Annotated in this window: 51 protein-coding genes; 23 read left to right on the top strand and 28 right to left on the bottom strand. The window is 62.4% G+C overall.

Annotation, left to right across the window (positions count from 1 at the left end; all coding sequences use genetic code 11):
• Positions 1-130 precede the first annotated feature (130 nt).
• The 4 genes from tatB (at position 131) to BGN91_RS16275 (ending at position 4,471) form a co-directional block, all read left to right on the top strand.
• Positions 131-700: a Sec-independent protein translocase protein TatB gene (gene tatB, locus BGN91_RS16290; protein ID WP_292614949.1), complete on the top strand. Its 570-nt coding sequence runs from the start codon at positions 131-133 to the stop codon at positions 698-700.
• A complete protein-coding gene (gene tatC, locus BGN91_RS16285; RefSeq protein ID WP_292614947.1) occupies positions 697-1,506 on the top strand; it encodes a twin-arginine translocase subunit TatC in 810 nt (269 codons plus the stop codon). Before tatB ends, tatC begins: the two co-directional genes overlap by 4 nt.
• A gap of 200 nt (positions 1,507-1,706) precedes the next feature.
• The gene (gene serS, locus BGN91_RS16280; protein ID WP_292614945.1) at positions 1,707-3,143 is read left to right on the top strand and encodes a serine--tRNA ligase; all 1,437 of its coding nucleotides are present in this window, start codon (positions 1,707-1,709) and stop codon (positions 3,141-3,143) included.
• Positions 3,143-4,471 (top strand): chloride channel protein, encoded by a 1,329-nt coding sequence (locus tag BGN91_RS16275; protein ID WP_292614943.1) that lies wholly within the window; start codon positions 3,143-3,145, stop codon positions 4,469-4,471. The genes serS and BGN91_RS16275 overlap by 1 nt, the downstream gene beginning before the upstream one ends.
• A 48-nt stretch (positions 4,472-4,519) precedes the next feature.
• Here BGN91_RS16275 and BGN91_RS16270 read toward each other — a convergent pair whose 3' ends face one another.
• Positions 4,520-4,720, bottom strand: coding sequence for a hypothetical protein (locus BGN91_RS16270; RefSeq protein ID WP_292614941.1), 201 nt, complete (start codon positions 4,718-4,720; stop codon positions 4,520-4,522).
• 201 nt (positions 4,721-4,921) lie between these two features.
• Here BGN91_RS16270 and surE point away from each other — a divergent pair, with 201 nt between their 5' ends.
• Positions 4,922-5,689 (top strand): 5'/3'-nucleotidase SurE, encoded by a 768-nt coding sequence (surE, locus tag BGN91_RS16265; protein WP_292614939.1) that lies wholly within the window; start codon positions 4,922-4,924, stop codon positions 5,687-5,689.
• Positions 5,690-5,768: 79 nt separating this feature from the next.
• Here the strand turns inward: surE and BGN91_RS16260 are convergent, their stop codons facing one another.
• Complete coding sequence (locus BGN91_RS16260; RefSeq protein ID WP_292614937.1) at positions 5,769-6,158, bottom strand: response regulator; 390 nt, start codon at positions 6,156-6,158, stop codon at positions 5,769-5,771.
• 310 nt (positions 6,159-6,468) lie between these two features.
• On the opposite strand from BGN91_RS16260, the gene BGN91_RS16255 reads away from it, so the two are divergent.
• Both BGN91_RS16255 and BGN91_RS16250 read left to right on the top strand, forming a co-directional pair.
• A complete protein-coding gene (locus tag BGN91_RS16255; RefSeq protein WP_292614936.1) occupies positions 6,469-7,122 on the top strand; it encodes a protein-L-isoaspartate(D-aspartate) O-methyltransferase in 654 nt (217 codons plus the stop codon).
• Positions 7,123-7,280: 158 nt separating this feature from the next.
• Positions 7,281-8,612: a LysM peptidoglycan-binding domain-containing M23 family metallopeptidase gene (locus tag BGN91_RS16250; protein WP_292614934.1), complete on the top strand. Its 1,332-nt coding sequence runs from the start codon at positions 7,281-7,283 to the stop codon at positions 8,610-8,612.
• 152 nt (positions 8,613-8,764) lie between these two features.
• On the opposite strand, the gene BGN91_RS16245 is transcribed toward BGN91_RS16250, so the two are convergent.
• Positions 8,765-9,727: an ATP-binding protein gene (locus BGN91_RS16245; RefSeq protein WP_292614932.1), complete on the bottom strand. Its 963-nt coding sequence runs from the start codon at positions 9,725-9,727 to the stop codon at positions 8,765-8,767.
• 248 nt (positions 9,728-9,975) lie between these two features.
• On the opposite strand from BGN91_RS16245, the gene yajC reads away from it, so the two are divergent.
• The 5 genes from yajC (at position 9,976) to BGN91_RS16220 (ending at position 14,493) form a co-directional block, all read left to right on the top strand.
• The gene (gene yajC / locus BGN91_RS16240; RefSeq protein ID WP_292614930.1) at positions 9,976-10,377 is read left to right on the top strand and encodes a preprotein translocase subunit YajC; all 402 of its coding nucleotides are present in this window, start codon (positions 9,976-9,978) and stop codon (positions 10,375-10,377) included.
• Between the two features lie 12 nt (positions 10,378-10,389).
• Entirely contained in the window at positions 10,390-11,988 is a 1,599-nt protein-coding gene (gene secD / locus BGN91_RS16235) for a protein translocase subunit SecD (RefSeq protein ID WP_292614928.1), read from the top strand.
• A gap of 16 nt (positions 11,989-12,004) precedes the next feature.
• Positions 12,005-13,150 (top strand): protein translocase subunit SecF, encoded by a 1,146-nt coding sequence (secF, locus tag BGN91_RS16230; protein WP_292614926.1) that lies wholly within the window; start codon positions 12,005-12,007, stop codon positions 13,148-13,150.
• The gene (locus BGN91_RS16225; protein WP_292614924.1) at positions 13,147-13,533 is read left to right on the top strand and encodes an Mth938-like domain-containing protein; all 387 of its coding nucleotides are present in this window, start codon (positions 13,147-13,149) and stop codon (positions 13,531-13,533) included. Before secF ends, BGN91_RS16225 begins: the two co-directional genes overlap by 4 nt.
• 96 nt (positions 13,534-13,629) lie before the next feature.
• Positions 13,630-14,493, top strand: coding sequence for a squalene/phytoene synthase family protein (locus BGN91_RS16220; protein ID WP_292614922.1), 864 nt, complete (start codon positions 13,630-13,632; stop codon positions 14,491-14,493).
• 3 nt (positions 14,494-14,496) lie between these two features.
• Here the strand turns inward: BGN91_RS16220 and BGN91_RS16215 are convergent, their stop codons facing one another.
• From BGN91_RS16215 to BGN91_RS16205, 3 genes are all read right to left on the bottom strand, one after another.
• Positions 14,497-15,597 carry a serine/threonine protein kinase gene (locus BGN91_RS16215; protein WP_292614920.1) on the bottom strand — a complete coding sequence of 367 codons (1,101 nt, stop codon included), beginning with the start codon at positions 15,595-15,597 and terminating at the stop codon, positions 14,497-14,499.
• A 24-nt stretch (positions 15,598-15,621) separates the two neighbouring features.
• Positions 15,622-17,055: a methylenetetrahydrofolate--tRNA-(uracil(54)-C(5))-methyltransferase (FADH(2)-oxidizing) TrmFO gene (trmFO, locus tag BGN91_RS16210; RefSeq protein WP_292614918.1), complete on the bottom strand. Its 1,434-nt coding sequence runs from the start codon at positions 17,053-17,055 to the stop codon at positions 15,622-15,624.
• Between the two features lie 268 nt (positions 17,056-17,323).
• Positions 17,324-18,259 carry a DUF2189 domain-containing protein gene (locus BGN91_RS16205; RefSeq protein ID WP_292614916.1) on the bottom strand — a complete coding sequence of 312 codons (936 nt, stop codon included), beginning with the start codon at positions 18,257-18,259 and terminating at the stop codon, positions 17,324-17,326.
• 452 nt (positions 18,260-18,711) lie between these two features.
• On the opposite strand from BGN91_RS16205, the gene BGN91_RS16200 reads away from it, so the two are divergent.
• Positions 18,712-19,083, top strand: a complete 372-nt coding sequence (locus BGN91_RS16200; protein WP_292614914.1) for a DUF3597 domain-containing protein — start codon at positions 18,712-18,714, stop codon at positions 19,081-19,083.
• A 51-nt stretch (positions 19,084-19,134) separates the two neighbouring features.
• Here BGN91_RS16200 and BGN91_RS16195 read toward each other — a convergent pair whose 3' ends face one another.
• Entirely contained in the window at positions 19,135-19,407 is a 273-nt protein-coding gene (locus BGN91_RS16195; protein ID WP_292614912.1) for a GNAT family N-acetyltransferase, read from the bottom strand.
• A gap of 394 nt (positions 19,408-19,801) precedes the next feature.
• Entirely contained in the window at positions 19,802-20,083 is a 282-nt protein-coding gene (locus BGN91_RS16190; RefSeq protein ID WP_292614910.1) for a GNAT family N-acetyltransferase, read from the bottom strand.
• A 299-nt stretch (positions 20,084-20,382) separates the two neighbouring features.
• Between BGN91_RS16190 and BGN91_RS16185 the strand changes: the two genes are divergently transcribed.
• On the top strand, positions 20,383-20,793 hold the full coding sequence (locus BGN91_RS16185; protein WP_292614908.1) for an NADH:ubiquinone oxidoreductase subunit NDUFA12: 411 nt from the start codon (positions 20,383-20,385) through the stop codon (positions 20,791-20,793).
• Positions 20,794-20,980: 187 nt separating this feature from the next.
• Here the strand turns inward: BGN91_RS16185 and BGN91_RS16180 are convergent, their stop codons facing one another.
• Positions 20,981-22,723, bottom strand: a complete 1,743-nt coding sequence (locus BGN91_RS16180) for a FecR domain-containing protein (RefSeq protein WP_292614907.1) — start codon at positions 22,721-22,723, stop codon at positions 20,981-20,983.
• 146 nt (positions 22,724-22,869) lie between these two features.
• Between BGN91_RS16180 and BGN91_RS16175 the strand changes: the two genes are divergently transcribed.
• The 3 genes from BGN91_RS16175 (at position 22,870) to BGN91_RS16165 (ending at position 26,097) form a co-directional block, all read left to right on the top strand.
• Positions 22,870-23,022 carry a hypothetical protein gene (locus BGN91_RS16175; RefSeq protein ID WP_292614905.1) on the top strand — a complete coding sequence of 51 codons (153 nt, stop codon included), beginning with the start codon at positions 22,870-22,872 and terminating at the stop codon, positions 23,020-23,022.
• A gap of 188 nt (positions 23,023-23,210) precedes the next feature.
• Positions 23,211-24,134 (top strand): DUF2155 domain-containing protein, encoded by a 924-nt coding sequence (locus BGN91_RS16170; protein ID WP_292614904.1) that lies wholly within the window; start codon positions 23,211-23,213, stop codon positions 24,132-24,134.
• A 205-nt stretch (positions 24,135-24,339) separates the two neighbouring features.
• The gene (locus BGN91_RS16165; RefSeq protein WP_292614902.1) at positions 24,340-26,097 is read left to right on the top strand and encodes a HAMP domain-containing methyl-accepting chemotaxis protein; all 1,758 of its coding nucleotides are present in this window, start codon (positions 24,340-24,342) and stop codon (positions 26,095-26,097) included.
• 72 nt (positions 26,098-26,169) lie between these two features.
• Here the strand turns inward: BGN91_RS16165 and aat are convergent, their stop codons facing one another.
• The 10 genes from aat to BGN91_RS16115 all read right to left on the bottom strand — a co-directional run bounded on the left by aat (position 26,170) and on the right by BGN91_RS16115 (position 36,263).
• A complete protein-coding gene (gene aat, locus BGN91_RS16160) occupies positions 26,170-26,844 on the bottom strand; it encodes a leucyl/phenylalanyl-tRNA--protein transferase (protein WP_292614901.1) in 675 nt (224 codons plus the stop codon).
• Positions 26,845-26,928: 84 nt separating this feature from the next.
• A complete protein-coding gene (locus tag BGN91_RS16155) occupies positions 26,929-28,017 on the bottom strand; it encodes a response regulator (protein WP_292614899.1) in 1,089 nt (362 codons plus the stop codon).
• Entirely contained in the window at positions 28,014-28,454 is a 441-nt protein-coding gene (locus BGN91_RS16150) for a response regulator (RefSeq protein WP_292614897.1), read from the bottom strand. The genes BGN91_RS16155 and BGN91_RS16150 overlap by 4 nt, the downstream gene beginning before the upstream one ends.
• Positions 28,451-30,013: a CHASE3 domain-containing protein gene (locus BGN91_RS16145; protein WP_292614895.1), complete on the bottom strand. Its 1,563-nt coding sequence runs from the start codon at positions 30,011-30,013 to the stop codon at positions 28,451-28,453. Before BGN91_RS16145 ends, BGN91_RS16150 begins: the two co-directional genes overlap by 4 nt.
• Positions 30,014-30,134: 121 nt before the next feature.
• Positions 30,135-31,490 (bottom strand): acetyl-CoA carboxylase biotin carboxylase subunit, encoded by a 1,356-nt coding sequence (gene accC / locus BGN91_RS16140; RefSeq protein ID WP_292614893.1) that lies wholly within the window; start codon positions 31,488-31,490, stop codon positions 30,135-30,137.
• A gap of 25 nt (positions 31,491-31,515) precedes the next feature.
• On the bottom strand, positions 31,516-32,010 hold the full coding sequence (gene accB / locus BGN91_RS16135; protein WP_292614892.1) for an acetyl-CoA carboxylase biotin carboxyl carrier protein: 495 nt from the start codon (positions 32,008-32,010) through the stop codon (positions 31,516-31,518).
• Between the two features lie 41 nt (positions 32,011-32,051).
• On the bottom strand, positions 32,052-32,522 hold the full coding sequence (aroQ, locus tag BGN91_RS16130) for a type II 3-dehydroquinate dehydratase (protein WP_292614890.1): 471 nt from the start codon (positions 32,520-32,522) through the stop codon (positions 32,052-32,054).
• 284 nt (positions 32,523-32,806) lie between these two features.
• Entirely contained in the window at positions 32,807-33,592 is a 786-nt protein-coding gene (locus BGN91_RS16125) for a DUF1236 domain-containing protein (RefSeq protein ID WP_292614888.1), read from the bottom strand.
• Positions 33,593-33,795: 203 nt separating this feature from the next.
• Positions 33,796-34,563, bottom strand: a complete 768-nt coding sequence (locus tag BGN91_RS16120) for a DsbA family protein (RefSeq protein WP_292614886.1) — start codon at positions 34,561-34,563, stop codon at positions 33,796-33,798.
• Positions 34,564-34,826: 263 nt separating this feature from the next.
• A complete protein-coding gene (locus BGN91_RS16115) occupies positions 34,827-36,263 on the bottom strand; it encodes a M48 family metalloprotease (protein WP_292614884.1) in 1,437 nt (478 codons plus the stop codon).
• Positions 36,264-36,367: 104 nt separating this feature from the next.
• Between BGN91_RS16115 and BGN91_RS16110 the strand changes: the two genes are divergently transcribed.
• Both BGN91_RS16110 and BGN91_RS16105 read left to right on the top strand, forming a co-directional pair.
• The gene (locus BGN91_RS16110; protein WP_292614882.1) at positions 36,368-37,555 is read left to right on the top strand and encodes an aminotransferase class I/II-fold pyridoxal phosphate-dependent enzyme; all 1,188 of its coding nucleotides are present in this window, start codon (positions 36,368-36,370) and stop codon (positions 37,553-37,555) included.
• Positions 37,556-37,773: 218 nt separating this feature from the next.
• Positions 37,774-39,894 carry a sodium-translocating pyrophosphatase gene (locus tag BGN91_RS16105; RefSeq protein WP_292614880.1) on the top strand — a complete coding sequence of 707 codons (2,121 nt, stop codon included), beginning with the start codon at positions 37,774-37,776 and terminating at the stop codon, positions 39,892-39,894.
• Between the two features lie 97 nt (positions 39,895-39,991).
• Here BGN91_RS16105 and BGN91_RS16100 read toward each other — a convergent pair whose 3' ends face one another.
• Both BGN91_RS16100 and BGN91_RS16095 read right to left on the bottom strand, forming a co-directional pair.
• Positions 39,992-40,243 (bottom strand): hypothetical protein, encoded by a 252-nt coding sequence (locus tag BGN91_RS16100; RefSeq protein WP_292614878.1) that lies wholly within the window; start codon positions 40,241-40,243, stop codon positions 39,992-39,994.
• Positions 40,244-40,430: 187 nt separating this feature from the next.
• Complete coding sequence (locus BGN91_RS16095) at positions 40,431-41,159, bottom strand: winged helix-turn-helix domain-containing protein (protein WP_292614876.1); 729 nt, start codon at positions 41,157-41,159, stop codon at positions 40,431-40,433.
• Between the two features lie 78 nt (positions 41,160-41,237).
• Between BGN91_RS16095 and BGN91_RS16090 the strand changes: the two genes are divergently transcribed.
• From BGN91_RS16090 to BGN91_RS16080, 3 genes are all read left to right on the top strand, one after another.
• Positions 41,238-42,053 (top strand): isocitrate lyase/phosphoenolpyruvate mutase family protein, encoded by an 816-nt coding sequence (locus BGN91_RS16090; protein ID WP_292614874.1) that lies wholly within the window; start codon positions 41,238-41,240, stop codon positions 42,051-42,053.
• Positions 42,054-42,843: 790 nt separating this feature from the next.
• Positions 42,844-46,338 (top strand): indolepyruvate ferredoxin oxidoreductase family protein, encoded by a 3,495-nt coding sequence (locus tag BGN91_RS16085; RefSeq protein ID WP_292614872.1) that lies wholly within the window; start codon positions 42,844-42,846, stop codon positions 46,336-46,338.
• Positions 46,339-46,487: 149 nt separating this feature from the next.
• Positions 46,488-49,169: a PAS domain S-box protein gene (locus BGN91_RS16080; RefSeq protein ID WP_292614870.1), complete on the top strand. Its 2,682-nt coding sequence runs from the start codon at positions 46,488-46,490 to the stop codon at positions 49,167-49,169.
• 97 nt (positions 49,170-49,266) lie between these two features.
• Here the strand turns inward: BGN91_RS16080 and BGN91_RS16075 are convergent, their stop codons facing one another.
• The 5 genes from BGN91_RS16075 to BGN91_RS16055 all read right to left on the bottom strand — a co-directional run bounded on the left by BGN91_RS16075 (position 49,267) and on the right by BGN91_RS16055 (position 52,287).
• Positions 49,267-49,617, bottom strand: a complete 351-nt coding sequence (locus BGN91_RS16075; RefSeq protein WP_292614867.1) for a GrlR family regulatory protein — start codon at positions 49,615-49,617, stop codon at positions 49,267-49,269.
• Positions 49,618-49,928: 311 nt separating this feature from the next.
• Positions 49,929-50,411, bottom strand: coding sequence for an SRPBCC domain-containing protein (locus BGN91_RS16070; RefSeq protein ID WP_292614865.1), 483 nt, complete (start codon positions 50,409-50,411; stop codon positions 49,929-49,931).
• Entirely contained in the window at positions 50,411-50,746 is a 336-nt protein-coding gene (locus BGN91_RS16065) for a metalloregulator ArsR/SmtB family transcription factor (protein ID WP_292614951.1), read from the bottom strand. Before BGN91_RS16065 ends, BGN91_RS16070 begins: the two co-directional genes overlap by 1 nt.
• An 11-nt stretch (positions 50,747-50,757) precedes the next feature.
• Positions 50,758-51,438 (bottom strand): glutathione S-transferase family protein, encoded by a 681-nt coding sequence (locus BGN91_RS16060; protein WP_292614863.1) that lies wholly within the window; start codon positions 51,436-51,438, stop codon positions 50,758-50,760.
• 336 nt (positions 51,439-51,774) lie between these two features.
• Entirely contained in the window at positions 51,775-52,287 is a 513-nt protein-coding gene (locus BGN91_RS16055) for a hypothetical protein (protein WP_292614861.1), read from the bottom strand.
• Positions 52,288-52,428: 141 nt separating this feature from the next.
• Between BGN91_RS16055 and BGN91_RS16050 the strand changes: the two genes are divergently transcribed.
• Entirely contained in the window at positions 52,429-53,217 is a 789-nt protein-coding gene (locus tag BGN91_RS16050; protein WP_292614859.1) for a nodulate formation efficiency C protein, read from the top strand.
• Between the two features lie 119 nt (positions 53,218-53,336).
• Here BGN91_RS16050 and BGN91_RS16045 read toward each other — a convergent pair whose 3' ends face one another.
• Together BGN91_RS16045 and BGN91_RS16040 are read right to left on the bottom strand one after the other, a co-directional pair.
• The gene (locus BGN91_RS16045) at positions 53,337-53,489 is read right to left on the bottom strand and encodes a hypothetical protein (RefSeq protein WP_292614858.1); all 153 of its coding nucleotides are present in this window, start codon (positions 53,487-53,489) and stop codon (positions 53,337-53,339) included.
• 83 nt (positions 53,490-53,572) lie between these two features.
• Positions 53,573-53,932, bottom strand: coding sequence for a PRC-barrel domain-containing protein (locus BGN91_RS16040; RefSeq protein ID WP_292614856.1), 360 nt, complete (start codon positions 53,930-53,932; stop codon positions 53,573-53,575).
• Positions 53,933-54,100 lie beyond the last annotated feature (168 nt).

Raw genomic sequence — 54,100 nt, 5'->3', positions numbered from 1 at the left:
CGGTCCGACGTCGGCAAGACGGTCTGACGCGACACGGCTGCAAGGTCGCGAATCCGCGGCAATGATGCGAGGACGAAGGCACGGCAGAGCTGTCGACGCGCGTTGATCCCTCGCGTGAGCGGAAGATTTCATGTTCGATATCGGCTGGAGTGAACTGGTCGTCATCGCGGTCGTCGCGCTGATCGCCATCGGCCCGAAAGAGCTGCCGGGCGTGCTGCGAACGCTCGGACAGTGGATGGGCAAGGCGCGCCGGATGGCCGCCGAATTCCAGGGCCAGTTCAACGAAGCGATGCGCGAGGCCGAAATGGCCGACCTGAAAAAATCCTTCGACGAGGTGCGCGACGCGACCAGCGGATTGACCAGCGGCAAGCTGATGACAAGGCTGAGCGAATCGCTGGGCGAGCCGCCGAGGCTCGAGGACCTCGACAAACCTGCGCCCGGCGAGCCGGCGTCCGAGAAGCCGGCGGCGTCCGTCGGCGATGCTTCCGAAAGCCTGCTGGCTCCGCCGGAGGCCGCGGTCCCCGAGACGGGCGCGGCGGCGGACGCCGGTGGATCGGCATCAGAGAGGCCCGCATCCGAGCCGCTGGCGATCACGCGCAATTTTCAGAGTACCGCTCCCGCCAAGCCGGATCCGGTCCCGCATGAGACGCCGGATGAGGTCGGCAACGACGAAGCGGTCAAGGATGCCAAAGCGTCATGAGCGTAGAAGACATCGAGGCCAGCAAGGCCCCGCTGATGGATCACCTGATCGAGCTGCGCTCGCGGCTGATCAAGGCGCTGGTCGGCTTCGGCGTCGCGTTCATTTTCTGCTTCTTCTTCGCCAAGCAGATCTACAACGTCCTGATATGGCCGTTCGTCTGGGTCGCGGGGCCGGAGAATTCGAAATTCATCTACACCGCGCTGCTCGAATACTTCATCACCCAGTTGAAGCTCGCGCTGTTCGGCGCGGGCTTTATCTCGTTTCCGATCGTGGCGACGCAGATCTACAAATTCGTGGCGCCGGGTCTCTACAAACACGAACGTAACGCGTTCCTGCCGTACCTGATCGCCACCCCGGTTTTCTTCGTGCTCGGCTCGCTGGTGGTGTATTTCGTCGTGCTGCCGATGATCGTGCGCTTCTCGCTCGGCATGCAGCAGATGTCCGGTCCCGAAACCGCGCAGATCCAGTTGCTGCCCAAGGTCGGCGAATTCCTGTCGCTGACGATGTCGCTGATCTTCGCCTTCGGCATCGCCTTTCAACTGCCGGTGATCCTTACGCTGCTCGGGCGGATCGGCGTCGTCACCTCGAAAATGCTGCGCGCCAAGCGCCGCTATTTCATCGTCGCAGCTTTCGTCATCGCGGCGGTGCTGACGCCGCCCGACGTGCTGAGCCAGACCTCGCTGGCGCTGCCGCTGCTCCTGCTCTACGAAGGCTCGATCATCGCCGTCGGCATGGTCGAGAAGAAGGCCGCCAAAGCGGCCGGCGCGACCGCCACCTCGCCCCCGGAGGGAAATCCGGCGGAGTAGGGCGGGTCCGCTGGGCTAATCTGCTATCATCTCCCCGATTCCCGTCGTCATCGTCCGCCAATGGGTCCGGCTTCGGCGGGCGATCCGGTATTCCGGACCGCCAAAGGTTTCCAATCCCGCCCATTCGGGTTACTGGATGCCCGCTTTCGCGGGCATGACGCCGCTGGTCTGGCCGCTTCTTTTCTTTTGGACTGACTTCCATGCACGACATCAAGGCGATCCGCGACAATCCGCAAGCATTCGATGAAGCGCTGAAGCGGCGCGGGCTGGCTCCCGCCTCGCCGTCGCTGCTCGCGATCGACGAGAAGCGCCGCGCGGCGATTCTGGTGTCGGAGCAGGCGCAGGCGCGGCGCAACGCGGCCTCAAGGGAAATCGGCGAGGCCAAGAAGGCCAAGGATGAGGCGCGCGCCGCGAAGCTGATGGCCGAGGTCGCCGAACTCAAGACCACCATGCCGCAAATGGAAACCGCGGCGAAGACGGCGGACGAGGAGTTGAGAAAGGCGCTGGCCGAGATTCCGAACCTGCCGCTCGACGAGGTGCCCGAGGGTGCCGACGAGCACGGCAACGTGCAGCATCATATTTTCGGAAAAAAACGCGACTACGCATTCACGCCGAAACCGCATGACGATCTCGGCGGCGCGCTCGGCGACATGGATTTCGAGGCGGCGGCGAAACTGTCCGGCGCGCGCTTCGTCGTGCTGAAACGAGGACTGGCGCGGCTCGAACGCGCCATCGGGCAATTCTTCCTCGATGTCCATACCGGCGAGCACGGCTACACCGAAGTCAATCCGCCGCTGCTTGTGCGCGACGATGCGATGTTCGGCACGGCGCAATTGCCGAAGTTTCGGGAGGATCAATTCGCGGCTTCATCTTCTTTGGATCGATTCGAAGAGATGGCTGCCCAAATTCACATGATCAACTTCCGGTTTCCCCAATGGGTTGAAAACGGAGTACTAAAATTAACGTTAGACCGATTGGACAAAGCGCGCGAATTTATCTCAAAAGAATCGTTAGTAAACCATCATTGGCTCATTCCCACCGCCGAAGTCCCGCTCACTAACCTCGTTCGCGAATCCATCCTCGATGAAAAAGAACTGCCGCTGCGCTTCACCGCGCTGACGCCGTGTTTCCGCGCCGAAGCGGGCGCGGCGGGGCGCGACACCCGCGGCATGATCCGCCAGCACCAGTTCAGCAAGGTCGAACTGGTCTCGATCACGACGCCGGAAGCATCAAAAGACGAGCACGAGCGCATGTTGTCATGCGCGGAAGAAGTGCTGCGCCGGCTCGATCTGCATTACCGCGTGATGACGCTGTGCACCGGCGACATGGGCTTCGCTTCGCAAAAGACCTACGACATCGAGGTGTGGATGCCGGGGCAGGGTGAGGGCGGCGCTTACCGCGAGATTTCGTCCTGCTCGGTGTGCGGCGATTTCCAGGCGCGGCGCATGGACGCGCGCTATCGGGCAAACGACGGCAAGCCGCGCTTCGTGCATACGCTGAACGGCTCCGGCACCGCGGTCGGCCGCGCGCTGATCGCGGTGATGGAGACCTATCAGCAGGCCGACGGCTCCATCGCCGTGCCCGACGTGCTGCAGCCCTATATGGGCGGCCTCAAGGCGATCGGCCGCGAGGGATGATGCAGAGACCGCACCTCACCGAACGGCAGTTGCGATCGGTCCGGGTCATCTCGACCCGGTGGCAGCGGCGGGTCATTTTTGTCGCGGGCGGCCTTGCCGTCGGCGCGGCTGCGGTGGGATTGACGCAGGCCTCGGACCTGGCCCAGTTCCTGTTCGCGCGGCTGCTCGAGAAATGGCGCTACGCGTCGTTCGTCGTCACTCCGCTCGGATTCGTGCTGTCGGTGTTTCTTACCTCGCGCTTCTTTCCGAATTCGCAAGGCAGCGGCATTCCGCAGGCCATCGCCGCGCGTCAGCTCGGCGACTACGAGGCGCGCGGCCGGCTGGTTTCGTTCCGCATCGCCGTGGGAAAGATTCTTCTGACGGTGCTGGGATTGCTTTGCGGCGCCTCCGTCGGGCGCGAGGGGCCGACGGTGCAGGTCGGCGCGTCCGTCATGTTCGCGATCGGGCGGATGTCGCCGCGCCGCCAGCCCGGACTGATCCTTGCGGGAGCGGCTGCCGGCGTCGCCGCGGCCTTCAACACGCCGCTTGCGGGAATCGTCTTCGGCATCGAGGAAATGAGCCGCGCATTCGAGGTTCGCACCAGCGGCCTGATCATCGGCACCGTGATCGCGGCCGGGCTGACCTCGCTGGCGCTGGTCGGGAATTACGCCTACTTCGGCCACACCGCGACCACGCTCGGCCATGGCGTCGACTGGCTGGCGGTGCCGATCTGCGGCGTCGTCGGCGGCCTTGCCGGCGGATTGTTCAGCCGTCTTGTGATCCTGCTGGCGTTCGGGCTTCCGGGACGGCTCGGCTCGCTCATCAAGCGCCATCCGCTTCCGTTTGCGTTCGCATGCGGGCTCGGCGTCGCCGTGTGCGGATACCTGTCCGGCGACACGATCTACGGCACGGGCTATGCGCAGGTGAAACACGCGTTGGAGAGCGGCGCGCCGCTACCCGAGAGTTTCGGATTGCTGAAGCTGCTCGCAACCCTGCTCTCGACCGTGAGCGGCATTCCCGGCGGTATCTTTTCACCCTCGCTCGCGGCTGGCGCGGGCCTCGGATCCAACGTGGCCCATTTTTTTCCGGGCACGCCGCTGGGCGCAATCCTGCTGCTCGGCATGGTGTCCTATTTCGCGGGCGTGGTGCAGGCGCCGATCACCGCCTTCGTGATCGTGACGGAAATGACCGATAATCACGCCATGGTGGTGCCGCTGATGGCGGCGGCGCTGATTGCCTATGGCAGTTCGCGGCTGGTCTGCAAGGAAGGCGTCTATCACGCACTGGCCAAGGGGTTCTTGCAACGCGCCCGCGCGGACAGCGCCTGCGCGACCGGAAACGCGCCGTGACGGCAGAATGGTCCGGGACGGCGCGTGTGACGCCGCCCTCGGAGATTTTCAGGGAATGCACGTCCCGCCGTTGTGGTGAGGCGTGTAGGTCGCGCCGCAGACCTGACCGCCGGTCACCCAGACGGCGAAGCCGTAACCGCCGACCCTGACCTCGATTCCAACATAGTCCTTGTCGGCGACGACGGTGATCTCGCCGCCGCCGACCGCATTGAGTTCGCCTGCGGTCAGCTCTCGTATGTCGCTATGCATCTGTCGCTCCTGTCATAAAACCGGGCATTCCCGGTCGCGACATCCGGCATAGACGCATGGTTCAGCCGGCGATGTGAGATGCGTCACTCGAACGAAAAAATCCTCCGAGCCGGCCGGACCGTCGGGTTTGCCAGGCCCGGCCGGGCCGGATAAGAGGTGGCCGAACGGCGCTGGCAGCGGCCGAAAAAGGCAACCTCACGAATGCGAATTCTCTGCACCAACGACGACGGCATCAACGCGCCGGGCCTCACGACCATCGAGCAAATCGCAAGGGAGTTATCCGACGATGTCTGGGTGGTCGCGCCCGAGCACGATCAATCCGGCGTCTCGCATTCGCTGTCGCTCAACGATCCGCTGCGGCTGCGCGAAGTCGGACCGCGTCATTTCGCGGTAAAGGGCACGCCGACCGATTGCGTGATCATGGGATCGCGGCACATTCTCGGCAAAAAGGGGCCGGATCTCGTGTTGTCCGGGGTCAATCGGGGGCGCAACGTCGCCGAGGACGTGGTGTATTCCGGCACCATCGCCGGCGCGCTCGAGGGCACGATGCTCGGCCTGCCGTCGTTCGCGCTGTCGCAGGAATTCAGCATGGAGACCGGCGACAGGCCGGTGTGGGAAACCGCGCTCACGTTCGGGCCGCAGATTCTGCGCAGAGTGATCGACGCCGGCATTCCCAAAAACACGGTGGTCAATGTCAATTTTCCGGCCTGTGCGCCGGAGGAGGTGGCAGGGGTGCTGGTGACGCGGATGGGCAAGCGCAATCTCGGCTTTCTCAAGATCGTCGAACGCCGCGACGGCCGCGGCAATCCGTATTTCTGGATCGGATTCGAGAAGGCCGATGCTGCGGATACCCCGGCGGCGGGGACCGATCTCGCCGCGATCGCGTCGCGGTGCGTCTCGGTGACGCCGCTGCGGCTGGATCGCACCGACGATGCTTTCCTCGAGGTCCTGACGACGGCCTTGAAGTAGGGTGGGCCGTTGGTTTCTCTCGCAGGAAAAATGATGCCGGACGGCTGACCGGCGCTACGATTGCCGGCCACCGCGATGTTCAGGTGCGCTCGGCTGCGGCGGTGCCGTTGAGCGTGCTCTCGATCATGACCGCGAGGTTTTCCATCTGAAATGGTTTTTGCAACGCCGGGCGGTTGCGATATTCCGGCGGCAGGCCCTGCATGCCGTAGCCGGTTGCGAAAATGAAAGGCCGGTTGCGGCCCTCGATCACTTCGGCCACAGGGGAAATCAGCTTTCCGTTGACGTTGACGTCGAGGATAGCGATGTCGAAGTTGGCGGTCTGCGCGAGCTTGAGCGCGTGATCGATGTCGCCGGATTCGGCGGCGATGCTGTATCCCAGCTCCTCCAGCATGTCCGCGACCATCATGCGGATCATGACCTCGTCCTCGACGAGGAACACCGAGCCACCGGGCGGCTTTACGGGCGCCATAGAAAAGATCCGATCCCTTCAATTCCTGCTACAGAATCGCAAATTACGCTGACGAAGGCAATGCAATGCCGCCGCCGCCGGCGGGATGATAAGGTATTGCGGGGGCGATTGCAGCTTCTCCTTAGGGTGTAAATTGGGGGGTGGCGGCCCCGTGGCCAAGGGGTGGCGCGGGCCGGCTCTGCCGGCCGGGAACAAAAATTTGACTCCTCGGATTGACCCGGCAGACGATCCGCGCAGATTGCATCACCTTGTCTTGATGTCATCTTGATTTCCCGCTGCGGCCAAGCGCCAGCGCTCGAGAGTTCACCTGATGCCTTTCGTCGATCGTCCGCCGCCCGAGAAGATGATGTTTCAGCTCAATCTGCGGCGACGCGGCATCAGCGATCAGCGCGTGCTGCGCGCGATGGACGACGTCCCGCGCGATGTCTTCGTGGAGGAGGCCGATCGCGACGATGCGTGGCTGGACACCGCGCTCGGCATTGCCTGCGGCCAGACCATCAGCCAGCCTTTCGTCGTGGCCTATATGACCGAGCGGCTGGAATTGCGCGACGATAACCGGGTGCTGGAGATCGGCACGGGCTCCGGTTACCAGGCCGCAATTTTGTCGCATCTGTGCCGGGAGGTCGTGACCATCGAGCGATTTCGCGAGCTTGCCGATCGCGCTCGCTCCCGACTGGAGCAACTCGGTTGCGATAACGTCGAGGTCATGCTGGGCGATGGCTTCGACATTCCTGCGGAAGCGGGACAGTTCGACCGTATTCTGGTGACGGCGGCGATGGAGCAGATTCCGGACGCGCTGATAGCCCGGATCGAGCCCGGCGGGCTTCTGATCGCACCGGTCGGGCCGCACAACGGACGGCAGACGCTGATCCTTCTCCGGCGGACCACCGCCGGATTGGTCCGCAAGGAGCTGATCGACGTCCGCTTCGTGCCCGCGCTGCCGGGTATCGCCCGCGAACTTTAGCCCGAATAAAAGTTTGCCGACTGTGTAGCGCCCTCCGCGAATTTCGGAGCGCGCAAACTTTGGTCGCTGCCGCAATGCGTTGTTCGAACGGTTAAAGCCTTGTTTACTCGGGGCGTGTTTAGTCGATTTTGTAGTTAAGTTGCGTCGAGTGAGTAACCATGTCCCGTGTCGTCGAGGTGCTTTGCTCGCGTCGCGTACCGCAGGTCGCGGTGCTGGCGCTGGTGTCGATCGGTTTTGCCGGATGCAGTGCGGACATGTCCTCGCGCCTTGCGCAGATGGACAGTGGTCCGCAGCAATCAAGTGGTTTCGGATGGCAGCGCGAGTCGACCGGCTCGGTGGCGCCGGCGCCCGCAGCCCCTGTCGTCCGTCGCGAGTTGCCGCAGTACTCGCGGTCGCAATATCAGTCCCAGCCGTTGCCGCCACCGATCTCGACGCCGAAAACCTATCCGGTGGCGTCAAGCGCCTCTGGTAACGGGCGAAGCGTCCACTCGTATACGCCGCCGGCACGTCCGATCGAGTCCACCAAGCCTGTCGCATCACGGGACGGCTGGAACCACAACGGCGGCACCCCGATCATCGTCGGTACCAGCGACACGCTGGAGGGGCTGTCGCACCGCTATGGCGTCTCGACCGCCGAAATCCTCAAGGCCAACGGCTACCGTGGTCCGCGCCGGTTGCAGCCCGGCCAGCAACTGATCATTCCGAAGCGCGCAGCGGCGGCGGAAACCCATGCCGCTCCGGCCGCGAAGCCCGTCGCGGTCGCTGAGGCCGCCTCCGCCGTCCACTACGTCAATCGCGGCGACACGCTGATGAGCATCGCGCGCCACAATCATATCGCGGTCGGCGAGCTCGCCCGCGCCAACGGCCTGCGACCGGGTGCGACGTTAAAGGTCGGCATGAAGATAACGGTGCCGACGAAGGTTGCCGCCGTGGCCGCCCAGCCTGTTGCTGCTGCGGCCGCGCCTCCCGCTGCGGCTGCGCCTGTGGTTCACACCGCGGCGGCGGCGCCGGAAGGGCCGGTGCAAAAAGTCAACCTCGCGGTTGCGACGACGACGCCCGAGGAGGCCGTGGTCAAGCCGGCGGCGAAAACCGCCGAAGCGACCGGGGCGCTGCCGACATTCCGCTGGCCGGTGCGCGGCCGCGTGATCGCGGCCTACGGCGCCCGGACCAACGGCAAGTCAAATGATGGCATCAACGTCGCGGTGCCCGAGGGGACGCCGGTGAAGGCTGCCGAGGATGGCGTCGTTGCTTATGCCGGCAACGAACTCAAGGGTTACGGCAACCTGATCCTGGTTCGGCACCCCAACGGTTACGTGACCGCATATGCCCATGCGAGTGAATTGTTGGTGAAGCGCGGGGATACCATCAAGCGCGGCCAGGTCATTGCCAAGTCGGGTCAGTCGGGCGAAGCGGCGTCGCCGCAGCTCCACTTCGAGATCCGAAAAGGATCTTCACCGGTTGACCCGCTTCATTTCCTCAGCGGGGCGTGAGGCCGGCAGCATCACCGATGCGGCGCCGTCACCGCGAACGCAGGTGATCCGGTATCCGGAGCGTCTCGCGCTGATTGAAAAGGACAAGGCGCGCGATGCCCGCCGTCGCGGGTATCATGTCGGGTTTTGCAAGAGACGTCTGCCTGCAAGAACTATTTCGTCGTGATCCGTACGCCGAGTCGTCCCGCCAGTTCCTGCGTGAACTGCCAGGCGACGCGTCCAGATCGCGAGCCCCGCGTGGTCGCCCATTCCAGCGCTTCGCGTTCAAGGTCGGCGTCGTCGAGTTCGATGCCGAAGTGGGCGCAATAGCCGCGCACCATCGCGAGATATTCGTCCTGGCTGCAACGATGGAAGCCGAGCCAGAGGCCGAAGCGGTCCGACAGGGAGACCTTTTCCTCGACGGCCTCGCCGGGATTGATCGCGGTCGATCGCTCGTTCTCGATCATGTCGCGCGCCAGCAGGTGGCGGCGGTTCGACGTCGCGTACAGGATGACGTTGTCGGGGCGTCCCTCGATGCCGCCCTCGAGCACCGCTTTCAGCGATTTGTAGGAGGCGTCATTGCCGTCGAATGACAGGTCGTCGCAGAACACGATGAAACGGAATTCCGATGAGCGGAGCTGTTCCATCAGGCCCGGCAGGCTCTCGACGTCCTCGCGGTGAATTTCGATCAGCTTGAGCCGGCCGCCGGCCTGGGCGTTGACGCTCGCATGCGCCGCCTTGACCAGCGACGACTTGCCCATGCCGCGCGCGCCCCAGAGCAGGGCGTTGTTCGCGGGCAGGCCCTTGGCGAAGCGTTCGGTGTTCTCGATCAGGATGTCGCGCATCCGGTCGATTCCCTTGAGCAGGCCGAGGTCGACCCGGCTGACGCGCGGCACCGGTATCAGCCGTCCCTCCGGATGCCAGACGAAGGCGTCCGCGCGTGTCAGCGCAGCGCCGTTGTCGGGTTTTGTCGCCGCGGACATGGCTGCGGCGATCGCCTCGAGCGCGCTCGCGATCCGTTCGTCGGCGGCAGGCGCCGCGGCCGGTTTCGGACGTGTTGTCGCGCCGCTGCCGCGGCTGCCCGCGCGAGCCTTCGGCGTTTTACGGGAGCCGGTTTTCCCTGACTTTCTCGCCATCTTTGCCTTTCTTGAGCGCGCGCTTTTAGTCAGAGCATGGTCCCGAAAGTGGAAACCGGTTTTCGGATGAGATCATGCTCAATTAGAACAGGGACCCGGGCCCCCGCAAGCAGCCGAAATAATGAGGCCCGATCAAGGGTCTGGCGGCGTTGCAATTGGGACCGTGGCCGCTATAGTCCGCGCGAATTTGCTTCGACCGGGCGACTCTGCCGTCGCGCCGGCCTGCTCCGTTTCAAGGAATCGTCCGAATGTTCATGACCCCCGCGTTTGCTCAGGCCGCCGGTGCCGGCGATACCAACAACCTGCTGATGTCGCTGCTGCCGTTCGCGCTGATCTTCATCATCATGTATTTTCTGATTATTCGGCCTCAGCAGAAAAAGGCGAAAGAGCATAACGAGCTTGTGAAGAATATCCGCCGCGGCGACACCGTCATCACGACAAGCGGTCTCGTCGGAAAGGTCACCAAGGTGGTGGACGACGACCAGATCGAGTTCGAAATCGCGGACGGCGTCCGGGTGCGGCAGATGCGGCAGATGATTTCGATCGTCCGCGCCAAGGGAGAGCCGGCGAAGGGTGAGCCGACCAAGGGTGAAGCGGCAAAGGGACGCGCCAAGGGCGAGGACGCCAAGGACGACAACGCCGCAAGCTGACGGGTTATCTCGATGCTGTACTTTACGCGGTGGAAAGCGCTGGCGATCGTCGTAACCGCCTTCCTGGTCTGCCTGTGCGCGGTGCCGAACTTCTTTCCGGAAGCGCAGGTCAAGACCTGGCCGAAATGGGCGCAGCGCCACCTCGTGCTGGGACTCGATCTTCAGGGCGGCTCATATCTGCTGCTCGAGGTCGATTCCAACTACGTCAAGAAAGAGAAACTCGATCAGGTCCGCGACGACGCACGCAAGACGCTGCGCGACGCGCGGATTGCCTATACCGGCCTTGCCGTCAAGAACGGCGCTGTCGAAGTGCGCATCAGCAAGGATGATGAATTCCAGACCGCGCTCGGCAAGTTGCGCGATCTGTCGCAGCCGCTCGGAGGCCTGCTCGGCTCCAGCGGTCAGCGCAGTCTCGAAGTCAGTGGTGAGGGCGGGCTGATCCGCTTGACGGTTCCACAAGCCGCGGTCACCGACCGTATCCGCCAGTCTGTCGAGCAATCGATCCAGATCATCGAGAAGCGCGTCAACGAACTCGGCACTGTCGAGCCGCTGATCCAGCGTCAGGGCACTGACCGCATTCTGGTTCAGGTGCCGGGACTGCAGGATCCGACGCGGCTGAAGGAAATCCTCGGCAAGACCGCGAAGATGGACTTCCGCATGGTCGATTCGAGCGTGTCGCCCGAGCAGGCCCTGCAGGGCCGGGTGCCCGCCGATTCCGAAGTGCTGATGAGTTCGCAGGCGCCCAAGACGCCTTATGTCGTCAAGAAGCAGGTGCTCGTCTCCGGCGGCGACCTGACCGACGCGCAGCCCGGATTCGACTCGCGCACCAGCGAGCCGATCGTGACCTTCCGCTTCAACAGCAACGGCGCGCGCAAGTTCGCGCAGGCGACATCGGAAAACGTCGGACAGCCGTTCGCCATCATTCTCGACAACGAGGTGATCTCCGCGCCGGTCATCCGCGAACCGATCACCGGCGGCTCCGGGCAGATTTCCGGGAATTTCACGGTGCAGGAGGCCAACGACCTTGCGATCCTGCTGCGCGCCGGCGCGCTGCCGGCGCCGCTGACGATCATCGAGGAACGCACCGTCGGTCCCGGCCTCGGACAGGATTCGATCGAAAAAGGCGAACTCGCCGCCTATGTCGGTTCGATCATGGTCATCCTGTTCATGCTGCTGACCTATCGGCTGTTCGGGGTGTTCGCGAATATCGCTGTCGCCGTCAACGTCGCCATGATTTTCGGCGTGTTGTCGCTATTGAACGCGACGCTGACGCTGCCCGGCATCGCCGGCATCGTGCTGACCGTGGGCATCGCCGTCGATTCCAACGTGCTGATCTATGAGCGCATCCGCGAGGAGATCCGCGGCGGCCGCACCGCGATTTCGGCGATCGACGCCGGCTTCAAGCGGGCGCTGGCGACGATTCTGGATTCCAACATCACGACGTTCATTGCCGCCGCAGTGCTGTTCTACATCGGCACCGGCCCGGTGCGCGGCTTCGCCGTGACGCTCGGCATTGGCATCATCACCACGGTGTTCACCGCATTCGAGGTGACCCGGCTGATCGTCGCGACATGGGTGCGCTGGAAGCGGCCGCAAAACGTGCCGATCTGATGACGCGGAGCCGGCTGTGACTCACTGGATTTTGCTCGGGCTCGGTGCCCTCATCGTCGTGCTGACCATCGTCAGTTGGTTCGGCCTGCTGCCGTCGCTGCGGATCGTCCCCGACGACACGCATTTCGACTTCACGCGCTTCCGCCGCATCAGCTTTCCGATTTCGGCGGTGCTGTCGATCGTCGCCATCACGCTGTTCTTCACGCACGGCTTGAATTTCGGCATCGATTTCAAGGGTGGCACGCTGCTCGAGGTTCAGTCGAAGTCGGGCGATGCGAACCTGGCGAGCATGCGCAGCACGCTGAACGGCCTCGGTCTCGGCGAGGTCCAGCTTCAACAGTTCGGCGGCCCGACCGAAGTGCTGATCCGCGTTGCCGAGCAGCCGGGCGGCGACGCCGCGCAGCAGGCGGCGGTGCAGAAGGTGCGGGGCGCGCTGGGCGACAGCGTCACCTATCGCCGCGTTGAGGTGGTCGGCCCGCGCGTGTCCGGCGAGCTGCTCGCCTACGGCATGGTCGGCCTGATGCTGGCGATCCTCGGCATCCTGATCTATCTGTGGTTCCGGTTCGAGTGGCAGTTCGCGCTCGGCGCCATGATCGCCAACGTGCACGATATCGTGCTGACGATCGGCTTCATGTCGATCTCGCAGGTCGATTTCGATCTCACCAGCATCGCCGCGCTTCTGACCATTCTGGGCTACTCGCTGAACGACACTGTCGTTATTTACGACCGCATCCGCGAGATGCTGCGGCGCTACAAGAAAATGCCGATGCCGGCGTTGCTCAACGAGTCGATCAACTCGACCTTGTCGCGCTCGATCATCACCCACGTCACGGTCACGCTGGCGCTGCTTGCGCTGCTGCTGTTCGGCGGACCGGCCATTCACAGCTTCACCGCCGTGATGATGTTCGGCGTGGTGCTGGTCGGCACCTACACCTCGATCTTCATCGCCGCGCCGATTCTGATCTATCTTGGTGTCGGCGACCATCGCGCCGATGTCGAGGAGAAGCCGGCCAAGCCTGAGGTCGCCATTTCCGACAAGGCGGCCAAGCAGCCCGAGACGGCCAAGCCCGAGAAGACAGCCAGGTCCGAGGAGACGGCTAAACCAGAAAAACCGGTCAAGCCCGAAAAGCCGGCCAAAGCTCGGAAGCCATCGAAGCCGTGAGCGGCGACCTGCCGGAGGTGCCGCACCTGCCGCGGCCTGCGGCGATCGAGGCCTATGGCAGCGGCGGTTTCCGTTTCGACACCATGTCGCACCGCGGCTCGCTGCTGTGCCTGCCGGACGGCATCTGGGCGTGGCCCGTGACCCGCCCGCATGAGATCGACCGCCATGCGCTGGCGCGCGTCTTCGCAGACTCGGCCGCGATCGATACATTGCTGATCGGCACCGGCACCGAGGTCTGGCTTGCTCCTTCCGAACTGCGCGACGCCCTGCGCCGCGTCAGCGTCGGAGTGGATACCATGCTGACCGGAGCGGCGATCCGGACTTACAACATCATGCTGGGCGAGCGGCGCCGGGTCGCGGCGGCGCTGATAGCCGTTCCATGACAACCTCACCGCACCGGCAGCGCCTGACGGCGCTGATAGCCGTTCCATGACAAGCGCGATGACGAAACGGTACCCGACGATCCTGTGGGTGACGTCATGAGTGGCGGGGCATCTGAAAGTTCGTCCGCCGCGTTCTGCACGGAGCTTGTGCGCAACCACGATTTCGAAAACTATGCGTCGACGCTGTTCGCGCCGCTGCGTTGCCGCCGCGCGCTGCTGGCCCTTTATGCCTTCAACGTCGAGATCGCCAAGGTTCGGGAGCAGATCACGCAGCCGCTGCCGGGCGAAATCCGCCTGCAATGGTGGGCCGATATGCTCGCGGGCGCCGGCCACGGCGGGGTCGAAGGCAATCCGGTCGCGGCCGAACTGTTGCTCGCGGTTCGTGACCATGGTCTGCCGGTCGAGCGTCTGTCGCGGCTGATCGAGGCGCATCAATTCGACCTCTACAACGATCCGATGCCGCACATGATGGCGCTCGAACAATATCTCTGCGATACGTCATGCGCGCTGTTTTCGCTCGCCGCGCGCGTCGTCGGACACGAGACCGATGCGATGGATCATCTGGCGCACCACGCCGGCCTTGCGCACGGCATCGCGCAGGTGATCGCGCGGCTGGGTTTTGACGCGTCGCGGCGGCAGTCGTTCGTGCCGCTGCAATTGCTGGAGCAGCACGGCGTCGATCCGGAAAAGATGTTTGCGGGCCAGGACACGCCGGCGCTTCGCGCGGCCCTCCGCGCACTCGCGGAAGACGCGCGATCGCATCTGAAAAATGCGATGGCCATGCTGCCGGACGTCCCGCCGGACTCGCGAACAGTTTATCTTTCGCTCGCGATGGTGCGCCGTGCGTTGAACGCCCAGGCTCGCGCGGATAACGATCCCTTCATGCCGCGGCCCGCATCGCGGCTGCGCATTCTGTGGACGTTGTGGCGCGCCTCCCGCGCGAGGCCGTGTCGCGGCTGACGATCAGGATGGGAGTGCCTGGTCGGTCGAAGCAAAGTTGAAGCGGTCGCGCAGGTTTTTCCGGCTCTCCAGGATGCCGCGGAAGAACTCACGGTCCGCGGGGCTGGTGATCAGCGGCTCGATCAGATCGATCTGGTTCATCGCGATGAGCTGCAGGATTTCCGTGCGCACCTTGCCGCTCGCGTCGCGCGGCAGATGAGGAACGACTTGGATATGCTCCGGGGACTTTGGTTCGCGCGCCGAGCCGAGCGCCGAGCGCAACTGCGCTTCCAGTCCGGCTTGATCGGCTTCCACAAAGGCGTACAGCCCGACGCCGCTGCGGCGGTCGGCGAATGCGACGATGGCGGCGTCGCGCACCGCGGGGTTTTGTTTGATGCGCGCGATCAGCACCGGTGCGTCGTTGACGAGCCGACGGCCACCGCCTTCGCGGTCGGTGAAGCTGAACAGCCCGCGCGTGATGGCCTGATACACCTTTTTGCCGGTCATCAGCCAGATCCGCGCGATAACCGACTTGCGTGCAAGAATCCTGCGCTCGCGCGGCGTCAGGGCATCCGGCGCATACGTGCGCTTGTGCTTCAGGAGATGCCGCAGGTCTTCGTAAGCGGCGATGCGAAACAGCGGCGAGCGGCGCGTGAAGCAGGCCGCAAGCTGGAAGTCGGTCAGGTAGGCGCGGCCGTCGCTGCCGCGCAGCCAGTTCTGTTCCTTGGCGAGATCGTTGTGGCAGATGCCGGCGCGATGCAGCCTGCGCAGCGCCAGCTTGGCGGATCGAAAATATGCGAGGTCGTCATAAGGCTTGGCAAGATGCAGCGCCACGCCGTCGACAAAGCTGCGCACCAGCGAGCGGCGGCCGTTCCACAACAGCTTCGGGCCGACGCCGAGATCGCGTGCGAGCGTCAATGCCTTGCGTTCGCGCTCGAACAGGTGCCGCGCGACGGGATAAGACCACCACGGCACCTGATCGAGCCGCCGCAGCACCGCGCCGACCTCGCCGGAGTCCGTTCGGAAACGTCCGCGCTCGACGGTTGAAAACACGTCGCGTTTCAGCAGGACACCCTCGGTCCAGGTTGTGGACAGGAATGCGGCGTCCTGTTTCGGAAGAGACATGAACGATCCTGAAAGTGCGTTGAACTATGCCGCTGCCGCCGGACGAAGCGCATCCGCGATCCAGCGGTCGAGATCGGTGAGCGCGCGGGCGCAGATCGCCTGTTTTTTCGCTGCCGTCTTTTCGTTGCCGCGCAGCCGCGTGCCATCCGGTTTCTTTGTCGGCGGATTGGCGAGCGGCGGAAACAATCCGAAGTTGATGTTCATCGGCTGGAACGAGCGCGGTCCGGCGTCGATGGTTTCGATGTGGCCGCCGGTGATGTGGCCGAGCAGCGCGCCGAGCGCGGTGGTCGGCGGCGGAGCCGAAAGCATCCGCGCGCGTGCATCGGACGCGGCGTAGAGTCCCGCAATCAGCCCGATGGCGGCGGATTCGACGTAGCCTTCGCACCCCGTCATTTGCCCGGCGAAGCGCAGCCGCGGCTCGGCGCGCAAGCGCATCTGTGCGTCGAGCAGTTTCGGCGAATTCAGGAACGTGTTACGGTGCAAGCCGCCGAGGCGGGCGAACTCCGCGTTTTCAAGACCCGGAATGGTGCGGAAAATGCGGGTCTGCGCGCCGTGCTTCAGCTTGGTCTGGAATCCGACGATGTTGTAAAGTGTGCCGAGCTTGTTGTCCTGTCGCAATTGAACGATGGCGTAGGGTTTCACCGTGGGCTCGTGCGGATTGGTGAGGCCGACCGGCTTCATCGGACCATGGCGCAAGGTCTCGCGGCCGCGCTCCGCCATGACCTCGATCGGCAGGCAGCCGTCGAAGTAGGGCGTGTCGGTCTCCCAGTCCTTGAAGGCGGCTTTCTCGCCCTCGATCAACGCCTCCACGAAGGCGTGATACTGTGCCTCGGTCAGCGGGCAGTTGATGTAATCGGCGCCGCTGCCGCCCGGACCAACCTTGTCATAGCGCGACTGGAACCAGGCCTTCGACATATCGATGGAGTCGCGGTGCACGATCGGCGCGATCGCGTCGAAAAAAGCCAGGGCGGATTCATCGGTGAGCGTACGGATCGCATCGGCGAGCGGAGCCGAGGTGAGGGGACCGGTAGCGACGATGACATTGCGCCAGTCCGGCGGCGGCAGGCCGGCGACCTCGGCCCGGCTGATCTCGATCAACGGATGATCGCCGAGAGCTTTGGTCACGGCGGACGAAAAGCCCTCGCGATCCACCGCCAGCGCGCCGCCGGCCGGCACCTGATTGGCGTCGGCACAGCGCATGATCAACGATCCCAGCCGGCGCATCTCGGCATGAAGCAGCCCGACCGCGTTGTTCGCCGCATCGTCGGAGCGGAACGAATTGGAGCAGACAAGTTCGGCCAGGCCGCCGGTCTGGTGTGCCGCTGTCATCCGGTGCGGCCGCATCTCGTGCAACACCACCCGAACGCCGCTATTGGCAACCTGCCAGGCGGCTTCCGAGCCGGCGAGGCCGGCCCCGACGACATGGACGGCGGCGCTGGAGAAGTCGATCTGTGTCATGGGCGAAGGGGTAGCGCGTTTTCCGGCCAAGGGGAATCGCCTTTCCGGCTGCAGCGATCACAGAATAAACGGCGCGCCGCTTTCCGTTGCGTGAGGCTATTGCATCCATCCAGTAATAATGAATGAATATTCATTGCTACTGGAGGTCCGCACTTTCAAGAATCCGGCGGTCAGCGTGGGCGTGGCCACGGGGGATTTACTGACGTTCCTTGCGCGACGGCCGTCTCGATTGCTCGAGACGGCCGCATGAACGCGCGTACGTCTTCCATCAATCCGAACTATCGAAGAATTGTTGCTTGCGCCCGTAAGGAGGGAACAAGACGGACGGGAAATCCGCCGCATAACGCTTTTCCCTCTCAACCGGCGGGATCTCGTGCGATGGCGAGGTCAAGGGAGTTTCGATCGCCTTGCGGTAGAGGTGCCATGTCGCATGACCGAGCAACGGCATCACGATGGTAAGGCCGAGGAAGAAGGGAATCGTTCCGAGCACCAGCAGGACAGCAACGATCAAACCCCATTCCGCGGCTGCGATCGGATTCTTCGCAACTACGCGCATCGACGTCCACATGGCATCGGTCATGTCGGCATGCTGGTGGAGCATCAGCGGGAACGACACGATGCTGATGCACAAGGCGACGGCCGCAAACAGGAATCCGACGCCGCAGCCGACCACGATCAAGCGCCAGCCCTCAGACGTGGTTAAAACCCGCGTGACAAAATCGGGCACTGCCGATGCTGGCGCGTTGCCGAAGGTGGAGACATAGATCGCATGCGCGGTTGCTACCCAGACGAAGAAAATAACGAGGAGCAGCGCGCCCAATCCGAGCATCGATCCGAACGACGGCGATCGCATCACAGAGAGCGCATGCCATGCGGACGCCTCCATGCCGAGTTCGCGGCGATAGCTCAATTCATAGAGTCCGAGCGCTGCAAACGGCCCGATCAGGGCAAAGCCGGCGGCGATCGGAAACAGCATCGGCAAGACCGAATAGCCGAGCACCATTCGGGCCAGTACGATTCCGAGCACGGGATAGATCACGCAAAGGACTATGGCGTGGCTGGGGACCGCCTTGAAATCTTCCCAGCCCAGCCGCAACGCATCAAGAAGGTCGGAGAGGCCGATGTGCCGGATAACCGGCCTGTCGGTGGCGACCATTCCTGGTTGTAGGCGTGACGGGGCGTCAACAGGATAAGAGGTGGCCATGTTCATTGTCTCCCTTTCGCGGGGCCGAACCTCACGCCGTCAGAAGGCGCAAGTTTTGCCCCTTCGGAAACGATCACGATCAAGCCCAGACGCGAGAGCAAGGAACCTGGTCTTGCCGCGACCTGTAAGGCAATTCTAATCCCTATCTCCGGTTTTCGTTGCTCACGCTTCAGTGATTTTTTTTTGGTCGTCGGATGGTGCGGTAACAGGACGTCATGTCGTCGCGACTTTGAATCGCATGCGAGCGAGCGCATTCGCAAAGCGCGACAATTCAAATGCGACATTGTGATGTCGTCCGCGACAGGCGGCGCATACGTTCCCGCGCGGCCCGCCATTGCCGCATTGGCAAGCCGCAACGAGGCGGCTACTCTTTTCGTGACCGGACGGACACAGACGCGAGGTTCCGCCTCGGCTCGATCTGCACACGATGTGAAGCTATTGGGAGCGGCACAATGAGCATTTTCGGAAAGATCATGGGCGCCATCTTCGGCACGCACGCCGAAGCGGCAACACCTGCGCCTGAAACAGGCGGCGCGGTCACCTCATCAGGCGGTGCGCCCGCAGGCAGCGTTGATGTCGCAGCCATTCTCGACAAGGCCGTCGCCGCCAAGAAGGAAAAGCTGGCATGGCGGACATCGATCGTCGATCTGATGAAGGCGCTCGATATCGACTCCAGCCTGAGCGCCCGCAAGGAACTGGCGAAGGATCTGAAATATTCCGGCGACACCAACGATTCAGCGGCGATGAACATCTGGCTGCACAAGCAGATGATGGCTCAACTCGCAGCCAACGGCGGCAAGCTGCCGCCTGACATGAAGCACTGATGCTGGCTGGCGTCCACTGACGCGGTTGTTTCAAGAGTCTGACTCGCGGGCTCACACCACGCGGTCGGCTTCTTCGGGATGCTTGTCGAGATAGTTGGCGACGAACCCGCAACCGGCGACCACCTTCAGGCCCTCGGCTCGGATCAGCGCCAGCGCGCCCTTGACGAGCAGGGAGGCGATGCCGCGGCCGCGCAGCTCGCGCGGCGTTTCGGTGTGGGTGATGATGACCGTGCCGGGCGCAAGGCGGTAATTCGCGAAGGCAATCCCGCCTTCGACGTCCAGTTCAAAACGGCTCAGATCCTTGTTGTCGTAGACGGCGGCCATGGTTCGCGCGTGGGTTCCTCCACGGGGTCATCATGGCACCACGGCGTTTTCGAGCGAAGTGAAATTCGGTTCGCGTGAAGAAAACGCGTCAAATCAAAAGTCTGAAGCCTTTCGCCGTTTCCGTTAAACGGTGAAGGACACTAGTACCCGCTTTCCGAAGTTCGTGAGACACCGCAACACTCCCTTAACGAACTTCGGAAAGCAAAGGGTACTAGGCAACTTTATGATTCTGGTACCGCTTTCGATTTGAAATTCCCGAAGACGAACCCGCTGCAAGTGGTGCAGGAATTTCAAATCGGCGGTACTAGCCGGGCGATCCCGACGGCGCATCGGGGCCACGCAGGACCGCCTTTTCAAGAACGCGGCCGTGGTTGAGACGATGTCGCGCCCATCCTCACAAATTCGGCCTCAGCAGATCGGCATAATCCGGATGCTTCTCGAGCCAGTCTTTCACGAAGGGGCATTGAGCGCCGACCCTGAATCTGTCGGCGCGCACTTGATCCATTGCGCCTTGCACGAGTTCCGAGGCAACGCCCTTGTCTCTGAGTTCGGGCGGAACCTGGGTATGGGTGAACACGATGATGCCGTCCAGAAATCGATAGTAGGCTGCAGCGATGTGCCCGTCCACTTCGAGTTCGTAGCGATGTTTTTCCATGTTGTTGACGACTTCGGACATTTCGCAGCCTTTATGTTTTTCGCGCCTGCAACGGCAACATTCAGGGTTCTATCTTGTCCGTCAACAGCGCGCAGCATTCGATCACGGATACGATATCGCCCGGACGGAGGAGCGGGGGCTCTGTAGGGCAGCTTAGCCGAAGGCGCAACCCGCCAATTTGGACCGATCCGCTTGGATCGATCCGCGCCCGTTGGCCGCAGGCTGGGTCTCGTCATTCGGCTGCGGGTCGTGCTGGACAAGCGCGCGGCGGGATGCCATCAAATCAAGGCGCTATGCCCTTTCGGCGATGGAATCCGGCCATGAAGCAGTTTTTCCTCAAACTCTTTACCTGGTGGAACAGCCAGACCTTCGGCACGCAGCTCTGGACGTGGCGCTTCGGCGAGCTGGTCGGGCAGGACAGCCAGGGCAACCGCTATTACCGGACGCGGGGCGGAAAGATCGACCCGACGCTCGGTTTCGAGCGGCGCTGGGTGGTCTACAACGGCTATACGGAAGCCAGCCGCATTCCGCCGGAGTGGCATGGCTGGATTCATCACATTGTGGATATTCCGCCGACCAAGGAAAACTATAAGCCGCGTGAATGGCAGAAGCCGCATGTGCCGAACATGACCGGGACGCCGGCTGCCTATCGCCCGCCCGGCTCGACGCTGGTGAGCGGCCACCGCCCCAAGGCGACCGGCGATTACCAGCCCTGGACGCCGGGGAAATAGGGCGCTGGGCGCGCCGTATCTCAACCCGCGACACATACCTGCACCGATTGCGTTACGCCGGCCGCGCAACTTGATGGCAGTGCCGTTGCACGGTGCGCTCATTCAGGACGAGCGTGCGATGAAGCGTCAGGTGATGGTCGGACGATTTAACCAAACCCATCCGAGGCCTGGTGCGATTGAGCAATTTTCAGCGCTTGGTCGCTGCAAAAATGCCGCTGCCGAGATAATTGTTGGCGCCTGAAATCGCGACGCTTCCGCCCATCTCGCCGACCGGACTGTTTGGGCCCTGAAAGAAGCTGCCCTGCAACGTCATGTTGCGGCCGCCGACATCGCCCGCGATGGTGCCGCCGAAATTGCGCGGGTCGGTATTGAAATTCACGGTGCCGGAATAATTGGTGCTGTCGAGGTTGGTCACGCTGACCGCGCCGGATCGCGCACCGAAGTCTACGGCGTTGGAGAAGCCGCCGGCGACGAAGCCTGCGCTGTTCACGTTGGCGATGACATGGCCGGTGTAGGTTGCGGTGCCCGTGGTTGGCACATCGCTGATGCTGCCCACCGGCCGACCGGCGACCCAGGTGCCAATAAGCGCTTCGTCCGGCGTCGCATTGCCGTTGGATGCACTGACCGCCCAGAATCCCCAGCGCGTATAATCGCACTGACACGGCGTCAGATTGGGAATCGCGTTGGTGACGACCTGGTTCGCTGCGACGCCGTTGGCCGACACGACCACGCCGGTGACCGCTTTGTTGTTGACGATGGAGTTGTCGGGGATGTTCGCATAAAAATTATTGTAATCGGAATAGCCGCTGTTGGCGGGGCCGGTCGATCCAGTCGATCCGAACTGGAGCAGCGCGTGAATACTGTGCGCGAGCTGCGTGAACGGATTCGCCGGGTCATAGGCGTATATATCCAGAGTGCCCTGAACACGATTGTTGGCCGCGTCGAGGTTGATCGCCGCCGTGCCGGTGATCGGATCTGTAATCGGTGGCTGATAATTCGTATGGTTCTGGTTCAGGTTAACGACGTCCAGTCCCCCGACGTACCCGGTCAGCGTCGCCGAAGGGCGCGGGTTGTTGTCGATAGGCGGCGTGTTGCTGTCGCCCTTCGGCCGATCCGCGATCTCCTGCACCCCCGTCGCCTGATTGGAGGTCTGGATCGACTGGGTGAACGCGGACGTGATCGCGTTGATCTGTTGGACGATGGTGGGCGGAGTGGGAGAGGGCGGCGCGCCCGATCCCGTCACCAGTCCGCCGGGCGATCCGGTCGCGCTGTGCTCTGCGGCTGCGACATTCGCCGCCGATGCCGCGCCCGCGCGCGCGCCGCCCGTTTGGCCGGCGGCGCTCTGAAAGAGCGCGATCTGCCGCTGCACGAATCCCGGCGGGGGCAGGCCGGGCGGAGTCGGCGGACCGCCCGATTGGGTCTGGGTGAATTCACCGGCCCCGAGCGTCACGGTCTGACCGCTGGAGTTCACGGTCATCGTGCCGTAACCGGCATAGATGCCGCCTTTGCCGTCGATCATCATCACGCCGCCGCGGATGCCGATCAAGGCCGACGCGGTCTTGATCTCGGCGTCGCCGTTGTGGCTGATCTGGCCGCCGACGAAACGAAGCGCGCCCTTGCTGAGCGTCGCCGCCAGCTTTCCGGTGTTGGCGCTGGGGTCGTAGACGTATTCGTCGATCGTCAGGTCGCTGTTCGGACCGATGGTCATCGAGGTCTTGTCGAGAAACAGCAGTTGCACCGAGCCGCTGGACTTGGTCTGGATGCGCTCCTTATGCGCGATCGACTGGCCGATGATGATGGTCTTCAGGTTCGCGGTCGCAGCCGGGTTGACCGCCGATGCGGTGCCGACCTGCTGGGCCTGCGCCGTCGCGCCGCAAATCGCCAGCACAGCCGTCGTTATTGCAAGCTGAAGCGCCCCCGTCCGGCTCATGGCAATTCCTCGACACGCAAAACTGAAAAGGCGAGTATAGCCTCGAATATAGCCCTGAACACCACGAACGTGCCAACCCCGTAGACCTACCGAAATACCATTCAAGACTCGAATGATGCCATCTGTTGCTCTAAATCCACTGCCGTATGTTTGCCGCTGAAACCTGGTTACGTCGGGGTGTGCTGACCGGAGTCGAGGGCAGCAAGCGCAAGAAACGGATCAAGCTCGACCGCGATGATGCGCGCTTTTCAGATCTGCCGCGGGAGTTGTCATCGCCGAAGATCGGCGACCATCGCTGATGCGGCTTCATCGGACGCGCCGCGATCTGCGATCCGCGAACCAGACGGCAGAGCATCCAACTGGGTGCGCATGCCGCCCTTTCCCCGCCGCATTCCCCGTGTTAACCGAGCGCCTGCGAGCGGCTTGGAGCCATTAAATTTCTGTACAATGTTCCGGCCCTGATTCGAGCCAGACAAAGCCGCGCGAGATGTTCCGAACCCTTATCATAGCCGGTTGTGCGGCTTTCATGATCGCCGGCCTGATCGCGGCAGCGTCGCCCGCGCGCGCGCAAATCGGAAACATTTTTTCGGATCCCGTGCCGCGCCCGCCGGCTGCCATTCCGCGCGGGCAGGGGACGCCCGAGGACGATGAGGAAGACGTGCCGGATCTGCCGCGGCAGGGCCGCGTGCTGCCGGCGCCGTTGAATCCCGGGCAGGGCGTTGCGCCGCCGGGACCGGTCCAGACCCAGCCGCTGCCTCCGCCCGGCACCACCGTGGTTCCGCAGAACGCGCCCGGTGGCGTTGCGGTCGCGCCGCCTGCGCTCAACCAGCCGTCCGCACAACATCCGCCGCGCTCGGCTCCGCCCGCGCCGGCCACGCTGCAACCGGGCGACGAGGTCGTAACCGAGCCGCCGGCGCAGAAGATCATCAACAAGAAAGCGGTCTTTTCCGGCCTCGACAAGATCACCGGCCGCATCATCCACTTCGACGAGGATGTGGGAGAGACCGTGCAGTTCGGCGCGCTGCGGGTGAAGACCGACGCCTGCTACACGCGTCCCGCGACCGAAGCCGCAAACACGGACGCCTTCGTGGAGGTCGACGAGATCACCCTCCAGGGCGAAGTGAAGCGGATCTTCTCCGGCTGGATGTTCGCGGCGAGCCCCGGTCTGCATGGCGTCGAGCATCCGATCTATGACGTCTGGCTGACCGACTGCAAGGATCCGGAAACGACAGTCGTCAACGCGCAGCCGGATCCCCCGAAACCGGCGCCGCCGCCGCCAGCCAAGCGAACGCCGCGGCAATCCGCACGCCAGCCGCGTCAGCCGGCGCCGCCTCCGCAACCGGCGTCGCCTCCGCCGCCGCCGCAGCAGCAACCTCGCAGCAATCCGTTCTTTCCGCCGTTCGGGCGATAGCCCCGGCAAAAGCGCTACGAGCCCAACCTTGGTTGGTCGTCCGGATGCAAATCTTTCGGCGGCGCTGCCGTAATGTGTCTGGTGCTATAACGATTCATTCGCATTTGAGCGCGATATTGTCCCGTCCCGTTATCGTCGGCGATTCGAAACATTGCTGATCATCCCCATACGGTGACGTAGCCATATTTTTCCGGAGCCACTTGCGATGCGTTTCATTGAAAACCTGCGAATCGGCACAAAGCTCGCAGTTACATCGTTGCTCAGCATCATCATGGTTGTCGCGCTGATCTATGTTCAGATGAGCGGCAGCGATGCGGTGCGCCAAGCCAACGAGAGAGCGGAAAGTCAGAATCTACTCGCAATGAAAGGCATCGAAGCTAAATCGTCGACTCGCGGCATGGTGATCGGAGTTCGTGATATTCGTCTCGCAAGCACGCCGGCGCAGTTGCTGGCCGCACGGGAAGACGTCGTTAATCATTACAACGCTGCACGGGGATTTATCGGTGAGGCCCTCAAGCTTTCGAAGTCGGCTGAAAACCGTGCGCGACTTGAGAAGATGAGCCGGCTTGCCGATCAGTATCTGAACAATGGGGCCAGGCCGATTGCCGCGGTTCGCGGCGAGTTGCTGGAGATCGAGGCGAAACAGGGTGCCGACATGAAGGCCGACGCCGGCGCGCAGCTCGCCAAGCTTGGGCATGAGGCGGTCCGGCTGACGAAGGAAGTCGCCCTCCCGACGGCGAAGGAGCTGGCCGAAGTTTCGGAGAAGGTCGTCGAGTTCGCCAAGGGGCGCGTTGAAGAGGAGAAGGCTGCGGCGGCACGGGAAGAAGCCTCCGCCCAGCGGATTTCGATGATACTTGGTCTCGCGGTCGCCCTGCTGCTGGTCGGCGCCTGCGTCCTGTCGATCGTCACGATCGCCAAACCGATCTCGGCGCTGACCAAATCCATGCTGGAGCTGGCGGAAGGCAATTTCTCCGTCGTGCTGCCAGGACTTGGCCGCAAGGACGAAGTCGGCGCCGTCGCCGCCGCCGTCGAGAGGTTCAAGGTCGTGTCCGAACAAAAAGCTCGCGAGGAAGCCGAAGCCAAGAGGAAGCAGGACGAGATTGCCGCCCAGCAGCGGAAGGCCGACATGATCAAGCTGGCCGATTCGTTCGAAGCCGCCGTAGGCGAGATCGTCGAAACAGTCGCGTCCGCCTCGACCGAACTGGAAGCCTCGGCCAGCACGCTGACCTCCACGGCCGAGCGGGCCCAGCACGTAACCACGACGGTTGCCGCGGCTTCCGAGGAAGCATCGACCAACGTCCATTCAGTCGCCGCCGCAACCGAGGAGCTGGCATCGTCCGTCACCGAGATCGGCCGTCAGGTGCAGGAATCTGCGCGCATTGCCAATGAAGCGGTCGACCAGGCCCGCAAAACCAATGATCGCGTCGGCGAGCTGTCTCGCGCCGCGGGCCGCATAGGAGACGTCGTTGAGCTGATCAACACAATCGCAGGTCAGACAAACCTGCTTGCCCTCAACGCCACGATCGAGGCGGCTCGGGCGGGCGAGGCGGGCCGGGGCTTTGCGGTGGTCGCTTCCGAGGTGAAGGCGCTTGCCGAGCAGACAGCGAAAGCCACCGGCGAGATCGGCCAGCAAATCTCAGGCATCCAGGGCGCGACGCAGCATTCGGTCGACGCCATCAAGGAGATCGGCGGCACGATTGAAAGGCTCTCGGAGATTGCCTCGATCATCGCGGCCGCGGTGGAAGAACAAGGGGCCGCGACGCAGGAAATCTCGCGGAACGTGCAGCAGGCTTCGCAAGGGACCCAGCAGGTATCGTCCAATATCGCTGACGTCCAGCGCGGTGCGACGGAAACAGGCTCAGCCTCGTCGCAGGTGTTGTCGGCCGCGCAGTCGCTATCCAGTGACGGCAACCGGCTTAAGCTCGAAGTCGGGAAATTCCTGAACTCGGTTCGGGCTGCGTAAAGACACCGCGCTGGGCGCGTAAAAGGCGTCCAGCGCGTTCGACTTCAGACCCTGCGGCGAGTCCCCAAGATGTCACGTGCGGCCGGCGAAGACCTGGAGTGCGTCCGCACCTGGCACCGGCCTGTCCAAGGGCAGGGCCCCGAAATCGGCGCGGCCTTCCAGCGCGGCGTCCAGTAGCATCCGGTAACGCCTGCGCGGGATTTCGATCGCGCCGAAACCGCGCAGATGATCGGTCACGAATTGCGTATCAAGCAGCACGAATCCGCCTGCGATCAATCGTGCGACCAGATGCACCAGCGCGACCTTCGACGCGTCCCGCACGACATGAAACATGCTCTCGCCAAAAAAGGCGCGGCCGAGCCTGACCCCGTAAAGACCGCCCGCGAGTTGATCTCCTTGCCAGACCTCGACGCTGTGACAGTGGTTGAGTTCGTGCAAGGCGATGTAGAGTTCGCGAATGCGGCGGTTGATCCAGGTGTTGTCGCGGCCGGGCTGCGGCGCGGCGCAGCCGTCGATCACCGCCTTGAAGGCGGTATCGACCGTGACGGTGAAACTGTCCGATCGCACCGTGCGCGCGAGCCGCGAAGGGATTCGAAAACTTTCGAGCGGTATCACACCGCGCATCTTCGGTTCGACCCAGAACAGCGTCGGGTCGTCGACGCTCTCCGCCATCGGGAAGATACCGCAGGCATAGGCGCGCAGCAGCAACTCGGGCGTGATCTCGGAGGCTGCGGTCTCGCGTGACATCGTTCGCCTTATAGCAGAGCTGGAGCGCCGCCGGGCCGATAATCTGCGAGAATACGCGGAAGGACGCGTTTACCGCAAACCGGCTCAGGCCGCAGTTGCCGGCGTGAGTTTTGCGTTCGGTGAGAGCTGGAGCGGGAACCGCAACACGATGCGGGTTCCGGCATGGGTGGGATCGCGTTCGGCCTGGGCGTCGAGTTTCTGCGCCATCGCTGAAACAATACGCTGGCCCATTCCGGTCGAGCGAGGATCGGTTTTTGCGTTGAGGCCGACGCCGTCGTCTGCGATCGAAAGCTCGATGTCGCCGCCGTCGATCGCGAGTTCGACGTGGATCGGACCGGGACCGTCCGGATACGCGTATTTGACTGCGTTCATCACCAGCTCGTTGACGATGATTCCGATTGCGACGGCGCGATCCGGGTCGATCTCGATGGGTTCCGCCTTCAGATCGAGCCGCGACATCCGGTTGCTTTCGGTGGAGCGCCGGAGATCCTCGAGCAGCGCTTCAAGATACTGGTTCAGCAGCACGCTCTTCAGATCGTGTGACGTGTAGAGGCGCCGATGCACCTGAGCCACGGCGGCCACCCGCCCCATCGCGCTGCTCAGCGCAACCTTGATGTTTTCGTCGGGACTGGAATTGGCCTGCAGGTGCAGCAGCGAGGCGATGATCTGCAGGCTGTTGCCGATGCGGTGATTGACCTCGCGCAGCAACACCTCGCGCTCGCTCGCCAGGGCCGCATAGCGATCGCGCGAGGCGCGGACTTCGGCCTCGGCCTGGTCGCGCGCTTTCCGGATGTGAGCCTGCCGGATCGCCACTTCGGCCGCGACCTGCAAGAGGGGAACGAATTCGCCGAGCGTGTCTTTGACGAGATAGTCGGCGGCGCCGGCCTTGAGCGCGGTCACGGCAATCTTGGAATCCTGCGACGCGGTGACGAACACGACCGGCGGCGCGTCGGGGATTGCCTGAATTCGCTTCAGCGTCTCCAGGCCATCGAGACCGGGCATATATTGATCGAGCGCGATCACATCGATGCCGCCCTGCGCGATGCGTGCAAGCCCGGATTCGCCATCGGGAGCGTGCTCCACGCAAAATCCATGGCGTGTCAGGCCGCGCTGGACCAGCCGGGCGAGCGCCTTGTCATCGTCTATGTACAGCAGGGCTGGCTTTGCGCTCATGAGGTGGTCCGGGGAACCTGGATGATGGAGAAGAACAGACCGAGTTGCCGGATTGCGTTGGCGAAACTTTCGTAGTTCACCGGCTTCGTGATGTAGACGTTGCATCCCAGTTCGTAGCATCGCTTGATCTCCTGGGAATCATCGGTCGTGGTCAATACGACCACCGGTGCGCACTTCAGGAATTTATTTTCCTTCACTTGCCGCAGGATATCTATTCCGGTCATGTCAGGCAGATTGAGATCGAGCAGAATGAGCAGCGTCTCTCCCTTGTGAGGCAGCCCGTCGCCGTTTGCGCCGAAAAGGTAATTGAGGGCGTCTGTACCGTTCCTGAACGGCTTGATCTCATTGTTGACACCGGAACGCCGTATGTTGCGCTCGATTAGCCGCGCGTGACCTTCATCGTCTTCGATCATGATGATGACGACTGGTTTACTCATGATTGCTTGTCCCGGTTGATGCCTGTCCAGGCGGTGGGAAGGGTAACAGTAAATGTGCTTCCGTGGCCAAGTTCCGACGAGACCGACATGGTTCCGCCGAGCCTGCGGACCAGCGCGCGGACGTGCGCGAGGCCGATGCCCTGGCCCGGCCGATCCTGCGTTCCGGCGCGCCGGAACAGGTCGAAGATTCGCTGGTGATCCTTCGGATCGATGCCGCGGCCGTTGTCGGTGATTTCAAAAATGGCAAATCCGAGCTTGCGCCTGCCGCGGATGGCAATGTCGCCGGGAACGTCGGATTTGAGATACTTCAACGCATTATCGATCAAATTCGAGAAAATCTGCTCGAGGGCCAGGCGATCACTGACGATGTCCGGGAGCGGCTCGACCCGAATCTGAGCGCCGGCCTCGGCGGCCTGATGCGCCATGGTTGAGGCGATGTTCTCGATCAGATCGCGCGTGGCGATCCGATCGGGGTGGAATTCGCGCCGGCCCTCGCGGGTGAGGTTGAGGATCGCGCTGATCAGCCGATCCATCTTGGCGATCGACGACTTGATGAAGCCGAGCGCCTCGGAGAAGTCCTGCGACAATTGCTTGTCCGGCTCCTCGAGAACCGGTTCGACCTCGGCGGCCGTCTCGTCGGCAGCCGGCGGCGGAGCGCCCTCCGGTCGGCTCAGGGTCGCGATGCGCTTGAATATGTCGCCGCGCAGTTCGTCGAGTTCGCTGGTGAACCCCATGATGTTGACCAGCGGCGAGCGCAGATCGTGGCTGACGATGTAGGCGAAGCGCTGGATTTCATCATTGGCCTCGCGAAGGTCGGCGGTGCGACTCTCCACCGTCGATTCGAGGTTGAGATAGTTGTCGCGCAACTGACTTTCGGCCACGTCGCGCGCCCGGCTCGATCGGCGCACCAGAAAGATCGACAATCCTGCGAACACCACGATCAGGCCCGATCCGACGCTGGTGACGGCGGCCGAGAGCGACTGGCTGGCATCGGCCGACTTCATCCGGGCCGCGAACAGGCGGTCTTCCTCAGCCCGCATCTCGTTGGCGAGGCTGCGGATCTGACCCATCGCATCGCGGGAGGCTTCCTGCTGGGCCATTTCGGTCGCTTCGGCGAGCCTGTTCGCCTGAACGAGTTCGATGTTGTGTCGTAAATGCGCGATCCGCTGGTTGGTTTGCGGGACGATCTGGTCGAGCCGCTGCTGCTGGTAGGGATTGTCGATCGTCAGCGCCTTCAGCCGTTCGAAACTCGGCGGAATTTCGCTGGCTGCCTCCTCGAATGCATGACGAAATTCCGGGCGCTGCGTCAGCAGGAAGCCGCGCTGCGCGCTTTCCGCGCGCCGCATCTGCAATTGGGTGAGCGAGATTTCGTTCTCGACCTCCATGCTATGCACGGTCGAGCGGGAGGCTTCGCGGGTCTTGTTGACGAGGTACACGGAGGTGGCGCTGATCAGTGTCAGGATTACCAGACCTGCGGCGAGCAGGATGATTTGGCCGAACGCGTGAGGCGATGACCTGCCGCGGCTTGACGCCACAAGATGGTGATCAGCCTCGGTCAATAATATGGGGTCCCCGCACGGTCTTCATGCCTGGCTATTGCTCAAACGCTTGAACGGGCGACCGGTTCCCGCCGTCCCTGATTTTTGTCAAAACGGGAGGTAGGGACGCCGGGGCGAACGATCAAGCTCCCGTCAGGTCGCCGCTTGCGAGGTACTGTTCCAGCCAATGGATGTGGTAGTCGCCGTCGATGATGCCGGACTCGCGGACCAGCGCCCGGAACAGCGGCAGGGTGGTTTCGATGCCGTCCACCACCATCTCGTCGAGCGCCCGCCGCAGCCTCATCAGGCATTCGGCGCGGGTCTTGCCGTGGACGATCAGCTTGGCGACCAGGGAGTCGTAATAGGGTGGGATGACGTAACCCTGATAAACGGCGGAATCGATCCGGACGCCGAGCCCGCCGGGGGGATGAAACCGCACGATCTTGCCAGGCGAGGGGCGGAAGGTGACGGGATTCTCCGCGTTGATCCGGCACTCGATGGCGTGGCCGTTGACGACGATTTCCTTCTGGGTCGCGGGAAGGTCGCCGCCGGCGGCAATGCGGATCTGCTCCAGCACGAGATCGATGTCGGTGATCATCTCGGTGACGGGATGCTCGACCTGGATGCGGGTGTTCATTTCGATGAAATAGAACTTGCCGTCTTCGTAGAGGAATTCGACGGTGCCGACGCCGAGATACTTTATCTCGCGCATCGCCCTGGCGACCGTTTCCCCGATCTTGTTGCGGGCGGCGGCGGTCAGGATCGGCGAGGGCCCTTCTTCCCAGACCTTCTGGTGGCGTCGCTGCAACGAGCAATCGCGCTCGCCGAGATGAATGGCGCCGCCGCGGCCGTCGCCGAGCACCTGGATTTCGATGTGGCGCGGCTTCTGCAGGTATTTTTCCAGATAGACGGACGCATCGCCGAATGCCGCCCTGGCCTCGTTGCCGGCGGTCGAGATCGCCATCGTCAGGTCGTCGGGCGTCTTGGCGATTTTCATGCCGCGTCCGCCGCCGCCGGCCGCCGCCTTCACCAGCACGGGAAAACCGATCGCCTTGGCGATAGCCATGGCGTCGTCGTCCGGGTTGATGCCGCCGTCGGAGCCGGGGACCACCGGGATGCCGAGTCGCTTCGCGGTCTTCTTGGCTTCGATCTTGTCGCCCATCAGGCGGATGTGTTCGGCTTTGGGGCCGATGAAATGCAGACCGTGCTCGGCGAGGATCTCCGCAAAGCGGGCGTTCTCCGACAGAAAGCCGTAGCCGGGATGCACGGCATCGGCGCCGGTGATCTCGCAAGCCGCCAGCAGCGCCGGAATGTTGAGATAGCTGTCCTTCGTGGGTGGCGGTCCGATGCAGACGCTCTCGTCCGCCAGCCGCACATGCATGGCGTCGGCGTCGGCGGTGGAGTGCACCGCGACCGTCGCGATGCCGAGTTCCTTGCAGGCGCGCAGGATACGCAGGGCGATCTCGCCGCGATTGGCAATCAGGATTTTATCGAACATTACTGCGCCTGCGGTTCGAACGGCATCATTCGATAATGACCAGCGGCTCGCCGAACTCGACGGGCTGGCCGTCCTCGACGAGAATCTGCGTGACGGTGCCGGCTCGCGGCGATGGAATTTGGTTCATCGTCTTCATGGCCTCGACGATCAGCAGCGTCTGGCCTGTGGTGACCTTGGAACCGACCTCGATGAAGGGCTTGGCGCCAGGCTCCGACGCCCAATAGGCCGTGCCGACCATCGGCGAGGGGACCACGCCAGGGTGCTTGCTGACATCGGCGGCGCCGGAAGCCGGTGCGGCGGCAGGCAACGGCCCCACGGCCGCAGACGGATAGTTCGCGGGCATTGCCCCGCCCACGGTGACATTGCGTGCGACCCGTACCCGGAGTCCGTCGCGCTCGATCTCGATTTCGGTGAGCTTGGTCTCGTCCAGAAGCGCGGCGAGTTCGCGGATTACATCGCTTTCCTCGCGTCGTTCGTCACCGGTTTTGGTCTTTGCTGCGTCTCCAGGCTGCGGGGCCATGTGCTCGATCCGAAACTTTCTTTGTGGATGACGCTGATACGTCAGGATTTGACTTTTTCGCCGGACTTCACCGCGCCGATCCTGGCGGCAAGGCCGTTGATTGCGAGGCGGTAACCGTCGATTCCGAAGCCGCAAAGGCTCGCAAAAGCAGCGCTTGCCGTGAAGGAATGGTGACGGAAGGTCTCGCGCGCATGGATGTTGCTGATATGAACCTCGACGGTGGGGAGACTCGCCGCGACCAGCGCATCGTGAAGCGCAACCGAGGTGTGCGAGTAGCCACCGGCATTGATGACGATGCCGGCCGCCCGCTTCGCATGAGCGTCATGGATGAAGTCGATCAGTTCGCCTTCGCGGTTGGACTGCCGGCAATCCGCGGTCAATCCGAAGTCCGCAGCCGTATCGGCGCAGAGCTTTTCGACGTCCGCCAGGGTGGCGTGGCCATAGATTTCCGGCTCCCGGGTCCCGAGCATGTTAAGGTTCGGGCCGTTGAGCACGTAAATTGTCCTGGCCATCTGAAATCCCGAAAACGGTCGTTCCGGCGCCGTGCACCGAAGTTTCGGGTCGTTATATGTAACAAGAGAGCCAAGGGGAAGCCTGAACGCTCTCGCATTCGGCTTCAAAAACCTCACTTTTTTCACGAAAAGCGAGGCGGAACATACGGAAATTACTTGTTAACCAAGGCCGGGAGCGTGAACCCGGTCAAGAACGCCGGCCCGCAGCCGCGATCGGAACTCCCGCACCAGCCGTCGCGGGGCCAGGATTGGCCCCGCTTGTGCGCTGTGTGACGAATTTCGGATCAGGCCTCAAGAACCGCGACGATCTCAAGGGTCCGCGGATCGACGACAATGATCTCGTCACGAACCAGGAAGAATTCGTAGCCGCGCCAGCTCGGATAAATGTCAACGATCTCCGTCGGCAACGGATGGAAACTCACCGTGCGCGGCACCCGCGTGCCGACAGCGATCGAGAAATTGACGTTCGTCGTCGGCTGCACATGCTGGTTCCTGATCACGGTCGTGATCTTGGTCCTTTGCTCCGTCGAAAGCTTGGCGCCGGCACCGGCCTGACCCGTCGTCGTGGTCGATGATTTGTTGGTGTCCGCCGCGTTCCGCGAGGAATCGGACTTCATTCCGTTGCGCTCTTCGGCGTTCCGGTTGTGATCCATGGCCTTTCCATTGCGGTCTTCGGTTCGCCGGTTCCGTTCCTCGGTCTTTCCGTTGTGATCCTCGGCACGCATGCCCTTGTCGGACTTGCCCGATTCATTGCGCTCCGAGCGCATTCCCTTGGAATGGTCGCCTTTCCCGTACTCTTCGGCGGATCGTTCGTTCTTCATCTTGCCGGAATGAGTGTCCTGAGCACGGTGTCCGGACTCGCTTCCGCGGCTCGTGCCTTCCTTCGACATGCCGCTATCGTTATGCATCGGAGTGGTCGCGGAGCCGCGGCCCTGTTCCGTCGACGGTGCGCTTTGCTGCATGGTCGAGCCGCTGCTGCTGCCCCCCATGCCAGTTCCCTGCGCGTAGGCGAATCCCGTTCCGGCAATCAGCGCCGCAGCCGCCGTCGATAGAAGAAAGTGTTTGGTCATCGATGTCTCCTCACTTGTTGCAATGCCCGCCCGACAACGGCTCACCGAGGACCTATGTTCCGATGCGATCCGGGTTCCGCCGGATTTGTTTTCTGAATGCGAGATAAACGGACTGTTACGCGGACTCATTGCAGCCAACGAAAAGGCCCCCGCTGTGAGCGGGGGCCTTACGTTTGAGGACAGAGCGATCGACGACAGAGCGATCAGCAAGATGCCTTTCCGCACCGCGCCGTGCTGATTTTCTCCTTGAGCGTCTCAAGGCCCACTGCACCGACGACCACTTGCTTGCCGATCACATAGCTCGGCGTTCCGTTCATGCCCATCGCCTCGGCAAGTTTGAAGTTCTCTTCCAACGTTGTACGGACTTCGGGACTGTTCATGTCCTTTTCGATCCGAGCGATGTCGAGACCGGCGTCCTTGGCGGCGGCGAGCGCTCGCGCCTTGTCGGCCTGGCCGCGGCCGCCGAGCAGCCGTTGATGGAAATCGAGATATTTCTTGCCGCCGGGGTCCTGCATGCGGACGGCCACTGCGACCTGTGCGGCTTCGACCGAGCCGGGGCCGAGTACCGGAAATTCCTTCAAGACGACCTTGAGTTTCGGATCCGACTTCAGGAGATCGAGCATGTCGGCCATCGCGCGCTTGCAGTAGCCGCAATTGTAGTCGAAGAACTCGACGAAGGTGACGTCACCGTCCTTGTTGCCGAGCGCGACGCCGCGCGGCGAATTGAAGATGGCCTTGGCATTCTCGGTAACCGCGGCCTCATGCTTGAGCGCCTCGGCCGCTGCCTGACGTTTGTTGAGTTCGGCCGAGACCTCTTCGAGAACCTCGGGATGGGCGAGCAGATAGCTTTTGACGATCTGTTCGATCTCGCTGCGCTGGCTGTCGGAGAAATTCTGTGCGGAAGCAGCCGCGGGCGCAACTCCGAGTGCAAGCGCAAAAAAAACGGGAGCGAGAAACCGGTGCGAGGGCATGTCAAAATCCTTTAGGAGTGTCTCGTTGTTCGGGCGCGTGGCTGGTGCCGTCTGGTGGTCCGGTTCTGGCATTCGCATTGCGAGACCGCAGCAGGTTGCGGCGAATGTCAAATCAACTCCGTTGGAGTCTTAATCCAACTGCGTTGAATCGGATTCTCATCCAGCTTTACTGATCGAGCATGATCTTGTCCGAAAACCGGTTCACTTTGCGCTGGCGCGACCCTTCTTGCGCTGGCGCGGCCTTTCGGATCCGGGATCATGTTCTAGTCTTTCTTGTCAGGCATTTTGGCTGAAACGATGTCGTCCGCCTTGACCCATCCGGGTGTGCCGATGGCGAAACGGGTTTTTGCGCGCGATGCGAGTTCACGCGCTGTCTTGTTGTCGCCGCGCAGAAAGGCGGCCTGAGCTGAGGCGAGATCGGCCTGGGCGTAATCGCCCTTGCGGCCGTATGCCATCGCGAGCTGCATATATCCCAGCGGCGCTTCAGGCTCGCTGGCGAGCGCCGCGCGCAGGATTGCAATAGCTTCATTGGTGTTGGCCGCATTGTTCGAGGCCACGAGCGCCTGCCCGAGCAGCATCTCGATGAGCGGGGCATTGTGGGATAACTGGACCGCGCGCCGCAGCGGGGCAATCGCTTCCGCCGGACGCCCGCCCTCGAGCAGGGCCTGTCCACGCACTTCGTAGAAATAGGGATTCTGCGGCTGCAGCTTGATCAGCGCGTCGATTTGCTCGACGGCCGCGCGAAGATCGCCGTGCAGATAGGTGCTGATGGCGTGCGCGTAGCGGGCGGGCAGGCTGGTGTCGGACATCGGATAGCGGCGGTATACGGTGTCCTGGCGTTCCATGAACGCCGATATCTTGGCCCGCACCATGTCGTGACGCATTTGCAGGGCGGGATCGTCCTTCTTGTCCCAATTGGGACTCGTCTTGGCGAGTTCGGCGAGCGCGGCGACGCGGTCGGCCGGCATCGGATGCGATTGCACATAGGGGTCGGCGCCGTGGGCCGCGAACAGGCTTTCGTCGGTGAAGCGCTTGAAGGTTTCGTACATGCCGCGGGCGGATTGACCGGTGGCGTTCAGGAATTTCACGCCGGCGCGATCGGCGTTCTCCTCCTGCTGGCGCTGGTAGGACAACAGGCTGCGGCGCGCGATTTCCTGCGGTGCGCTGATCGCGGCCGCGCCGATATTGCTGGCGGCGCCATTGCTTCCGCCGGCACCGGCGGCTCCCGCGGCGAGCGCTCCCGCGCCGAGCAGCATGGCGATGATCAGTTGGGTCTGGGTTCGCGCGAGTTGATCGCGGAATTTGGATAGATGCCCGCCGGCGAGATGCCCGGTCTCGTGCGCGAGGACGCCGATCAACTGGTTTGGCGTGGTCGATTGCAGGATCGCGCCGTAGTTCACGAAGATCCGGCGGCCGTCGGCGACGAAGGCGTTGAACGACTTGTCGTTGATGATGACCATCTGGATTTTCTGCTTCTCCAGTCCCGCGGCGCGCAGGATCGGGCGCGTATAGTCGCGCAGCAGTTGCTCTGTCTCGGTATCGCGCAGCACCGGCGGTCCCTTGGACCGCTGGGCGTGGGCCGGCAGCGAGGCGCTCGCGAGCGCGCAGGCGGTGACCAGCGCGGTGAACTTCGACAAGACTCGGCGCACGGGGGTGGGGCGCCGGGTCATCGTTCCTTTGGTGACCGCTCTTGGAATCATTGGACCTGGTCCGAATACGGTATATGTCCTAACAACCCGCCGAATACGGCGGCAACGCGGCTTCAGCGACGTGGGCGCGGGCGAGAGCGCATTAACAGATTTCCATGCTCGATGCGACATTGAGAGACCGGGCTGAAGGCTTGCTGGCGGCATCTGGCCGCAGCCAGGTTCCGCCCTTCATGGTCATGGACGTGATGGCGGCGGCGGCGCGGATCGAGGCCGCCGGCGGCGACGTCATTCACATGGAGGTCGGCCAGCCATCGGCGCCGGCGCCCCGCGCGGCGCTGGATGCGGCCCGCGCCGCGCTCGATCGCGGCCGGATCGATTACACCTCCGCGCTCGGCATTCCGTCGCTGCGGACGCGGATCGCGCAATATTACCGCGACGCCTATGGCTGCACGGTCGATCCCGAACGCATCGTCGTGACGACAGGATCATCGGGCGGCTTCATCCTCGCGTTTCTTTCGATGTTCGAGCCCGGCGACCGGGTTGCGGTGACGGTCCCGGGCTATCCGCCGTATCGGCATATCCTGACGGCGCTCGGCTGCGAGCCGGTGCCGATCGAGACGTCGAGCGAGAACCGTCACGCCCTGACCGGTGAGGCGTTGCTGGAAGCGCACCGCAAAACGCCGCTGAAGGGCGTGCTGGTCGCGAGCCCGGCCAACCCCACCGGCACGATGATGTCGCGCGAGGCGCTGACGCATTTGATGGCGGCCGCCGAAAGCGAAGGCATCCGCTTCATTTCCGATGAGATCTATCACGGCCTCGACTACGCGTTTCCGGCCGTGACCGCCGCGGAGCTGTCGCCGCACGCCGTGGTGATCAATTCGTTCTCGAAATATTTCTGCATGACAGGTTGGCGGGTCGGCTGGATGGTGGTGCCCGAGCAACTGGTGCGCCCGATCGAACGGCTGCAGCAGAACCTCTCGATTTCGGTGTCGACGCTGTCCCAGATCGCGGCCGAGGCGGCATTTTCGGGTCGCGAGGAGATGGAGATCGTCAAGCGCGGCTATGAGGCGAACCGCCATGTTTTGATCGCGGGTTTGCCGCAAGCCGGATTAAGCGAATTCCTGCCGGCGGACGGCGCGTTCTACCTCTATGCCGATGTCTCGAAGTTCACCTCCGACAGTTACGAGTTTGCGCGGAAGATGCTGGAAGAGGCGCATGTCGCCGCAACCCCCGGCGTCGACTTCGATCCGCTTCGCGGCCGCTCTTTCCTGAGATTTTCCTATGCCCGCTCGGCCGCCGAGATGCGCGAAGCCGTCGCTCGAATTGCGCGATGGTTGGCCTGAGGCTCTGCGGCTCTCCGCAAGCGCCGGCATTTTATTGCAATTCCTTACGAAATTCGGCGGTTTAGCCGTAAGGCGGCGTTGCGCCGGAGGTTCGATTTTGGCATGGTCCCGCCCGATTTGAGGTCGCCTTGCAACGAGGCGGACTTCGTTTTCCGGTATGTCCGTTCGCGGGCTCGCGGCTTTGTCGGGGCAACTTCAGGGATTCTGAGGCAAATTCAATGACAGCACTAGTAGTGATTGTGCTCTGCGGAGCGCTTTCGATCGTTTATGCCATCTGGGCGACCTCGTCCGTATTGCGGGCCGATGCGGGAAATCCGAGGATGCAGGAAATCGCCGCGGCGGTACGGGAGGGCGCGCAAGCCTATCTGCGCCGACAGTACACGACGATCGGAATGGTCGGCGTCGTGATCTTCGGACTGCTCGCCTATTTCCTCGGCGTGCTGGTGGCCGTCGGCTTCGCCATCGGTGCGATCCTGTCGGGCGCGGCCGGTTTCATCGGCATGAACGTTTCGGTTCGCGCCAACGTGCGCACCGCGCAGGCTGCGACCAAGTCGCTGGCTGGCGGGCTTGAGCTTGCCTTCAAGGCCGGCGCGATCACGGGCATGCTGGTCGCCGGTCTGGCGCTGCTCGGCGTGACCATCTATTTCGCCTACCTGACGCACTTCGCCGGTTACGCCGCGAACAGCCGCACGGTTGTCGACGCGATGGTCGCGCTCGGCTTCGGCGCCTCGCTGATCTCGATCTTCGCCCGCCTCGGCGGCGGCATCTTCACCAAGGGCGCCGACGTCGGCGGCGACCTCGTCGGCAAGGTGGAAGCCGGCATTCCGGAAGACGATCCGCGCAATCCGGCGACGATTGCCGACAACGTCGGCGACAATGTCGGCGACTGCGCCGGCATGGCCGCGGACCTGTTCGAAACCTACGCGGTGACCGCGGTCGCCACCATGGTGCTGGCCGCGATCTTCTTCGCGACCTCGCCGTTGCTCGTGAACATGATGACGCTGCCGCTCGCGATCGGCGGCATCTGCATCATCACCTCGATCGTCGGGACGTTTTTCGTCAAGCTTGGCACCAGCGAATCGATCATGGGCGCGCTCTACAAGGGCCTGATCGCCACCGGCATCCTGTCCCTGATCGGCGTCGGCGCGGCGATCTATTGGCTGGTTGGCTTCGGTCCGCTGGCTGGCGTCAGCTATACCGGTCTCGAACTGTTTGCCTGTGGTGTAGCGGGCCTCGTCGTTACGGGGCTGATCATCTGGATCACCGAATACTACACCGGCACCGACTATCGGCCGGTGAAGTCGATCGCCCAGGCCTCGGTGACCGGACACGGCACCAACGTCATTCAGGGACTGGCGATCTCGATGGAAGCCACGGCGCTTCCGGCTATCGTCATCATTGCGGGCATTCTTGTCACCTATAGCCTTGCCGGCCTGTTCGGCATCGCCATCGCGACCACGACCATGCTGGCCCTGGCCGGCATGGTCGTTGCGCTGGACGCGTTCGGTCCGGTGACCGACAATGCCGGCGGCATCGCGGAAATGGCCGGGCTGCCGAAAGAAGTTCGCAAGTCGACCGACGCGCTCGACGCTGTCGGCAACACTACGAAGGCCGTCACCAAGGGCTACGCGATCGGCTCCGCCGGCCTCGGAGCGCTGGTGCTGTTCGCGGCCTATAATCAGGACCTCAAGTTCTTCATCGGCGACGCCGCAAATCACGCCTACTTCCAGGGCGTCAATCCGGACTTCTCGCTGAACAATCCCTACGTCGTGGTCGGCTTGCTGTTCGGCGGCCTGCTGCCGTATCTGTTCGGCGCCATGGGCATGACCGCGGTGGGACGCGCGGCGGGTGCGATCGTGGAGGAGGTGCGTCGCCAGTTCCGTGACAAGCCCGGCATCATGCGGGGCACCGACAAGCCCGATTACGGCAAGGCCGTCGACCTGCTGACCAAGGCGGCGATTAAGGAAATGATCATTCCGTCGCTGTTGCCGGTGCTGTCGCCGATCGTCGTCTACTTCCTGATCTACGCGATCGCCGGCGGCGGGGCTGCCGGCAAGTCCGCCGCGTTCTCGGCGGTGGGCGCCATGCTGCTCGGCGTGATCGTGACCGGCCTGTTCGTCGCGATCTCGATGACCTCGGGCGGCGGCGCGTGGGACAATGCCAAGAAGTATATCGAAGACGGCCATCATGGCGGGAAGGGCTCCGAGGCGCACAAGGCCGCGGTGACCGGCGACACCGTAGGCGATCCCTACAAGGACACGGCGGGTCCGGCGGTCAATCCCATGATCAAGATCACCAACATCGTGGCGCTGCTGTTGCTGGGGGTTCTGGCGCATTGAGACGTCGCGCCGGAAAAAACCGCCAAAGGTGATCTGAACGGCTGAAAGAAAAAGGGCGGGATTGATCCCGCCCTTTTTTTAATTCAGTGGGAATGCCTTACCACCAGGTGCGGCAAACGCGACGGCCCGGACCCCAATAGCGGCAACGACGATGCGGGCGCACCACAGGCCCCCGGTTTGCTCGGCATCCGCCGTAGGGCCCGCGATGGAAGCCGGGACCGCAGCCGCCCGCGACCTGAATGACATCGGCGTTCACCCCTGATGCCGGCGGCGCCAGCGGCATGGCATCGGCTATACCGAAGGTCGCAACGGATCCGGCCAGAAGTGCTGCTGCAAAAAATGCCTTCATCGATTGTCCTCTTGGTTGGCCGCGACAATGCGGCAGCTTCAGTGACTCGCATGGTGAAATTGGTCAATAACTCTGTCGAAAATCTGGCGACGCTGTGGGCTCCTAAGTGTTGCAAAAGCAATGTCATCCGCGTCGAAGACGCGCAGGTAACGCAGGTAAGACTATTTTGTTTCCGACGAAACATTGATTAAGCGGTTTGCTTTGGCAGAGAGCCGAATAACGCTGCAAACTGCTTTTCGCCGATGCTGGTGAAGTTAATAACGCGGCTGCCCGTAGCCGAATCGCGAACTGTCCACTTCAACTCGGCAAAGCGCGTCAGGATGGCTGCGCCCAGGGCGCCGGCGAGGTGATGGCGGCGTGCGCTCCAGTCAAGACAGACTTTGCAGAGAGGCCGTCGCGTACGCGTAATCCCCGTGAGATCGATCTGGAGCTTCTGTCCCACGAAGCGCTCGCCTTCCGGGGTGAGAGCGATGGCAGTCCTGTGGTGGCGGATCAGTTTCTTCTGGGTCATCGCGTCAAGCATTTGTACGCCGAGGTCGCCCGCGAGGTGATCGTAGCAGATGCGTGCGCGACGAAGCGCCGGCTCCTTCGGCCCGGTCCGCACCCGCAGATGACCGGCGCGCGCTGCGAGGCCTTCCAGCCCCTCCAGCACGGCGGCCACGTCAGGGCCGGTGAGACGGTAGTAGCGATGACGACCTTGTTTCTCGGGTTCGATCAGGCCGCCGGCCTCGAGCCGACCGAGATGAAAACTCGCGGTCTGCGGTGTGACGGCGGCCTCCTGCGCAAGCTCGCTCGCAGTAAGCGCGCGGCCGGTCATCAGCGCGGTGAGAATATTGGCGCGCGCGGGATCGCCGACCAGCGCGGCAACCACGGCGATATCGGGGCCGGTTTCATACTTTGATCCTAGCCGAAGCATTCGCGTCGAGAAAGCGGGTATATGTTTATGCGATCGCTTGCACCAGTCGCCTGTCATGTGACGGAAGGAGATTTTGAGATGCCATCGACGGCCGAAAAACGCGCTGCATTCCGCAAACTTCACGAGAGCGGCTGCTTTGTGATTCCCAACCCCTGGGATGTCGGCAGCGCCAAGGCGTTGCAGGGCATGGGCTTCAAGGCGTTGGCGTCGACCAGCGCCGGGTTAGCCTGGTCGATCGGCAAGGCCGACAACCACATCACATTGGACGACGTGTGTGACCATCTGACCGCGCTATGCGCGGCGGTGGATCTTCCCGTCAATGCCGATTTCGAAAATGGCTTCGCCGTCGAGCCGGACGGCGTCGCAGCCAACGTATCGCGCGCGACAAAGACAGGCGTCGCCGGATTGTCGATCGAAGACTCCAGCGGCGACAGCGCCGACCCCCTCTACGACAGGACGCTTTCGATCGAACGCATCCGCGCAGCGCGCAAGGCCATCGATTCCGATCGCAGCGGCGTGCTGCTGGTCGGGCGTTGCGAGGCTTTCCTCTGGGGGATGCCTGATCTCAAACTGACGATAGACCGGTTACAGGCCTATGCAGAGGCGGGCGCCGACTGCCTGTATGCACCGGGCCTGAAATCGAAAGATGACATCGCCACCGCGGTGAAGGCTGTTTATCCCAAACCGTTCAACCTGCTGATCGGTTGGCCGGGACTGAGCGTCGCCGAGGCCGCCGATCTCGGCGTCCGTCGCATCAGCGTCGGCGGCGCCTTGGCGCGCGTGGCGTGGAGTGGCTTTTTACACGCGGCGAATGAGATCGCCGAGAATGGTACGTTCGATGGGCTCGGTGCCGCCCACCCCGGCGGCGAGCTGAATGCGATGTTTGCCGTCTGAAGCTTCTGCGGTGCAAAGAATGGCGAGCGGCAGCGGGGATGCTCGCCGCTCCGGCGCCGAACTCACGGTTACGTGGTGGCGTCGGAGCCGGTGTATTGCTGCTCTGCGGATTTGTCGCCTCCGTTGAGTTGGCCGAGGCGGCGCCGATCGTGACGCCCGGTTGCGTGTTGGAGGGCGTCACCTCACGCTTGCGAGGCGCTGCCGGCGGCTTAGAGGCGTTGTTCTGCGCCGTGTTCGGACTAGTTGATTGCGGTGTGGTCTCACTTGTCTCGATCGATTGCGGTGTGGCCGCCTTCTTTACGGTGGGGCCTGCCGAGGTGTTGAGACCATGGAACACCGTACTGAGGATGACCACGATAGCGGCCGCATGGACGGCGATGCGGGTGCCGCGGGCCGGACGTTCGGCAAGGGCCGGATCGGGTTGCGGTTTATCATCAAGAGGCATGCCTCGTCCCTGTCCTCTATTCTCCGACAAGGCAAATCGTTTGGGTTGTCAGGGTTCCGGCCCGCACAGCAATTGGTCGTGATGCGTGATAAGGCCGCGTTCGGCTTGTCGCCTTCCGTTCATGTCCGACGAGAGACTTGCGGTCATGTCGTTGCCTAAGGAGAGCCTGTTACGACACAAGCTGCTGTCCTCGGCAATTCTTCAGTAACGAAATTGCGCCCTGGGACGCTTGCACCAGATCGAAAAGTTGTAAAGCATTCCGTTGGTGACGTGGCAAAGACTGGTCCTAACGGCTAGGCATAACTACCTGTGAAAGAGCCGTCGCAGCCACGAGCAGAGGGTGCAATGGGAATCGACCAAGGTCCGATCAGTCTCGATCAGAAATACACCCAGGGTACCGGTCACATCTTCACAACGGGCCTCCAGGCGCTTGTTCGTTTGCCGATGGCGCAAATCCGTCGCGACCGCGCCGCGGGCCTTAATACTGCCGGCTTCATTTCCGGCTATCGCGGCTCGCCGCTCGGCGGTTACGACCAGCAGCTCTTCGCCGCGCGCAGCCATCTCGAACGCTACAACATCAAATTCCAGCCCGGCGTGAATGAGGATCTCGCGGCGACCGCGGTCTGGGGTTCGCAACAGCTCCATCTTTCGCCCGGTGCGGCCTACGACGGCGTGGTCGGGATCTGGTACGGCAAAGGTCCCGGTGTCGACCGCTGCGGCGACGTGTTCCGGCACGGCAATGCCGCGGGTTCGGCGAGGCACGGCGGCGTGCTGTGCCTGGCCGGCGACGACCATGGCGCCAAATCCTCCACCGTGCCGCATCAGTCTGACCACGCATTCATCGCGGCGCTGATGCCCTACCTCTATCCGTCCTCGATCCATGAAATGATCCAGATGGGTCTGCTTGGCATCGCAATGTCGCGCTATTCCGGCTGCTGGGTCGGGATGAAGGTCGTTACCGAAACGGTTGAGACCACCGCCGAGATCGACCTGGCCGACGAATTGACACCGTTTGTCATGCCGCCCGATTTCGAGATGCCGCGCGGCGGCCTGAACCTGCGCTGGCCCGACGATCGCTACGATCAGGACCGGCGCTTGCAGGATTATAAGGGTTTTGCCGCCGTCGCGTTCGCGCGCGCCAACAGAATCAACCGCATCACCATGGACTCGCCGCACGCGCGGTTCGGCATCATGGCGTCCGGAAAAAGCTACGAAGATATGCGGCAGGCGTTGCGCGAACTCGGAATCACCGAGCAGATTGCCGCGCGGATCGGATTGCGACTTTACAAGATCGGCATGCCATGGCCGCTGGAGCCGCAGGGCGTGCGCGAATTCGCCGTCGGTCTCGAGGAAATCTTCATCGTCGAGGAACGCCGCGAAATCGTCGAGAACCAGGTCAAGCAGGAGTTGTTCAACTGGCGCGACGACGTGCGGCCGCGCATCGTCGGCAAAATGGACGATCACGACAAGCGGTTCCTGCCGTTCGCGGAGGAATTGAGCGTCGCGTCGCTGGCGACATCGCTGACCGAACGGTTGCTGCGTTTGAACCTCAACCCGGAAATCGCCGAGATGTTGCGCGCCAAGGCCGACTGGTTCAACGGCCGGCAGGCTACGCAAATGCAAGCGGCGTCCCCGATCGCGCGCGTGCCTTATTTCTGCTCGGGCTGCCCCCACAACACCTCGACCAAGGTGCCCGAAGGCAGTCGCGCCACCGCCGGCATCGGTTGCCACTACATGGCGATCTGGATGGATCGCAATACAGAAACCTTTACCCACATGGGCGGCGAAGGCGCGCCGTGGGTCGGAATTGCGCCGTTCACCAATGAGAAGCACATCTTCGCCAATCTCGGCGACGGCACCTATTTCCATTCGGGAAGCCTCGCGATCCGCCAGGCGGTCGCTTCCAAGGCGAACATCACCTACAAGATTCTCTATAATGATGCCGTCGCCATGACTGGCGGCCAGCATGTCGATGGCGATCTGTCGCCGCAGCGGATCACCTTTCAACTTCACGCCGAAGGTGTCCGCGACATCTATCTCGTCTCCGAAAATCCGGACGCTTACCCGGCCGCCGATATCGCGCCGGGGACCCGAACCGCGCATCGCGACGACCTCGATACGGTCATGAAAACCTGCCGGGAGACCAAGGGCGTTTCGGCGATCGTGTTCGTGCAGACCTGCGCCGCCGAGAAGCGCCGGCGACGCAAACGCGGCACCATGGAAGATCCGCAGCGCCGCGTTCTGATCAATCCGGCCGTCTGCGAGGGCTGCGGCGACTGCTCCGTGCAGTCGAACTGCATTTCGGTGGAGCCGCTCGAGACCGAGATGGGACGCAAGCGCACCATCAACCAGTCGTCGTGCAACAAGGATTATTCCTGCATCAAGGGCTTCTGCCCGTCGTTCGTTACGGTCGACGGCGGTCACCTGCGCCAGCGTGCGCCAGCGGATCTCGGCGCGATCGGAGAACTGCCGGAACCGCCGTCGCGGCCATCGCTGGAGCAGCCGTACAACATTGCGGTCGGAGGCGTCGGCGGCACGGGCGTGCTGACCATCGGCGCACTGCTCGGCATGGCCGCGCATATCGAAGGCAAGGCCAGCATGATCCTGGACATGTCCGGCCTCGCCCAGAAGGGCGGTGCGGTTCTGAGCCATGTCCGGTTGTCGCGGAATCCTGCCGAGGTAACCTGTTCGCGGATCGTCACCGGTACCGCCGATCTTGTCATCGCCGCCGATGAGGTGGTTGCGGCGGCCAAGGACACGATGACGCTATGCGAGTCGAGCCGCACGCATGGCGTCATCAACACCCATCTTATTCCGACCGCGGATTTCGTCCTCAACCGGGACTTCAATTTTCAAAGCGGCAAGGTCGGCCGCGTCCTTGAAACGGCGCTATGCAAGGACGCGACTTTCATGGACTTCACCACGCCGGCCGAGTTATTGCTCGGCGACTCCATTGCCACCAACATGATGATGATGGGATATGCCTATCAGAAAGGCCTGCTGCCGCTGACGGCGGAAGCGATCGAGCAGGCGATCGGGGTGAACGGCGTCGCGGTCAAGATGAATATCGAGGCGTTTCGGCTCGGACGGCTTGCAGTGATCGACTCTGCGCGCCTCACGGAGATGATGAAGGGAAATGACGAGCCGAAAGCGGTGAAGACGCTCGAACAGATGTCGCTCGACGAGATTGTCGCGCACCGCTCGGCCTATCTTGCCGACTACCAGAATAGAAGGCTTGCGGAGAAATATCGCGTGATGGTCGATCGCGTCAGGAACGTGGCGGTGCAAGGCGGTTATGGCGACGCGTTGCCGCGGGCGGTCGCCGTCAATTACGCAAAGCTGCTCGCCTACAAGGACGAGTACGAGGTGGCGCGGCTCTACACCGACGGCCACTTCGAAAAGCAGCTTGGCGATCAGTTCGAGGGCGACTACAAGATCAGCTTCCATCTCGCGCCGCCGATGTTTTCCAGCAAGACGGATGCGCTCGGGCGCCCTGTCAAAAAGTCATATAGCGGGTCACGGATGATGCCGGCCTTCCGTCTGCTGGCGAAGATGAAGGGCCTGCGCGGTACCGCCTTCGATGTGTTCAGCTATAGCGCCGAGCGCAGGCTGGAGCGCGATCTGATCGCAGGGTACGAGAAGGACGTCGCCTTCGTTCTGGACAGGCTTTCGCCGGCCAATGCCGAGGGCGCGGTCGAGTTGCTGTCGCTGCCGGATCGCATTCGCGGCTACGGTCCGGTCAAGGAAATGGCGGTGGCCGGCGCCAGGATTCGCCATTCGGAGTTAATGCGCGAGCTTGCGGACACTCCACCGGCGCCACGGCAGATCGCCGCGGAATAAGACGACGGCGGCGTAGCTCTCCAAGGACGCGCGCCGGTTCTCCCAAATATTAACGTGGCGGTTGCCCCGCCGGGTTAACAACGACTCGATGTTTCCCGCAGCGGCAATCCGGCCTATATTGAACCGTCGGGAGGGCGGTCCAAAGCGCCATGCAATCCAGGTTCGGAGCACTTGTTCAGCGGATGCGATCGTCATCGCTGTCGATCGGTCAGATTACCTTCGGCGGATTTTTGCTGGTGCTGTCGATCATCGCGATAACCAGCGTGGCCAATGTTGTCGCGACCCGTCATCTCGATAATACCTTCGCCGAGTTGCAGCGGCTGGACAAGGTCGGCGACCTTGCCGAGGAAATCGATCGCCGCATGAACGAGCTTCGTCTTGCAGCGCGAGACTACGTCACCGATCCCGGCGCGCAGTCCGGCCAGGTGTGGGGAGCCGCATCATCGCTCAATGAGGTGCTCAAGAAGACCCGCATCGAGCTTGCGCCGGAACAGCAGGAGATGATCGACGGCGTTACGACACGGTTGGAAGCTTACCGTAGCGGTATCGCCCGGGTGAGTGACCTGATCGCAAGCCGCGCGCAGTTGATCGAAACTCTCCCCCGGCTTCGCGAGAAGCTCGAAGCCGTAACCGAGCAGGCTGCCGATCAGTTGGCCTCAAAAACGTTGTTTCGGGCCCAGAGCGATGTCGCCGCAGCCCTGCTCGGGCATGACCCCGCTGCTGCAGAGCAATCGGCGGAAAAGATGCGCGCCATCCGGATCGGCACACCTGCGGTACGTGATGCCGTCGAGGCCTATGCCGACGCCGTTATCGCAATATCCCTGCGGGAGCGTCAGATCGCTGATATCGACCGGGATGTGTTGGGCACCGAAGGCAGGCTGATCGGCCGGGTCACCAAATTGTTGCGCGAACTCAGCGCGCAGCGCGAGCAGGTGCTGTCGCGCGATTTCGCGCGGACGCTAGCCGAAACCAAATGGCAGAGCATCGTTTTCGGCAGTGCGGGAATCATAATCGGCTTGCTTGCCGCCATGTTCGTGGTGCGGCGCACGATCCGGCCCTTGAAGGCCATCGCGCGAGCGATCCGGAGAGTGGCGGGCGGCGAAAAGGAAACCTCGATTCCCGCAACGCACGTCGATAACGAGATCGGCGATATCGCGCGCGCCGCCGAAGTGTTTCGCCGGACGCTTGCTGAAGCCGACTCGGCGCGGGAAGCTGCCGTTCGCGCGCTCTCCGAGCAGCGGCTCGCCGAGGAGAGCTACCGCAAGCTGTTCGAAGGATCGGTCGATGGCATCTATGTCACGACGCCGGCCGGTCAATTGCTTGACGCCAATCCGGCGTTGGCGCGGATCATGGGCTATGACACGTCAGAAGATCTGATCCGCGATATCGGCGATATCGCGCAGACGATCTATATCGACCCGAAGGCGCGCGTTGAATACCAGTTGCGGATGGAACGCGAGGGGACGGTTCGCGAGTTCGAGTATCAGGTCCGTCACCGCGACGGCAGCATTCTCTGGCTTTCCGACAGCGCGACCGCCGTGCGCGATGAGAACGGTCTTATCGTTCGCTATGAAGGCGTGGTTCGCGACATTACTGACCAGCGGCGGGCCGAGGAGGCGATCGCGGAAGGACGGCGCGTGCTGCAACTCGTCGTCGACACCGTGCCGGCGGTGATCAACGTCAAGAACGCCGACCTGCGTTATGTGCTGATGAACCGTTACATGGCAGGCATCTTCGGGATCGAGCCCGCAGATGCGATCGGCCGAACGACGAGCGATCTGATGTCGCGTTACGGAGCTGCCAAGACCGACGAAAACGACAAGCGTGTTCTTGAGAGCGGCAAGGAGCTTGGCTTCTACGAAGAGGAATACGAGGATTCGTCGGGCGCGATGCGACAATGGCTGGTCAACAAGCTGCCGATCCGTGGTGCCGATGGTCGTATCGAGAACATCGTCACGGTCGCGCTCGACATCGCCGACCGCAAGCGCAACGAGCAGGAAATGCGGCAGGCCAAGGATGCGGCCGAAGCGGCGCTGCGCAACCTGCGCGAGACCCAGAACTCGTTGATCGAGGCGGAGAAACTCGCGGCGCTCGGCCGTCTCGTGGCGGGCGTCGCTCACGAAGTCAACAATCCTGTCGGCATCAGCCTGACAGTAGCGTCGTCCCTGGAGCGCAAGATCGCGGTGTTCGCCGAGGAAGTCGAACGCGGCGAGCTGCGGCGCTCGAGCCTGAACGATTTTGTCGCGACCAATCGCGATGCGGCCTCGCAGCTTGTCGCCAATCTCAATCGCGCGGCCGAACTGGTTCAATCGTTCAAGCAGGTTGCCGCCGATCGTAATTATTCGGACAAGCGGATTTTCGACCTCGGCGAACTCACCGAGCAGGTCGTCATGAGTCTGCGTCCGGGCCTGCGCAAACAAAACGTGACGCTGACCGTCGATTGCGAACCCAATCTTATGATGAACAGCTATCCCGGCCCTTACGGGCAGGTGCTCACCAATCTGTTTCTCAACTCGTTGGCGCATGCGTTTCCGGACGGCGAGGGCGGCGCGGTTGATATCAACGTACGGGAAGTCAACCAGGACAATGTCGAGATCCTGTTTTCCGATAACGGATGCGGCATGAGTCCCGATGTCCGGCGCAAGGCTTTCGACCCGTTCTTTACCACGCGGCGCGATCAGGGTGGCACCGGTCTCGGCTTGCATATCGTTTACAACATCGTGACGAACCGTCTCGGCGGGCGCCTCGATCTCGACTCGGGATCCGGAGAGGGCACGCGGATTCGCATCGTTTTGCCACGCATCGCTCCGATGGAGCTGGCAGCGGAGTAGCAGCCCGGACTTGCGTATACCCAGCGTTGTTCGCGGCAAATGCGCAGCGAAGGTGCGTGCGATGGACTTTGGCCTCAAAATCGCGAGCGTCGGAGCGTCAGTCCGTATCGGCCAATTTGCGCAGCGTCGCCTGAAAAATCTGGCTGGCCTTTCCGACCAGAGCCGTGCCGTTCATCGTGCCGGTCGTATCGGTGAATGTGCCGGTCACGCCGACGCCCACGGGTTCAGTGCTGCTGAACAGCAGGTTTCCGTCAGGGCTCGGCGTGTGGCACTGGACCAGAACCTCGCCCCTGAACGTACCGTCGCTTTTTGTGAAATAACTGCCGGTATAGAACAGATAGGCATCGCCGCCGAGGATCTTGCCGTCGCGAAACATCACGACTCCGCTGCCTTTGCCCACACGCCCGTCAAGCAAGGCGACATGAACCGAATACAGCCCATTTTTCATGGTGTTCCGCTCTTAACCCGGCATTTTGTCTTGTCCCGGCGCCATTATGTCAAAGAGGGCGTGAGCGCGTCAATGCGACAGCGCATGAGGAACTTTGAGATAGCGACAAGGTGCGACGCATCACGCCGGTGCAGCGAACCTCGGAGACAGGATATTCTTCTTAACCTTTACTTCACGGTGCGCCGATGGGATCGTGTACTGACGACGAGGGAAGGTCCTCTCATGGCGAAGGCGGCTCGTCGCGATCAACTTCCGGACCATGCGTGACTTGCGCTGAAAATTTCGCTCGTTTCCCTTAACAGGGCATGGGATCACTCAGCCGAAGCTGCTCCGCGCATCAACGACGCGGCCATGACCTCACGGAGGCGTTCGAATCCAACGCCGGTGCCGCTCTCGCGAAAGTCGCCATCCCTGGCGTCGTTGAAAACGGCCTGCTCTGTGAACGTCATAATCGTCCCGCCGGCCGCTCCCGTAAACTCGACCGTCACCAGGGAGGATGAGATGCTTCTTTCGCCCGAGCGCATCGCGTAGGCGTAGACGATGCGCTGGCGGGGTGAGATGTCGAGGTAGTGGGCGAGCATCGCATGCTCTGTACCACTGGGAGTTCGCCAGATCAGCCGCTCGCTGCCGCCCATCCTGAAATCGAAATGGTCTTCGGTAACTTGCCAATCGGGATGACAGGCGCTCCAGAGCCGCTTCAACCGGTGATCCGACCAGAAACGGAACGCGTGCCCCGTTCCACCGGGTAGATCGCGCGTGATGACGAACGTACGATGATCCACACTGACGCCCATCAATGATCCTTTTCTTCGGGCACTTCCGCCATCAACGACGATAATCGGTCGAAGGCGGCGTTCATCTCCGCATGTCGCTGTTCGATCCAACCGTTGATCGCGTGAAAGGCGTCCTGTCGCATACGATAAGTCCGAACCCGTCCGACTTTCTGGGAGACCACGATGCCGCCCTCCTCAAGGACGCGCAGGTGCTTGAGAACCGCGGGCAGGCCCACATCGGCCGACGCTGCCAGTTCCTTCACGGAAGCAGGGCCCTTGGCAAGCTGCTCGACGAACTCCCTTCGATATGGATCGGAGAGAGCGTGGAATACCCGATCGAAGCCGGCCGCGGGCAAAGCGGTCACCGCTACGTTTGAAGGTAATGCTTCGGCATCGCGTCCCGGAAGGGGAACAGGGCAAAGTAGGGCCGAGCTTCGGCGATCACGCGGCTGGCTGACGGACGCTGCATCAGGCGCTCCAGATATGCGGCCACATGTCGCTGGTCGCGGGAAAACGGATGGACGATGGACGCGAAGAAGAGTGCAGGCAAAGCCGAACAGTCCGCCATGGTGAAGTCGTCGCCGGTGGTCCAGTGCTTGTCCCGAATTTGGTCTTCGATCATCGAGTAGGCCTGGTCGAGCGTCGATCTCGCTTCGCCAACACCAAGAGGATCGCTTGCATTCGCCGGACGGATTTTGTCCGTGACGATCTTCTGCATCGGCACACTCACATAGAGATCGAAAAAGCGATCCCACAGACGCACCTGTAATTGCTGCTCGGCATCGCTGGGCAGCAGCCGAACAGGTCCCGGGTAGTGTGCCTGCAGGTACTCGATGATGATGCTGGTCTCCGGGACGATGCGCCCTGTCACACTGTCATGGAGGACCGGGATCTTTCCCACCGGCCATCGTTCGAGATGAGCGGCCGCCGAGCCAGAATCTGCGAAATCGACTGTCTGACTCTCGAAAGCGGTTCCGTTTTCGTATAGTCCGATCAGCACCTTGTGGCAGAACGAGGCCAGCGGGTGCATGTAGAGCGTGAGCGTCATGGCGCGCCAATAGTTTCCTAATATGGAAACTTATAGCGCAAGGCAATTGTCCCGACAACCTCGGGAACTCAGTTTTCCGGTCGATGCCAGTGCATTGGCCCAGCGACGTCAGTCAGCGGCGGCGGGTTCGTCGTGCAGCCGTTTTTCTGAGGGACGCCTGTTTCTGAGGGACGCATGTCCTCGAGCGGATCCCCCGGATAGGCCGACCTCATCCTCAAAACGCAAATAAAATCATTGAGCCCCGCTTCTGATGAAATCAGAAGCGGGGAGGCTCGCGATCCATTTCAATTTGGAATCGCTCTGACGGGCCGTGACTTCGCGGCGAAGATGACTGCACTATCTCTTTGAATGCGATTTATGCGAGCTTGATTTGCTCTCCGATGCTGTCTCGGACGCGACCTGTTGCGAAAGCTGATCGAAGCGTGTCCGCAGGTTTCCTACATCCGTCTGGAGCGACTCGATGGTCGTCTTGACAGACTTCGGAGTGGTCCCGGCATTGTCTAGCTTGGTCCTGAGCGCGTCGAAATCGGACGCCTTGAACGTGCCCAGTTGCGTGTGCATGGCGGCGAGCCGCGATTCCAGTCCCTTGATCTGCGCCTCGATTTGCGAAGTATCTACGGCTGGGGCAGGAGCTTGCACCTTGGCTTCGAGCGCGGCCATTCGCTTGTCAAGTCCGGCGACCTCAGCTTCGGAGGCGACTGCCGCTTTCGGTTTCGGCGGAGCTTCTGCCATCGCTTTCGACGGAAGCGGGGCGCCGGAACTCCATACCAAGCCCACGCTGCCGAAAAACACCGCGGCGAGAATGACAATGCCACCGATCAACCGACTAGAGTGGTTGTGTTCGTCCATCACGTGCCTCCCTCTTGTGTTGTCTTGTTGACTTCGCTCCCTTCGGGCCAGTTGTCGACTATGACCGCTCTGCGACTATTTGTACAGGGGTAAGAAGACACCCGTATGTTTGGATGATGCAAATTGATTGGGACAGTCCGTATGACTCATCGCTGGCCGTTGCTCTTTGCTACGTTGGTAATCGCAAGCGCAATTTTCGGTTATGGGCATGCCGAAGAAGACGCCTTTATAAAACGCATCAAGACGACCTGGCGGGCCCAGGACGGAGCGACGATCGATGAGATACTGTCCCGTGTTTCCGAGGTCGCCCACTTCGTCCCGAGAGAGTGGGACAGCGAACAGAAGCATGGTTCCGACGATTTCGCGTCCCTTTCCTGGGCCAGAAGTCCAAGCGACACGCGTGACGACGAACACGAAATTACATGGGACGTTTCGGCCGATGGTGTGGTGTCACTCGGGCCGGCCCGAGTGAGGACGATGGAACTCGGCTGGCGACCCTTTGCGCTGTCGCTTATTGCCCGCGAGATCGCGGACGGATATCCGCAGCCCAACGTGGCCTTCCTGCACGATGCGTCCAACTACGACTTTGTCGCTACCGCACAGGGTGGACTGGGCGATCTTTTGAAGAAAGGACGTTGCACGATCGGCAACCCTGTCTCGCTTGACTACGTCGTTCTGCCGGAAAAGATGGCGAAGGATGATCTTTGGCGGCTACAGCTTTCGGTGAATTGCGACATTACAGGTCCGTCGTACTTCACGCATAGCGGCGTCATTATTTTTACAAAGATGAATCGTGATGAATGGCAGCCCGCTTCGTTTTTTGCTCGCCGTATCGCCAAATATCCTCCCGGCCATTGGTTCGAGCAGGTAGAGCCAGACGAACAGCGAACCTTCGATGCGGTTCGCAAAGTGCTTAAGGGCGGGAAATAACGTCAGGCTCCTGCCGCACGCATCCGCGACGTTTGCGCACGGAAAATACCCAGGTCGCAAGAAAAACCCGCCGGATATTCCGGCGGGTCAATTGACGTTGAGAGGAGCCCTGTTTGGACTCAGGCTCCGAAGTACACGAGGTAAACAATCACGAAGGCAGCTACGACCAGTCCAGTTCCGGCGACCAACACGTTACGTACCGTGGGTCCGCGTTCTGCTCCTCGCGCTTCTCTTGCAGTCTCGACGATATGTCCGTCTTCAATCTTTGCCATAATCCCTCCTTAGCATGACTTGCTGACATAAAGTGGAATGGCCACAATCTTGGCCCGTCCATCTGCATCTCATCCAAAGCGATCTAGCCTGGACGTATCACGACATCGTTGTAGTAGTCGTCCAGCTCTGCGCGTCGGGCTGACCAGTCATACAACTCGGAGCCGTGCTTCGGTGCGCCCTTCAGCCGATTTCCGCTTATGTCGCTGCGGTAGCCGCCAAGCTCGGAGTCATATCTGAGCACTTTCCACGGCACCGGGTAGTGATCGTTGCCAATTCCCATGAACCCACCGAAGCTCAGAACGGCGTAAGCAATCTCTCCGGTGCTCTTGTCGATCATGACGTGTTCTATGGAACCTATCTTCTTGTCTTCGGCACCATAGATGGCTTTCCCCGACTCTTTGTCGCTGGAGATCAGGTTTCCAGTATTTGCTTCGACAGCCATCAGTTTCTCCTTCGCTAGAAGGGATGCCAACGTTTGCAGATGAGATTGGTTCACAGGTTCCAGTGACGCTTTCATTCGGAACGGAGCAGCGCAGCGCGGAGTTGTTCGCAGGGCATCCCATTCAAAAGGAGTATCGAATGACTATGCGCAAAGTTGTCCTGACCTTGG

The sequence above is a fragment of the Nitrobacter sp. 62-13 genome (assembly GCF_001896955.1).
GTDB lineage: Bacteria > Pseudomonadota > Alphaproteobacteria > Rhizobiales > Xanthobacteraceae > Nitrobacter.
Note: the sequence above shows the minus strand (reverse complement) of the source record. Positions and strands in the feature narration are given on the sequence as shown.

What these genes read in the sequence shown, in the direction of transcription:
- BGN91_RS16090 (WP_292614874.1), top strand. Translation starts at nt 41,238, where the DNA reads ATGCCATCGACGGCCGAAAAACGCGCTGCATTCCGCAAACTTCACGAG.
- BGN91_RS16085 (WP_292614872.1), top strand. Translation starts at nt 42,844, where the DNA reads ATGGGAATCGACCAAGGTCCGATCAGTCTCGATCAGAAATACACCCAG.
- BGN91_RS16165 (WP_292614902.1), top strand. Translation starts at nt 24,340, where the DNA reads ATGCGTTTCATTGAAAACCTGCGAATCGGCACAAAGCTCGCAGTTACA.
- BGN91_RS16270 (WP_292614941.1), bottom strand. Translation starts at nt 4,720, where the DNA reads ATGCATAGCGACATACGAGAGCTGACCGCAGGCGAACTCAATGCGGTC.
- BGN91_RS16100 (WP_292614878.1), bottom strand. Translation starts at nt 40,243, where the DNA reads ATGAAGGCATTTTTTGCAGCAGCACTTCTGGCCGGATCCGTTGCGACC.
- BGN91_RS16255 (WP_292614936.1), top strand. Translation starts at nt 6,469, where the DNA reads ATGCCTTTCGTCGATCGTCCGCCGCCCGAGAAGATGATGTTTCAGCTC.
- aroQ (WP_292614890.1), bottom strand. Translation starts at nt 32,522, where the DNA reads ATGGCCAGGACAATTTACGTGCTCAACGGCCCGAACCTTAACATGCTC.
- BGN91_RS16120 (WP_292614886.1), bottom strand. Translation starts at nt 34,563, where the DNA reads ATGCCCTCGCACCGGTTTCTCGCTCCCGTTTTTTTTGCGCTTGCACTC.
- BGN91_RS16055 (WP_292614861.1), bottom strand. Translation starts at nt 52,287, where the DNA reads ATGGACGAACACAACCACTCTAGTCGGTTGATCGGTGGCATTGTCATT.
- tatB (WP_292614949.1), top strand. Translation starts at nt 131, where the DNA reads ATGTTCGATATCGGCTGGAGTGAACTGGTCGTCATCGCGGTCGTCGCG.
- BGN91_RS16185 (WP_292614908.1), top strand. Translation starts at nt 20,383, where the DNA reads ATGAAGCAGTTTTTCCTCAAACTCTTTACCTGGTGGAACAGCCAGACC.
- BGN91_RS16260 (WP_292614937.1), bottom strand. Translation starts at nt 6,158, where the DNA reads ATGGCGCCCGTAAAGCCGCCCGGTGGCTCGGTGTTCCTCGTCGAGGAC.
- trmFO (WP_292614918.1), bottom strand. Translation starts at nt 17,055, where the DNA reads ATGACACAGATCGACTTCTCCAGCGCCGCCGTCCATGTCGTCGGGGCC.
- BGN91_RS16080 (WP_292614870.1), top strand. Translation starts at nt 46,488, where the DNA reads ATGCAATCCAGGTTCGGAGCACTTGTTCAGCGGATGCGATCGTCATCG.
- BGN91_RS16250 (WP_292614934.1), top strand. Translation starts at nt 7,281, where the DNA reads ATGTCCCGTGTCGTCGAGGTGCTTTGCTCGCGTCGCGTACCGCAGGTC.
- BGN91_RS16075 (WP_292614867.1), bottom strand. Translation starts at nt 49,617, where the DNA reads ATGAAAAATGGGCTGTATTCGGTTCATGTCGCCTTGCTTGACGGGCGT.
- BGN91_RS16175 (WP_292614905.1), top strand. Translation starts at nt 22,870, where the DNA reads ATGTTTGCCGCTGAAACCTGGTTACGTCGGGGTGTGCTGACCGGAGTC.
- BGN91_RS16045 (WP_292614858.1), bottom strand. Translation starts at nt 53,489, where the DNA reads ATGGCAAAGATTGAAGACGGACATATCGTCGAGACTGCAAGAGAAGCG.
- BGN91_RS16095 (WP_292614876.1), bottom strand. Translation starts at nt 41,159, where the DNA reads ATGCTTCGGCTAGGATCAAAGTATGAAACCGGCCCCGATATCGCCGTG.
- yajC (WP_292614930.1), top strand. Translation starts at nt 9,976, where the DNA reads ATGTTCATGACCCCCGCGTTTGCTCAGGCCGCCGGTGCCGGCGATACC.
- BGN91_RS16190 (WP_292614910.1), bottom strand. Translation starts at nt 20,083, where the DNA reads ATGTCCGAAGTCGTCAACAACATGGAAAAACATCGCTACGAACTCGAA.
- BGN91_RS16150 (WP_292614897.1), bottom strand. Translation starts at nt 28,454, where the DNA reads ATGAGTAAACCAGTCGTCATCATCATGATCGAAGACGATGAAGGTCAC.
- BGN91_RS16105 (WP_292614880.1), top strand. Translation starts at nt 37,774, where the DNA reads ATGACAGCACTAGTAGTGATTGTGCTCTGCGGAGCGCTTTCGATCGTT.
- BGN91_RS16170 (WP_292614904.1), top strand. Translation starts at nt 23,211, where the DNA reads ATGTTCCGAACCCTTATCATAGCCGGTTGTGCGGCTTTCATGATCGCC.
- secD (WP_292614928.1), top strand. Translation starts at nt 10,390, where the DNA reads ATGCTGTACTTTACGCGGTGGAAAGCGCTGGCGATCGTCGTAACCGCC.
- BGN91_RS16200 (WP_292614914.1), top strand. Translation starts at nt 18,712, where the DNA reads ATGAGCATTTTCGGAAAGATCATGGGCGCCATCTTCGGCACGCACGCC.
- BGN91_RS16215 (WP_292614920.1), bottom strand. Translation starts at nt 15,597, where the DNA reads ATGTCTCTTCCGAAACAGGACGCCGCATTCCTGTCCACAACCTGGACC.
- BGN91_RS16040 (WP_292614856.1), bottom strand. Translation starts at nt 53,932, where the DNA reads ATGGCTGTCGAAGCAAATACTGGAAACCTGATCTCCAGCGACAAAGAG.
- surE (WP_292614939.1), top strand. Translation starts at nt 4,922, where the DNA reads ATGCGAATTCTCTGCACCAACGACGACGGCATCAACGCGCCGGGCCTC.
- aat (WP_292614901.1), bottom strand. Translation starts at nt 26,844, where the DNA reads ATGTCACGCGAGACCGCAGCCTCCGAGATCACGCCCGAGTTGCTGCTG.
- BGN91_RS16125 (WP_292614888.1), bottom strand. Translation starts at nt 33,592, where the DNA reads ATGACCAAACACTTTCTTCTATCGACGGCGGCTGCGGCGCTGATTGCC.
- tatC (WP_292614947.1), top strand. Translation starts at nt 697, where the DNA reads ATGAGCGTAGAAGACATCGAGGCCAGCAAGGCCCCGCTGATGGATCAC.
- BGN91_RS16050 (WP_292614859.1), top strand. Translation starts at nt 52,429, where the DNA reads ATGACTCATCGCTGGCCGTTGCTCTTTGCTACGTTGGTAATCGCAAGC.
- BGN91_RS16060 (WP_292614863.1), bottom strand. Translation starts at nt 51,438, where the DNA reads ATGACGCTCACGCTCTACATGCACCCGCTGGCCTCGTTCTGCCACAAG.
- BGN91_RS16115 (WP_292614884.1), bottom strand. Translation starts at nt 36,263, where the DNA reads ATGATTCCAAGAGCGGTCACCAAAGGAACGATGACCCGGCGCCCCACC.
- BGN91_RS16205 (WP_292614916.1), bottom strand. Translation starts at nt 18,259, where the DNA reads ATGGCCACCTCTTATCCTGTTGACGCCCCGTCACGCCTACAACCAGGA.
- BGN91_RS16220 (WP_292614922.1), top strand. Translation starts at nt 13,630, where the DNA reads ATGAGTGGCGGGGCATCTGAAAGTTCGTCCGCCGCGTTCTGCACGGAG.
- BGN91_RS16180 (WP_292614907.1), bottom strand. Translation starts at nt 22,723, where the DNA reads ATGAGCCGGACGGGGGCGCTTCAGCTTGCAATAACGACGGCTGTGCTG.
- BGN91_RS16070 (WP_292614865.1), bottom strand. Translation starts at nt 50,411, where the DNA reads ATGGGCGTCAGTGTGGATCATCGTACGTTCGTCATCACGCGCGATCTA.
- accC (WP_292614893.1), bottom strand. Translation starts at nt 31,490, where the DNA reads ATGTTCGATAAAATCCTGATTGCCAATCGCGGCGAGATCGCCCTGCGT.
- accB (WP_292614892.1), bottom strand. Translation starts at nt 32,010, where the DNA reads ATGGCCCCGCAGCCTGGAGACGCAGCAAAGACCAAAACCGGTGACGAA.
- BGN91_RS16110 (WP_292614882.1), top strand. Translation starts at nt 36,368, where the DNA reads ATGCTCGATGCGACATTGAGAGACCGGGCTGAAGGCTTGCTGGCGGCA.
- serS (WP_292614945.1), top strand. Translation starts at nt 1,707, where the DNA reads ATGCACGACATCAAGGCGATCCGCGACAATCCGCAAGCATTCGATGAA.
- BGN91_RS16245 (WP_292614932.1), bottom strand. Translation starts at nt 9,727, where the DNA reads ATGGCGAGAAAGTCAGGGAAAACCGGCTCCCGTAAAACGCCGAAGGCT.
- BGN91_RS16275 (WP_292614943.1), top strand. Translation starts at nt 3,143, where the DNA reads ATGCAGAGACCGCACCTCACCGAACGGCAGTTGCGATCGGTCCGGGTC.
- BGN91_RS16195 (WP_292614912.1), bottom strand. Translation starts at nt 19,407, where the DNA reads ATGGCCGCCGTCTACGACAACAAGGATCTGAGCCGTTTTGAACTGGAC.
- BGN91_RS16155 (WP_292614899.1), bottom strand. Translation starts at nt 28,017, where the DNA reads ATGAGCGCAAAGCCAGCCCTGCTGTACATAGACGATGACAAGGCGCTC.